Source organism: Mucilaginibacter sp. KACC 22063 (assembly GCF_028736115.1).
GTDB lineage: Bacteria > Bacteroidota > Bacteroidia > Sphingobacteriales > Sphingobacteriaceae > Mucilaginibacter.
In genome coordinates this window covers 1,210,831-1,268,501 of sequence record NZ_CP117877.1, presented here as the reverse complement: position 1 = coordinate 1,268,501, position 57,671 = coordinate 1,210,831, and the positions used below count along the sequence as shown (strand labels likewise).

Here is a 57,671-nt window from a genome sequence, read left to right as displayed (position 1 = left end):
TTTTTAAAACTATATTACATATCAATACAGGCAGGGCTTGTGCAGTAACTGTATTCTTGTGTGAAGTAATAGGCTTATTAGGCTTATACCGGTTTTTCAGAAAAGCGGGTTTTAGCAATATGGTATCGGTAGTAAGCCTTGCCTTTATTGCCTGCCAGCAATTTTATGTATTGCCATACGTATTTTATAATGGTGGCGAGGTGCTGCTTTTTGCTTTTAGCGGCTGGTTTTTATACGGATGCTTATCATTTAATAAACCAAACGACTGGCGACTGATCCTGTTCATTCTTCTTTCCGGCTGGGTTGGTTTTATCTGTAAGTCGTCTTTTGTGTGGATGTTTGCAGCAGGTCTGCTCGTACTTTGGATCAGGCTATCCCGCAATAATAAATCTGTTGGCAAATGGATAATTAATGGGATATGGCTGGGCGTACCCGCAGTGTTATCGCTTATCGGGATTTACACAGCTTATTTATCCAAAGGCACTAACCCAACATCAGGCAGTAATAATTTCAAGTTGGTGTGGGAAACATTAACCTTTCCGTTAGCATCACCATTACTTTCCGGGTTTTCAATAGATGAATTATCTAACGGACTTATTTACCATAATGATACGCCTGTATTCAGCTATACCGGTGCCATCATTATATTATTATTAACTGCTACCGCAAGTATTTACCTCATTGTTAAAGCAATAAAAACTATCCCCAATACTGATTACCAGGTTGTGTTAGCTTCGTTTTATGTAGTAAGCGTATTGTTTTTCAGCTTTGCGTTCTTCAGGCAGTCGGCCATATCTTATGAAGCAAGGCATTTCCGCATGATGGGGTTGATCTTTATACCCGCTGCTATTTACCTCGTGAGCAGGTTGAAGTTTCCGTTTCGAATAGTATTTGGTGCAGTATGGGCTTTTATCTTATTTAAAAGCCTGGGATACTTGATAAGTGGCTACAGTGCAAATAAAAATGAAGGAGTACACGCTGTATCTGGCCTAACACAGCAATTTATAGATAAAGAATCTATTCAGGATATCTTGCATTTAGACAGCACCGAGCATAATGCCACCTTCGTTTTCAACAGCCCCGATTTAGCTTTGGAAATTGAACATAACCGTGTAATCACTATTGACCCGATTGGTCCGAATATGAAAATTGACTTTGAAGCTTATACCTATAAAGGCTTTGGAGGGCCGTTGCATATTATGCTTCCATCAAGCTACCGGGGTGCAAGGATGGCGATGATATTAAAATGCTTTCCGGGATATAAAGCTTTCAAATACCAACAGCTAAGTACCGATTACTTTTTGCTATCGTCGTCTACACCGCGCGATTGATCTCTTTCCAAAGCAGGTCTTTTAATTCTAAAAGGCCTTTTTGTGCAATGGATGAGATAAAGATAGAAGGAATATTAGCTGGTAACTCCTGCTTCATTTCCTGTACCAGTTCATCGTCGAGCAGGTCTGATTTGGTAATCGCCAGCACACGTGGTTTATGTACTAATTCCGGATTATATTCTTCCAGTTCGTCCAGCAATATCTCGTATTCCTGTTTTAAGGTACGGTTTGTATCAGCCGGAATCATGAACAACAATACCGAGTTACGCTCGATATGGCGCAGGAAACGGAAGCCTAAGCCCTTACCTTTTGATGCACCTTCAATGATTCCCGGGATATCAGCCATCACGAACGATTTATTATCTCGATAAGATACAATACCCAAATTTGGGACTATAGTAGTAAAGGCATAATCAGCAATCTCTGGTTTTGCAGCCGATACCACAGAAAGCAAAGTAGATTTACCAGCATTAGGGAAACCAACCAAGCCTACATCGGCCAGCAATTTAAGCTCCAGGATATTCCATTCTTCCTGGCCGGGTTCGCCGGGTTGTGCAAAACGGGGTGTTTGCTGTGTAGCCGATTTAAAGTGCCAGTTACCTAAACCACCGCGTCCGCCAGGAGTTAAAATTTTGGTTTCACCATCCTGAGTAATTTCAAAAATGGTTTCGCCGGTCTCCGCATTTTTAGCAATGGTACCAAGCGGCACTTCCAGAATTTCGTCCATACCGGTTTTGCCGGTTTTTAAGGTACTGCCGCCCGAATCGCCGTTACCGGCAATAATATGCTTGCGGTATTTTAAGTGAAGCAATGTCCAAAGCTGGGCATTACCCTTAACTATTACGTGCCCGCCACGGCCGCCATCGCCGCCATCAGGGCCGCCTTTTGCCGTATGCTTATCACGATGCAGGTGCGAAGAACCAGCACCGCCATGGCCAGAACGGCAGCATATTTTTACATAATCAACAAAATTTGAACCTTGAGACATATACTGGTCCGGAAGTGGGGAAATACCGTAAGTCCGGAAGCTTATTTTTAAATCGGAAAATCCGAAAGTGTTTAAAATATATAAAGTTCCGAAAACTCCAACAAGCGGATTTTCCGGAACTTCTTAGTTAATGTTAATCAATAATGTAATATCAAATAAGTCAATAACTCAAATCCTATTTACGGACTTTCAGTCTTCTTAACTTACCGACTTAATATTTTTCTATCACCTTACTAATGGCATCGAATATCTCGTTGATAGAACCGATACCATTTATAGCTGTAAACTTGTTCTGCGCTTTATAGAAATCAGCAACAACAGCAGTTTTCTCGTTATATTCTTTAATGCGTTTGCGGATAACTTCAGGGTTCTGATCATCCGGACGGCCAGAATCTTTACCTCTTAATAACAGGCGATGCTCTAACTCTTCAGGGTTAACCTCAAGAGCGATCATGCCTGAAATTGATGAGTTCTTGCTGGCAAGTAATTCGTCTAATGCTTCTGCCTGTGCTACAGTACGCGGAAAACCGTCGAAAATAAAGCCTTTAGCATCCTTGTTACTGTCAAGCTTATTGCTGATCATGCCAATCACCACCTCATCCGGAACAAGTAAGCCCTGATCCATCAGTTTTTTGGCTTCAAGGCCAAGTACAGTACCGTTTGCAATTTCGCTTCGGAGCAGATCACCGGTTGAAAGGTGTATAAGGCCGAATTTTTCGATAATGTTTTGTGATTGAGTTCCCTTGCCCGCTCCGGGAGGACCAAACAATACTAAGTTTAGCATGCTTTGATTTTAAATTTAAAAAGCCTTTCTGCAGTTAAACGGAAAGGCTTTATTTTAAAAGTGGACCTGAAGGGAGTCGAACCCCTAACCTCCTGATCCGTAGTCAGGTGCTCTATCCAATTAAGCTACAGGTCCGAACCAAGTGCTTTCAGTGATTATGCTTTAAAGCGTCTTCCCTGAAATGGAATGCAAAAATAGGATTCTTTTTTATACACTCCTAATAAATTTTAAAATTACTTTACAATTTCTGCAATGGCCTCAAAGTTTGGCAGGTCGCCAGCCGACTCAAGCACCTCAGCATAAATTACTTGCTGGTTTTCATCAATTACAAAAGCTGCACGTTTAGATACACCTTTTAAACCAAAAACAAACTCGTTATACAATGCACCGTACGCTTCGGATACTGTTTTATTGAAATCAGACAGCAGCGGAAACTGGTAATTATTCTCTTCTTTAAACTTAGCCAGGGTAAAAGGCGAATCGACAGAGATACCTAAAATCTGTGCGTTTAAGCCTTCGTAATAACCAAAGCTATCGCGCATGGTACATAACTGTGTGGTGCAAACACCCGTAAAAGCCATCGGAAAAAAATGTATCACCACTTTTTGTCCTTTAAAATCTGACAAAGAAACTTCTTTAAGTTCTGAAGATACTAAAGTGAACTGTGGGGCTGGTTGTCCTGTTTGTAATGACATAATCGTATCAATTTCCAGCAAAAATAATTTTCCAACTTAAATATTACACTAACCAATTGTCTTTTATTTGACATTATCTCTTTAAAACTACCTGCCACTTATGTAGTTTATCATTACTATGAAAGCAGTAGTAATTACGCAACCCGGTGGCCCTGAAGTATTACAGGTACAGGATCGCCCGCAGCCCAAGCCCGGCGCTAACGAGGTATTGATTAGAGTAGCCGCCGCAGGCGTTAACCGCCCCGACGTTTTTCAACGAAAGGGAAATTATCCTGCCCCTGCCGGGGTACCCACAGATATACCCGGGATGGATATTGCAGGCACCGTTGTTGAAGCTGGCGCCAATGTTACCCGTTGGCAGGTTGGCGATAAAGTTTGCGCACTGGTAGGCGGTGGCGGATATGCCGAATACTGCGTTGCGCCTGAAGGACAATGTTTGCCCGTGCCTGATAATGTTTCGATGATAGAAGCTGCATCTTTGCCAGAAACCTTCTTTACCGTGTGGACCAATGTGTTTGACCGTGGTCAGTTACAACCCGGCGAATCATTACTGGTACATGGCGGAAGCAGCGGCATTGGCGTAGCAGCCATACAAATTGCCAAAGCAATGGGCAGCAAAGTTTATGTAACGGCAGGCTCTGACGAAAAATGCGCTTTTTGCGAAAACCTTGGCGCAGATACTGCCATCAATTATAATAAGCACAACTTTAAAGAACTAATCATGAACCTTACTGACGGTAAGGGTGTAAATGTAATATTAGATATGATCGGCGGCGATTATACGCCTGATAACCTGCACTGCCTTGCCGAAGAAGGCCGTCTGGTGCAGATCAACGCTGTTAAAGGCAATACCGTGCAGGTAGATATTGCGCTGGTCATGCGCAAGCGTTTAACAATTACAGGCTCTACCCTGCGCAGCCGCGACACTTTCTTTAAAGCGGCAATTGCACAAAACCTTGAAAAGCATGTCTGGCCGCTACTGGCATCAGGTATGATACAGCCGGTTATTTATGAAACCTTTGCTGCAGAACAAGTAGCCAAGGCGCATGAATTGATGGAAAGCAGCAGGCATATGGGTAAAATTATGCTTAGTTTTGAGTGATTTAAACAGGCTTATCCGCCTGCGGACGGAATGTTAAAAATTAAGCTTAAAAATCTTTAACATAAGTATTTAAAAAATCCGTTACAAATCTTAACTTTGCGCCTCTGAATTGTGCAGCTATGTGTACAATGTCCAGAAAGTTTTAAATTCTTTTAAATTACCAGGTTATATATGCCAAACATTGGAAAAATATCACAGATCATCGGTCCGGTAGTTGACGTAAGCTTTAGCGATGATGCACATCTTCCCAAAATCTATAACGCATTAGAGATTACCCGCGACAATGGTCAAAAAGTTGTTTTAGAAGTACAACAGCACTTAGGTGAAGACCGCGTGCGTGCCATTGCGATGGATTCTACTGATGGTTTACTGCGCGGAATGCCGGTAACAGATCTGGAATCGCCGATCAGAATGCCTATCGGTGATGATATTAAAGGCCGTGTATTTAACGTAGTAGGTGCAGCTATCGATGGCATCGAGCAGTTAGACACTACTAACGGTCGCCCTATCCACAATAACCCTCCAAGGTTTGAAGACCTTTCTACCGAAACTGAAGTATTATTCACCGGTATTAAAGTAATCGACCTTTTAGAGCCTTATGCTAAAGGTGGTAAAATCGGATTGTTCGGTGGTGCCGGTGTAGGCAAAACCGTATTGATCCAGGAGTTGATCAACAACATCGCGAAAGCATATTCTGGTTTATCAGTATTTGCCGGTGTAGGTGAGCGTACCCGTGAAGGTAACGACTTACTGCGTGAGATGATCGAGTCTGGCATTATCACTTACGGCGAAGAATTTTTACATTCAATGGAAGAAGGTGGCTGGGACCTTTCCAAGGTTAACAAAGAGGTATTAAAAGACTCTAAAGCAACCTTCGTGTTTGGCCAGATGAACGAGCCGCCAGGTGCACGTGCACGTGTTGCCCTTTCTGGTTTAACTATTGCTGAATATTTCCGCGATGGTGACGAAGATGGCAAAGGCCGTGACATCCTTTTCTTTATCGATAACATTTTCCGCTTTACACAAGCTGGTTCTGAAGTATCAGCGCTATTAGGCCGTATGCCATCAGCGGTAGGTTACCAGCCAACACTGGCTACCGAGATGGGTATGATGCAGGAGCGTATTACTTCAACCAAACGTGGTTCAATTACTTCAGTACAGGCAGTTTACGTACCTGCGGATGACTTGACCGACCCTGCGCCGGCTACAACTTTCGCCCACTTGGATGCAACTACCGTATTATCACGTAAAATTTCTGAGCTTGGTATCTATCCTGCGGTTGACCCTCTGGATTCAACTTCACGTATCCTTAGCCCAACTGTATTAGGCGACGAGCACTATAACACTGCTCAGCGCGTAAAAGAGATACTTCAGCGTTACAAAGAACTTCAGGATATCATCGCCATCTTGGGTATGGACGAGCTTTCTGAAGAAGATAAACTTACCGTTCACCGTGCACGCCGTGTACAACGTTTCTTGTCGCAACCATTCCACGTGGCAGAGCAGTTCACAGGCTTAAAAGGCGTACTGGTTGACATTAAAGAAACTATCAAAGGTTTCAACATGATCATGGACGGCGAAGTTGACCAATATCCTGAAGCTGCTTTCAACCTTGTTGGTAGCATCGAAGACGCTATTGAAAAAGGTAAAAAACTGTTAGCTGAAGCTAATAACTAATAGTTAGAAACCAGAGTCAAGAATCAAGAGCCAAGACTTTAATGTTTTAAGCACTTTATTCCAGACTTTAAGATATAAGTTTAATAGAGCAAAGAATCAAAATTGAGTACAGTACAAGTTCTTGATTCTTGATTCTTGGCTCTTGACTCTAAAAACAATGACATTAGAAATCCTTACACCCGATAAAAAAGTATTTGAAGGCGAAGTAGTTTCGGTTACTGTACCTGGTACTATGGGGTCTTTTGAGATATTGAACAACCACGCGCCTATCATCTCTACTTTAGAAGATGGTAAACTTACTGTACGCGCAACTACAGGTGGCAAAGGAGAAGTTTACATGATACATGGCGGTGTTGTTGAAGTATTGAATAACAAAGTGATGGTTTTAGCCGAAGGCATTACCACTCGCTAAATAAACGCAAATAAAATTCTGAAAGCCTCTCCGTTTTCACGGAGAGGCTTTTTTGTTGGTTTAATTCTGGACTAAGCCCTTGCCAGAGTGCAGCAGAATTAATATTTTGTCGCAGATATAATACCCCATATGTTCAAATTCAGCCTAGATACCATTATCTTTTACGTACAGAATGTAGATCTGTTAAGAGCCTTTTACTCCGATGTTTTTAACCTGCACATTATTGAAGAATATGAATCTACCTGGGCGCTGTTACAGGCAGGTCATTGCAATTTAGGCTTGCACAAAATTGGCGCTCAGTATTGGGACGAAAGTAAAGGCACATTTAAGTTTGACAACAATACCAAAATTGTCTTCGAAATTGAAGAGGATATTAACCAGGTGCGCGAACAGCTGATTAATAAAGGTGTGGCCATGCGCGAGATCAAAACTTTTGATGATTATGCCTATTGGCTTTGCGATGGTGAAGATCCGGAAGGCAACGTATTCCAGATCAAACAGCGGAAGTAAATGCAAGTCTTAAAATAAGGCTTATAAAATCAGTCTGTCTTACTCTCATTTAATTCAATTTTTCCAAGACTTTCATCAATTTACGCAGAAAAACGACCTGAATACTATGCATGCATAGTTTACATACCGAATACCAATTTATGTTTTGGTTCAAGTACGTCAAATTAATATTCGGAAATAAGTATCAAAAACAAAACTTTTGCTATTTTAAGTTAATTTAGCAAAATTATATTCTAATTTAAAATTTCTTCTTCTTCTATTGCGATTTAAAACAGCTCTGTCTACCTTACAAATACCGATACAGAAACCCAGTACGATTAAATTTATAAAGGAATATGAGCAATACCACTGATACCCCAAACAGTGTAGAAATGAACCGCTACAGCAAAACCTTAACCGCCGACCCTACCCAACCGGCAGCACAGGCTATGCTGTATGGTATTGGCTTAACAGACGAAGACATGAAAAAGCCCCAAGTTGGCGTTGCCAGCATGGGTTATGACGGCAATACCTGTAATATGCACCTTAACGACCTTGCTAAGGTTATAAAGCAAAGCATTTGGGACGAAAACCTTGTCGGGCTTATATTTAATACTATTGGTGTAAGCGATGGCATGAGCAACGGTACCGAAGGTATGCGCTACTCATTAGTTAGCCGTGATATTATTGCAGACTCTATTGAAGCCGTTTGCGGCGCACAATATTATGATGGTTTAATCACCATTCCGGGTTGCGATAAAAACATGCCCGGCTCATTGATCGCTATGGGCCGACTTAACCGCCCTTCTATTATGGTTTATGGTGGTACCATTAAACCGGGCCACTGGAAAGGTGAAGACCTTAACATTGTTTCGGCATTTGAGGCTTTAGGTAAAAAAATTGCCGGCCAGATTGACGACGTTGATTTTATGGGCGTTGTTAAGAATGCTTGTCCAAGCGCAGGTGCCTGTGGTGGTATTTATACCGCTAACACCATGGCCGCTGCCATTGAGGCATTGGGCATGAGCTTACCATATTCATCATCAAACCCGGCACTAAGCGAAGAAAAACAGGCTGAATGCCGCGCAGCAGGTAAATACATTTATAAGCTGCTTGAAAAAGACATTAAGCCGTCTGATATCATGACGCGTAAAGCATTTGAGAACGCTATTATCACTATTATGGTGATGGGCGGTTCAACCAATGCTGTATTGCACTTAATTGCGATGGCAAAAAGCGTAGGCGTGCCTTTAACTCAGGATGATTTCCAGGAACTAACCAACCGTACCCCATTGTTGGCCGACATGAAACCAAGCGGCAAATACATGATGGAAGACCTGCACAAAGTAGGCGGTGTTCCCGCGGTAATGAAATACTTATTGAAATTGGGCTGGTTACACGGCGAATGCTTAACCGTTACCGGTAAAACATTAGCTGAAAACCTTGCCGACGTTCCTGAACTTGACTTTGATAAACAAGATATCATCCGTCCGGTTGAAAAAGCGATTAAAGCTACCGGGCACTTACAAATATTATACGGCAACCTTGCTACCGGCGGTAGCGTAGCCAAAATCACAGGCAAAGAAGGCGAGCGTTTTGAAGGCCCTGCCCGGGTATTTGACGGCGAATTTGAATTGATCCACGGTATACAAACAGGCCGTGTAAAAAAAGGCGATGTGGTTGTGATCCGCAATGTAGGCCCTAAGGGTGCACCTGGTATGCCTGAAATGCTGAAACCAACATCTGCCATTTTCGGTGCAGGTTTGGGCAGCTCTGTGGCATTGATCACTGATGGCCGTTTCAGTGGTGGTACGCATGGCTTTGTGGTTGGCCACATTACTCCCGAAGCATTTGATGGTGGTAATATTGCTTTTGTGAATGATGATGATATCATTGTTATTGATGCCATTAACAACACCATGAACGTAATGATCAGCGACGAAGAACTGGCAGCACGTAAAGCAGCATGGGTACAACCTAAGCTAAGAGTAACAAAAGGCGTATTATATAAATACGCAAAAAGCGTAACAACAGCAGCAGAAGGCTGTGTAACAGACGGAGAATAATTTTAGTTAATAGATTATAGTTCATGGACCATAGTAAATCCAGCACCATGAACCATGACCTATCAACAATGAACAATAAAAACTAATATATGAACGAGACAGCATTTGCACAGCAGGAAACAGCAACTGCGGCTGAAGAGAAGCCGACGGTTGAATTGACAGGATCTGCCGCCTTATTGGAGGCATTAATTGCTGAGGGCGTCGATACCATTTTCGGGTATCCGGGTGGCGCTATTATGCCCGTCTACGATGCGCTCTTTGATTACAAAGATAAGCTGAATCATATTTTAGTCCGCCACGAACAGGGTGGTATCCATGCCGGCCAGGGTTATGCCCGTACATCCGGCAAGGTAGGTGTGGTATTTGCAACCAGCGGTCCGGGTGCTACAAACCTTGTAACTGGCTTGGCAGATGCTCAGATCGATAGTACGCCACTGGTGTGTATCACAGGACAGGTGTTTGCTCACTTATTAGGGACCGATGCTTTCCAGGAAACAGACGTGATCAACATCACCACGCCTATTACAAAATGGAACTACCAGGTAACCGATGCAAACGAAATCCCTGAAGCGATAGCCAAAGCATTTTATATTGCGAAAAGCGGCCGTCCGGGACCAGTTTTAATCGACATCACCAAGAACGCACAAGTTCAGAAATTTGAATATAAAGGTTATACACCTTGCAATCATATCCGCAGCTATCGTCCAAAACCAATTGTTCGTCAGCAATACATACAAGAGGCTGCAGAATTAATCAACAATGCTAAACAGCCTTTTATCCTTTGGGGACAAGGCGTAATATTAGGCAGTGCCGAAAACGAATTTAAAGCCTTTGTAGAAAAATCTGGCATCCCTGCTGCATGGACAATCATGGGTGCTGGTGCTATTCCTTCAGACCATCCGCAAAACGTAGGGATGCTGGGTATGCACGGCAATTATGGCCCTAACGTTTTAACCAACGAATGCGATGTATTAATTGCCATTGGTATGCGTTTCGACGATCGTGTAACCGGCCGCTTAGATAAATATGCTAAACAGGCTAAAGTAATTCACCTGGATATTGACCCGGCGGAAATCGATAAAAACGTACAAACAACCGTACCTGTATGGGGCGATTGTAAAGAGACCCTACCATTACTTACGGCAGCTGTAGAACAAAAACAGCACACCGAATGGTTAGCGCGTTTCAATGATTATACCCGCCAGGAAGAAGAAGCCGTTATCAACAATGAGCTGCATCCGCAGGAAGGCGAAATGACTATGGGCGAGGTGATCGATACCCTTAACCAGCTAACTAATGGCGATGCAGTTATTGTAACCGACGTTGGCCAGCACCAAATGGTGGCCTGCCGTTATGCTAAGCTTAATAAAACCCGCAGCAATGTAACCAGCGGCGGCTTAGGTACTATGGGCTTTGCATTACCTGCAGCTATCGGCGCAAAATTTGGCGCACAAGACCGTACCGTTGTAGCTGTTATCGGCGATGGTGGTGTGCAAATGACCATTCAGGAATTGGGTACTATTATGCAAAGCGGCATTGATGTTAAAATCATGATCCTGAACAACCAGTTTTTAGGCATGGTACGCCAGTGGCAAGAATTATTTAATTCCCGCCGTTATTCGTTCGTAGATATACAAAGCCCAGACTTTGTTAAAGTAGCCGAAGGCTATGGTATACCCGGCAGAAGCATCAGCGACCGTAGCGACCTTAAAGAAGCTTTAGAACAAATGCTTAACAATCCAGGCTCGTTCTTGCTGGAAGTTATGGTAACCAAAGAAAACAATGTGTTCCCGATGGTGCCACAAGGTTGCAGCGTAAGCGAAATCAGGTTAAAATAAAAGAAGCCCCACCTAAATCCTCTCAAAAAGGGAGGACTTAAATAAAGGAAATGGAAAAGAAGGAATTTAACATCACCGTATATACCGAAAACCAGATTGGTTTACTGAATAGAATTGCTATTATCTTTACCCGCCGTAAGATTAATATCGACAGCCTGAATACCTCGCCGTCAGAAATCCACGGCATCCACAGGTTTAACATCGTTATAGATGAAACCGAAGATGTGGTGCGTAAACTTTGCCGCCAGATTGAAAAGCAGGTTGAAGTACTTAAAGTATACTATCATACCAATGAAGACGTTATCTGGCAAGAAATGGCGCTTTACAAAGTACCGGCTGATATTATTGCAGAGAAAGCAAGCGTTGAGCGTTTACTACGCGAAAACGGTGCACGTGCGGTTGTGATCCGTAAAGACTATATCGTGTTTGAAACTACCGGCCACCGCGAAGAAACTGACAACCTGATTAAGGTATTGCAGCCTTTCGGCCTGATAGAGTTTGTACGCAGCGCACGTGTAGCTATTATAAAAGATAGCGAAGGCTTTAACTCAAAACTACGCGAGTTTGAAAAAGAACAGCCGGGCGAAGAGGTAATAGAGAACGAATATTTAAATCAGGGACAGAAAGTATTTACCATGTAATATGGAAGTGCAAAGCATCACACCTATCCTCAGAATGTTTGACTACGCCAAAGCCAAAGAATTTTATATCGATTGGCTTGGATTTAAGATAGACTGGGAACACCGGTTTGATGAGAATGCACCATTATATGTACAGGTATCCGGCTATGGCACAAGGCTGCACTTAAGCGAGCATCATGGCGATGGCACTCCAGGAACTCATTTACATGTTACCTGCACCGGTGTTAAAGAGTTTCATCAGATGCTGATTGACAAGAATTACAAATATGGCAGGCCGGGATTGGAAGAAACATTTTATGACACATGGTCGGTAACGCTTCATGATCCGTTTGGCAACCAGTTAATATTTGACGAATACAAGAAAACTAACAAGTAAAACATACAAAATCCAATAAAAATGGCACAATTAAATTTTGGCGGCACTGTAGAGAACGTAGTAACCCGCGACGAATTTCCACTATCAAAAGCGCAGGAAGTTTTGCGTAACGAAACCGTAGCTGTTATCGGCTATGGCGTTCAGGGTCCGGGTCAGGCGCTTAACCAAAAAGACAATGGCATTAACGTTATCGTTGGTCAGCGTAAAAATTCAAAAACATGGGATAAAGCTGTTAGTGATGGCTTTGTACCTGGTGAAACCCTTTTTGAAATTGAAGAAGCCCTTGAAAAAGGAACAATCATTTGCTACCTGTTAAGCGATGCCGCACAAATTGAATTGTGGCCTACGGTAAAGAAACACTTAACTCCGGGCAAAGCATTATACTTCTCTCACGGCTTTGGTATCACTTTTAACGAGCAAACCGGCATCGTTCCCCCAGCTGATGTTGACGTATTTTTAGTTGCTCCAAAAGGTTCAGGTACTTCATTACGCCGTATGTTTTTACAAGGCCGTGGCTTAAACTCAAGCTTCGCCATCTTCCAGGATGCTACAGGCAAAGCATGGGAACGTGTTATTGCATTAGGTATTGCAGTAGGTAGTGGTTACCTGTTCGAAACTGATTTCAAAAAAGAAGTATATAGCGACTTAACCGGCGAGCGCGGTACTTTAATGGGTTGTATCCAGGGTATCTTCGCTGCACAATACGAAGTGTTACGCAGCAAAGGCCACACGCCATCAGAAGCATTTAACGAAACAGTTGAAGAGCTTACTCAATCATTAATGCCATTAGTTGCAGAAAACGGTATGGACTGGATGTATGCAAACTGCTCTACCACAGCACAACGCGGTGCCTTAGACTGGTGGAAAAAATTCCGTGATGCTACTAAACCTGTGTTTGAAGAACTTTACGAAAGCGTGGCTACCGGCAAAGAATCTCAACGTTCAATCGATTCAAACAGCCAGCCAGATTACCGCGAAAAACTAAATGCCGAACTAAAAGAACTTCGCGAAAGCGAATTATGGCAAGCAGGTAAAACTGTACGTAGCCTTCGTCCTGAGAACCAGGCAGTAGAAAGCATTAGCTAATATTACCTCACCCCTTCCCTCTCCTGCAGGAGAGGGAGTTTTTAAAACTTGAGGAAAAATAATATTTATTAAAAAATCCTCTCCTATAGGAGAGGATTTAGGAGAGGTTATGGGACAGACACTATTCGATAAGATTTGGGATGCTCACGTAGTGAGCAGCAAGGAAGGGTTTCCGGATATTTTATACATCGATACCCATTTTATTCATGAGGTAACCAGCCCGCAGGCATTTGATGGCTTGCGCCAACGTGGTTTACCTGTTTTCAGGCCAAAACAAACAGTTGCCACTGCAGACCATAACGTGCCTACCTGGGACCAGCACTTACCTATTAAGGAAGAGCTTTCGCGTTACCAGGTAGATATGCTTACCAAAAACTGCAAAGAGTTTGGCATCGAGTTATACGGATTAGGTCACCCTTATCAGGGTATTGTCCACGTTATCGGCCCCGAGTTAGGCATTACGCGCCCGGGCTGTACTTATGTTTGCGGCGATAGCCACACTTCAACCCACGGTGCATTCGGTGCTATTGCATTCGGTATCGGTACTTCGCAGGTTGAGCAGGTGATGGCCACACAGTGTTTACTGCAATCGCGCCCAAAACGCATGAAGATTGAAGTAAATGGTAAGCTTCAAAAAGGCGTTGGCGCTAAAGATATTATCCTTTACATCATTTCGCAGATCTCGGCTGCTGGTGGTACCGGTTATGCAGTTGAGTATGCAGGCGATACCATCCGCTCATTAAGCATGGAAGGTCGCATGACCATCTGTAACATGAGTATAGAGATGGGGGCACGTTGCGGCTTAATTGCTCCGGACGAAACCACCATCAATTATGTTAAAGGCCGCGAGTTTGCGCCTAAAGGTGAAGAATGGGATAAAGCAGTAGCATACTGGCAGACTTTGTATTCTGATGAAGATGCGCAGTTTGACCATGTACTAAGTTTTAATGCCGAAGATATCGAACCAATGATCACTTACGGTACAAATCCGGGTATGGGCATTGGTGTAACGCAGCATGTGCCAAATACTGTTGACGTTGACCCGACTGAGCAGGCATCATATACAAAGGCACTAAATTATATGGGCTTGCATGATGATGAATCATTAATTGGCAAACCGATAGATTACGTTTTCATCGGTAGCTGTACTAACTCCCGAATTGAGGATTTGCGAGAAGTTGCTGCTTTTCTGAAAGGCAAGCATAAGGCAGACAACGTTACTGTATGGTTAGTTCCGGGTTCAAAACAAGTGCAGGAACAAGCCATTGCCGAAGGACTGGATAAAGTTTTTGAAGCAGCAGGGTTCCCGCTACGCGAACCGGGTTGCAGCGCCTGCTTAGGTATGAATGAGGACAAGATCCCCGCAGGTAAGTACTGTGTATCAACCTCAAACAGAAACTTTGAAGGCCGTCAGGGACCTAATTCGCGTACTATTCTGGCAAGTCCGCTTACCGCAGCAGCAGCAGCGGTAGCAGGAAAAATTGTAGATGTAAGGGAGTTGCTGGCTGAAGCGGAGTTGGTCTGAGATCAGAATTAACAAAATTTTAGAACCTACAGAATGCAATGCAGAAAGATGAGCTAACATATAAGATTATAGGATGTGCCATGAAAGTGCATAATACACTTGGTAATGGCTTTCAGGAAGTAATCTATCAACGTTGTTTAGCTATCGAACTTGCAGAGGCAGGTGTAAATTTTATTCGCGAAAAGGAACATCCTATATTTTACAAGGACATTGAGGTTGGAAGCAGGCGAGCCGATTTTATAGTAGAGGAAAAATTAGTACTTGAGTTGAAAGCTCTAATAAATTTAGAAGATGTGCATTTAGCTCAAGCTAAAAATTATACTGTGGCTTACAACTTTCCGCTTGGACTATTAATAAACTTTGGCAGTCAAAGCCTGCAATACAAATTAATATTCAATCCGAGAATGCAAGACAAATCGAATCTTGTTAATTCTCAAATTCAGTAAATTCTGATTCAGATGGCGACAAAAATTTTTAAACACATTCAATCACCGGCGGTACCATTGCCGATTGAAAATATAGATACAGACCAGATCATCCCGGCAAGGTTTTTAAAGGCCACTACCCGCGAAGGTTTTGGCAATAACCTGTTCCGCGACTGGCGCTTTGATGAGAACGATAATCCGAAAGAAGATTTCGTACTTAATCACCCTACTTACGAAGGCAAGATTCTGGTTGCTGGTAAAAACTTCGGTTGTGGAAGCAGTCGCGAGCATGCAGCCTGGGCCATATCCGATTATGGGTTTGATGCTGTAGTAAGCAGTTTTTTTGCAGATATTTTTAAAGGCAATGCGCTAAACAATGGCCTTTTGCCTGTACAGGTAAGCGACGAGTTCTTAGCTAAAATATTTGATGCCATTTATGCAGACCATCAGGCTAAGATTGAAATCGACCTGGAAAACCAGTTTATCAAGATAGCCGCAACAGGCGAACAGGAAAGTTTTGAAATCAATCCTTACAAAAAGGCTTGCCTTATTAACGGTTATGATGATATCGACTATATCCTGAGCAATAAGGAACTGGTAGAAGAATTTGAAAGTAAGAGATAAAGCAGTTACAGGTATTCAGTTTCCGTGTTACGTAATAACTGGATACAAACAATGACGTACAATGATAAACAAAGAAATTAAACGCGACCCATCAACAAGTAAATTGTTTGATGAACGTAGTCTGAAAAGAGATTACGCAACGCTTTTGTCTTTGTTAAAACCTGGACTTAAAGTCTTGGATGTAGGTTGTGGAACAGGCGCTATCTCAAAAGATATTGCAAATGTAGTTGGGTCGAAAGGACACGTTACCGGCATTGATAATACCGGGCACTTTATTGAAAGTGGTAAAGAAACTTATAGGGATATCGAAAATCTGGAACTGATCAATACCGATCTGTTTGATTTTGAAACAGAGGTGAAGTTTGATCTGATCGTTTCGGCACGTACCATTCAATGGCTAAGCAATCCGCAGGAAGCTATAGCCAAAATGAAAAATATGCTAAAGCCGGGGGGCTGGTTATCTGTTTTAGATTATGACCACACTGCATTGGAATGGCTTCCGGAACCACCGCTTATGATGCGAAGGTTCTATGCTTCTTTTTTAAGATGGCGATCTGATGCAGGCATGAGCAATGAAATTGCTGAAGAGGCCGCAGACTTTTTAAAAATGCTGGGTTTCCAAAACATCGAAGTGCTGAATGCCGATGAAGTATATGAAAAAGGGCAGCCTGATTTTGAGCATAAGATCAGTATCTGGAGTAAAGTAGCCGCTATGGACCAGATTGTGGAAGAAGGATACATCAGCGAAGCAGACAGGCTGCAAGCCATTAAAGAATATAACCACTGGGTTGCTACCGATGCCAAGCGAATGGTGATGAAACTTAATGAAATAAGAGGGAAAAATTAACTGTTTATGTTGCTATGTCAGCGACCTGTTTAACTGACAACACGCAACAGACAGCAGACAACTTTAATATGAAAAAACACATTTTAGTAATTCCAGGTGATGGTATTGGGCCCGAGGTGACAACCTGGGGCAAAGCTGTTTTAGAGAAAATTGCTGAACAATACGGTCACGAATTTACGTTCGATGAAGCACTGATGGGCCACGCGGCAATTGAAGCTACAGGTAATCCGCTGCCCGACGAAACACTTGAAAAAGCAAAAGCCAGCGATGCCATATTATTTGGTGCTATTGGCCATATCAAATATGATAATGATCCTTCTGCAAAAGTTCGTCCGGAGCAAGGGTTACTAAAGATCCGTAAGGAACTTGGCTTATATGCCAACCTGCGCCCTATTATGCTTTTTGATGAACTGCTTGATGCATCGAGCTTAAAGCCTGAAGTATTGCGTGGTACGGATATCCTTTTCTTCCGAGAATTAACCGGCGATGTTTATTTCGGTGAGAAAAAACGCAGCGAAGACAGAAACACGGCTTCGGATCTGATGATCTATCACCGTTACGAAGTGGAGCGCATCGCTACGAAAGCTTTTGAAGCTGCCCGCGCACGTAACAAACGCTTGTGCTCTGTAGATAAAGCCAACGTACTTGAAGCTTCACGCCTGTGGCGCGAAGTAGTGCAGGAACTGGCTAAGCAATACCCGGATGTAGAGACCGAACATATGTTTATTGACAATGCGGCCATGCAGCTGGTTAAAAATCCTAAAAAGTTTGATGTGGTGCTTACGGCCAACCTGTTTGGCGACATCCTTACCGATGAGGCATCGCAGATTGCAGGTTCAATGGGTATGCTGGCATCTGCTTCTGTAGGTGACGGCACCGGTTTCTTCGAGCCTATTCATGGTTCGGCGCATGATATTGCCGGTCAGGATAAAGCTAACCCGCTTGCATCTATACTGTCAGTTGCACTTATGCTGGAAATAAGCTTTGGCTTAAAAGAAGAAGCCAAGAAAATAACTGATGCTATTGATAAAGCTTTGAAAGAAGGTTACCGCACAGGCGATATTGCCGATGCAAATACCGACAAAACAAAAATATTAGGCACCAAAGCCATGGGGCAAAAAGTGCTGGAATACTTATAGTAAAAAGAGTCGAATGTATAAAGTTGAAAGTTTAAAGTCTGGAAACAGGCAACTGACAACAGAAAACTGATTATATGAACTGGAACGCTGATCTGTACGACCAAAAACACGCTTTCGTTTATCAATTTGGCGAAAACGTAGTTGAATTGCTTGATGTAAAACCCGGCGAACGCATTCACGATGTGGGTTGCGGTACCGGCTACCTTACTCAGCAAATTAAAAATCAGGGTGCTGATGTAATCGGCACAGATTATTCGCCTGAAATGATTGCACAGGCGCAGAAGCTATTCCCTGAAATTAAGTTTGCGGTTGCAGATGCGGGCGATTTCCATTTTGATGAACCTTTTGATGCAGTTTTCAGCAATGCTGCCTTGCACTGGGTAAAAAACCAGGATGGCATGATGCAGTCGGTTTATAACAGCCTTAAAACCGGCGGTCGCTTTGTTGCTGAAATGGGTGGAAAAGGCAACGTACAAAAACTGATTGCAGCAACAAAAGCAATACTTGAGAAATATGGCTACCACGAAAGGGCTACCATCAGTCAGTGGTATTTTCCGTCACTTGGCGAATATGCCAGTCGGTTAGAAAGCCATGGTTTCCGGGTAGTATTTGCTTCTCACTTTGATCGCAAAACGCCTTTGCAGGATGGCGATCAGGGCGTAAGTAAATGGATTGAAATGTTTGGTTCGGTTTACTTTGAAGGCATCCCAGATAACGACAAAAAACATATGCTGGCAGAAATAACCGAAATCCTTCGTCCCGATTACGAAGAAAACGGCCAGTGGTATGCCGATTATAAGAGATTAAGATTTATAGCTGTACGTGAGTAACAAGAATCTGGTATCAAGTAGCAAGACTGTTTGATACCATTGCACAATAAAATTAAAACTAACTAACGGTAAGCGAGTAATCCATTTACTCATTACCTGATACTCGATACTAAAAAAAGAAAACTATGCTACACGATCCCAACCGCGTTTACGTATTTGATACCACCCTGCGCGATGGTGAACAAGTACCAGGCTGCCAGTTAACTACGCCAGAGAAGATAGAGATTGCCCGCGAGCTGGAATTGCTGGGCATAGACGTTATCGAGGCTGGATTCCCGGCATCAAGCCCTGGCGATTTTCAAAGTGTTGTTGAAATTGCCAAAGCTGTAAAAGAACCTACAATTTGTGCATTAACCCGTGCGCACCAGAAAGATATTGATGCCGCCGCCGAAGCTTTGAAATATGCAAAGCATCCGCGTATCCATACGGGTATCGGCGCGTCAGACATGCACATTAAAACCAAATTCAACAGTACCCGCGAAGAAATTTTAGAGCGTGCTGTTGCAGCGGTTAAATACGCCAAGAAGTTTGTTGAGGATATTGAGTTTTACGCAGAAGATGCCGGCCGTGCCGATATTGAGTACCTTGCAAAAATGGTGGAAGCCGTAATTGCTGCCGGTGCTACAGTCGTAAACATTCCGGATACAAACGGATACTGCCTGCCTCACCAATACGGTGCTAAGATCAAGTTTTTAAAAGAGAACGTTAAAAACATTGATAACGCAATTATCTCTGTACACTGCCATAACGATTTAGGCCTTGCTACAGCTAATTCTGTAGCCGGTTTACAAAACGGTGCACGCCAGATAGAAGGCACCATCAATGGTATTGGCGAACGTGCAGGCAACACTTCTATTGAAGAAGTGGTGATGATCCTGAAAACGCACTATGATCTTGGCTTGCATACCAACATCAATACCAAGATGTTTTATGAGCTTAGCCGTATGGTAAGCACGCAGATGCGTATGCCGGTACAGCCTAACAAGGCTATTGTTGGCGCAAATGCATTTGCACACAGCTCTGGCATTCACCAGGATGGATTCCTGAAAAACCGCGAAAACTACGAGATTATTCGTCCTGAAGACGTTGGTTTCCCAAGCGCAAGTATTGTTTTAACAGCACGCAGTGGCCGCCATGCTTTGAAATATCACTTAGAACGTTTAGGTTACAGCCTTAATAAAGAAGAGCTGGCCGAAGCATATTCAAAATTCCTTACCCTTGCCGATAAGAAACTCGACATCAATGATGAAGATCTGAAAGGCCTGATGGTTGGTGTTGGCCAGTTAGTGAGAGAATAATGGATACTGAAACCAAACATATGCTTGATTTTATATCAGCAGCTGAACGACTGAAGGGCATAGTAAAGCGTACACCGCTTGAATATAATGCAGGACTATCAGAAAAATATGATTGCGAGATTTACCTGAAACGTGAAGACCTGCAGGTAGTACGCTCTTATAAATTGCGCGGTGCTTACAATATGATCAGTCAGCTAAATGCCGAGCAGTTAAGCCGTGGTGTGGTTTGTGCCAGTGCGGGTAACCATGCGCAAGGTGTGGCTTTCTCTTGCAAAAAGCTGGACACAAAAGGCGTCATATTTATGCCCGAGATTACACCGAAGCAAAAGGTAAAGCAAACGCAGATGTTTGGCAATGGTAACATTGAGATTGTTTTAGTTGGCGACACATTTGACGATTGCCTGCGCGAAGCCCTGGCTTATACAGCCGAACATAACATGACCTTCATTCCTCCTTTCGACAATGAGAAAATTGTTGAAGGCCAAGGAACTGTAGGTGTCGAAATTTTTGAAGACCTGCCCGAGATCGAAGCTATTATTGTCCCAATAGGTGGCGGCGGACTGGCATCAGGTACAGGACAATACTTAAAACAGCATAACCCCAATATCAAAGTTATCGGTGTAGAGCCAGAAGGTGCGCCGTCTATGTTTGAGGCGCTTAAAGCCGAAGAGCCTGTAACACTGGCAAGCATCAACCGTTTTGTTGATGGTGCGGCGGTAAAACGCATCGGTGCCTTAACCTTTGAGCTAAGCCGTGAAATACTGGATAAAATGCTGCTGGTTCCTGAAGGTAAGGTATGTACTACCATCCTGAAACTTTACAACGAAGATGCCATTGTAGTTGAGCCTGCGGGAGCTTTATCCGTAGCAGCGCTTGATTTGTGCAAAGAAGAGATAAAAGGAAAAAAGGTAGTGTGTGTAATCAGCGGTGGCAACAATGACATCGACCGTATGGGCGAGATCAAAGAACAGTCGTTGTTGTATGAGGGTTTAAAACACTATTTTATTGTCCGTTTCCCGCAACGCCCGGGTGCATTAAAGCTTTTTGTTAACGAAGTGCTTGGCCCTAAGGATGATATTACCCGTTTTGAATTCATCAAAAAAACTGAACGCGAACGTGGCCCTGCACTGGTAGGTATCGAGTTGAAATCAGCAGATGATTATCCTGCCCTATTACAGCGCATGGAAGATTACCGCTTTGATGTGATCGAGGTAAACCGCGATCAGACTTTGTTTGAGTACCTGGTTTAAGGATAGAAACAAGAATTAAGAGTGATCTGTCATGCCGAATATTAGCTTGTCATGCTGAACCCGTCGAAGAATGCTTTTGATAGGCCTACTCTGTATCCTTCGATAAACTCAGGATGACAATCCTTTTTGAATAATGATTATAATAAGCTGTCATGCCGAACTTGTTTCGGCATCTCATAAGTATTGCATTTCTTGTCCTGTGGATCCTGAAACAAGTTCTCCGAAGGAGTCCCGTGGACAGGATAACATTATAAATAAGTAGTTTGTCATGCTGAGCCCGTCGAAGCATGATTATTATAGGTCTTACGCTGTATCCTTCGATAAACTTAGGATGACAACATCCAAAGAATAAAATCCTCTAAAACGCCAGGTGCTTCAATACTTTAATATTTACCTGCTTACCTTCCGGGTACTTATTAAGCTCGGTGTTCAGCATTTTAACGGTTACATAGTTATGCTCTAACAGCAGTTCCTCATAAAATCCTTTAAACAACACCTGCTTTACAGTCCACTTCTTAGGCACAAAACTATGGACTATCTCAATATTTTCGGGATATATGACTACGCGTTCCAGATCCGTATCTATATTCAGATGCCTGGCCTGTTCTCCGTTAATCACGTTGCAATTGGTAAGCAGACGTGCGGTATAAAAGTACCGTGGTGATTGATACAGGGTTTTAGGATCCCCGGTTTCAATAATTTCCCCATTTTTAAGTACGATCAGTTCATCTGCCATTGATAGCACTTCGGCTGGGTCATGCGATACAATAACTACAGTTAGCCCGGTATCTTTTACAATGGCGCGGATGTCGCGTTGTAAGCCTTCCCTAAATGATGTATCTACCTGGTTAAAAGGTTCATCAAGCAATAAAACTTCTGGCTTTAAAACTAATGCACGGGCAATAGCTACACGCTGCTTCTCGCCGCCGCTCAGCTCAGAGATCCGCTTATCGCTAAAGTGGAGCATATTCATTTGCTTAAGCACCTCAGTGGTACGCTCCTGCTTGGCTTTCAAATTAGTATTAGGCAGCAGCACAGCAATGTTATTCCATACAGATGCGTACAGATTAAGGTCGTCCGTATGCTGGGTAACCATCTTCATCTGATCGTGTCCCGGTATCAGTTTTACGTCGGGTCCCCACACAATCTCCTGTTTAAAGCTGATCTTACCTTCATCGGGTACAAGCAAGCCATAAAGCAGTTTAAGTAAGGTGCTTTTACCACTGCCGCTTTCGCCAATGATCGCTGTTATCTGGTGTGCTTTAATATCAAGGTTAATGTTACGCACACCTACGTCATGATGTCCACTATAAACTTTGCTAACATTTATTGCTTGTAAATAAAACGCTCCTGACATAGGCGGTAAAGATACATAAAACTACAAAGGCCGCATAAGCGGCCTTTGTACATGATGTTTGATGATTAAAACCCGAAGGTTAAACCGAAAGAGAAGTTCTTCAGTCCTTTCTGGTCAGGACTATTTTCAAACATATCATTAAAGTAATATTTAGCAAAGATACCGGCGAAGCCATACCCTACCCTTGCAAAGGCGCCGTAACGCAGGCGGGTATAGTGGTAATCATCATTAAATTTTTGTTTACCGTTTTCCTCGCTGATCTGCTTAACACGGCCGTTTAACAGAATGCCAATATCGGGACCGGCCACGAAGTGAAATTTGTTACCCCTGACGTCATCACGTGAGCGGAAATCGAATGATAACGGGATGCGCAGGTAGCTTGAAGAGAAACGGTTTTTACTGTAATCAATATTATCAACCGTATAACTTAACGTCGGCGTATTACGTTGTATGGTAATATTATCGCGTAGGCGGATGTGCGTCCAGTCGAAACCACCTGATACATAAATTTTAAAAGTACTGTTAAAACGATAACCAAACTGCACCACATCAAAGCCTACATTGCTGGTTTTCCACTGGCGATAGCTTAAAAAGCTATTTTTATCAGATAAAGTAAAACTACCGTTATCAATCAGCGTGGCCAAACCGATGTCGAACCTGGAGAAAGTCAGGCCGAAAGAAAATCCAGGTGCCTTATGTTCATGCTGGTAAACAGTATCTCTTCCTTTGTTTACACTGATTTCTCCGGTACCTTCACCATGTCCAAACCTAACCCTAAACCCTTTATGCTTTTTTACAGTATCGGTGGCTGTAGTATCTGTATTTATGCTTTGGGCAAACACACCTGTAGCACCCGCACACAGTAACGCGGTTATCAATAAGCGTTTCATATATATTTAGATTGAATTATTTGTCTTTTTTTACTTTTACAATTCCCAGGTTAATCCCGGTAATGGTCGACTCGTCTCCATCGGTATCACTAAACTCCACAAGCTTATCCTGACGTTTATCTACTTTAGCAACCACTACATTAATCAAATCGCCGAAGCTGCGTATGCCATGCCGCTTTTTTGCAGGTTTGTTATTATCAGTACCTGTTGCAGCTACTACAGGGTTACCTGTTTTAAAACCTTCTACCGGTTCAATAATTTCTTCCTTAGCTCTCAGCGGAACATCCGGCACAACAGCTTGCTCATGCTTTGTTTCTGAAACTGCGGCTAATGTTTGTGGCTGCTGCAATGGTTCCTTACCATTGTTTACTATGTTATCTTCTGGTGTTTGTTTAGCCTTTGTTTGGGCAATTAAATGCTGCTCTTCAAAACTGTGCACTACAGGTTTTGTTTGTGCCTTATTTATACCAGCGTTGCTTATTTGCTGAGGCGTTTTGTTTATCTGTGTTTTTGCAACAGCAGGTGTTTGCTGCACCTGCTTTGTAATTACGGATGTCCTGTTTCCATCATCGTCAACTATTACAGCGGTTTTATCTTTTGTGTTAACCTTTGTAAGGTTGTTGTTATTAACAGGTTTTACATCTTTAAACATAAAGTATAAGCCTGCTGCCACAATAACGGTGATAGTTGCAGCAATCCGAAATACCGGGATCAGCGTCCGCCTTTTAGTTTTGCCGTCGAGTTCGGTAACTATACCTTTCCATACTTTTGCCGATGGCTCAATTTCCAAACCATCCAGCTTATTGCGGAAAAGGTGATCAAGCTCGTTATCCTGCATACTCATATTTTTTCCCTTCCATTTTTAGCACCTGTTCTTTTAATATAGCACGGGCACGTGATAATTGCGATTTTGATGCGCCTTCGCTTATGCCCATTATGTCTCCAATTTCTTTATGCGAATAGCCTTCAATAGCATAAAGATTAAATACCATTTTGTATCCCGGCGAAAGCTGCTGAATTAAACCCAGCAAATCTTTTGCACTTAAGTTGGCAGTTGCTGCCGGATTAACCGACTGCTCTGGCGTATGATCATCCAGCTCAACTACCTGCATCATTTTATGATGCTTTCTATAATATTCTATGGAGCTGTGTACCATAATCCGCCTCACCCAACCTTCAAATGATCCATCGCCCCTGTAATCATCTATCTTCTGAAATACCTTAATAAACCCATTTTGCAGCATATCCTCGGCTTCCATCTTATCAACAGCGTACCTCATGCAAACTGCCATCATCTTAGCGGCGAATTGCTTGTAGAGCAACTCCTGCGCTTTACGGCTGCCCGACTTACAATCTTGTATAAGGTCTTCGGTTGAATATTTATGTTTTAAAAACATCATTTGTAAGTAAGATGATAAGCAAGGCAGAATGGTTGCAAGGATATTTAACTTTTTTTAACTTTTATATAAAGATAATTTTTACCAAACCTTTTGGCAGGGGAAAACCTCTTAAATAAGCATTAAAAGCAATTAAAATAATTCTTGATTTTGGAATAAATTATACTGACTGATTATTTAGTATCAGAAGAATTTACTTATTACGGTAGTATTTATAGATTTTTACTGCCGACATGATGATCATGGAGAACAAGATCAACCCTAAAACGCCCCATATCCAACTGAGGGCATTTTTTAATACTGCCAGGAAGGCAATAGCGAAAAGAAAAATAGTGGCCACTTCGTTCCAGATGCGTAATTGGGTAGACGACCAGTTATAGACACCGTTACGCATTTGTTTCATTTTATTGATGCAGATGAAATGATAAGCAATAAGGCCAACAACAAAGCAAAGCTTTACCATAAGCCAGCTTTGGCTTAATAGAGCCGGATTGATGCAAACCATCCATATCCCTGCAATTAAAGTTAAGATCATGGCAGGCGTTGTGATGATGTTCATCAGCTTGCGCTCCATGATCTCGAACTGGTCTGAAAGTACTTTACGTTCGGCCTCAGGGCGCGCCTGTGCTTCTGTATGGTATACAAATAAGCGCACAATATAAAATAGCCCCGCCATCCAGCTGACTACAAAAATAATGTGTATTGCTTTAATGTATAAGTACATGTCATGTTACTTTCGTCATTGCGAGGTACGAAGCAATCACTAACCATGCAAGTCGGGGATTGCTTCTTCGTTTCACTCATCGCAATGACGTGATGTTTATTTATGATGTCATTGCGAGCGTAGCGTGGAAATCTCGTGATATGATGGAGATTGCTTCGCCGTGCCGCCTCGCAAAGACATGGTTTTGTTTTAATATCTAAACTCCTTAATCACCTCTACTGCATACTTCACGTTATCAAACGGAATATCAGGCATAATACCGTGACCAAGGTTAAAGATAAAGCCCTCTTCGCCGCGCATACGTTCAAACAGGCGGTGAATACGGTCTTTAATTACGCTTTTATCTGCATATAAGATATGCGGATCAAGGTTACCCTGTACGGCTACCCCTTGCGGCAAACGATGTTTAATATCTTTCAGGTCAACATTCCAGTCGATAGAAATTACATCTGGTTTTGCTTCTGCCATTAATGGCGCAAACACCGAGCTTCCTTTGCAAAAAGAGATAACTGGTATATCCTTACGGTTAAGGTTACTGATAATCTCGGTAATGTAATGGTGCGAAAACTCTTTATAATCGTCCCAAGCCAAAGCCTGTGCCCAGCTATCAAAAATCTGAATAGCATTAACGCCCGCCTCAATCTGCAGATTGAGGTATCCTGCGGTTACTTTAGCAATTTTAGCCAGTAACTGGTGAGCCAGTTCGGGCTGATTATGCATAAATAGCTTTGTCAACTTAAAATCACGGGACGAGCCGCCTTCTATCAGATAGCTCATTACAGTGAAAGGCGCACCAGCAAAACCAATAAGTGGAATGCTGCCGTTAAGGCGCTGCTGAATTACTTTAATAGCATCGGCTACATATTGAAGTTTATGGATAACTTCAGTATCTAAACGGTCAATATCTTCTTTGGTGCGTACCGGGTTTGAAAAACGCGGGCCAACGCCTTGTGTAAAGCTAAGGTCGCCGCCCATTGCTTCACCGGTCACTAAGATATCTGAAAACAGGATAGCCGCATCAATACCCAAAAGGTCAACCGGTAACATGGTTACATCGGCAGCAATTTCGGGCGTTTTACACATTTCCAGAAACGAGTATTTGTTTTTGATCTCCCAATACTCAGGCATAAAACGGCCGGCCTGGCGCATCATCCATACCGGCGGACGCTCTATTTGCTGTGAAAATGCGGCTCTGATAAATAATGAATCTTTCATAAAGAACAAGGCTGAAAAGCCTTTTATTTTTGGTGTGATTTTAATTCGGATTGCAGACGTTCCAAAACGCTTTTCATTTTGGCGGTAGTTTTGTCGTAATGCTTTTCGGCTAAACCTAAGTAGGCCTCTGCCTTTTCGTAATTATGATTGCGAATGCTGATGTTAGCCACATGCGCTAAAGCCGCCACATGGTCGTTCACAGAACGCAGCGGGTATTGCGCAGCCAGTTCATAATGCCTTTCGGCTGCTTCAAAGTCCTGCTTTTGCAGGTTGATGCCGCCCATCATAAACTCATAAAAACCACGGCGTTTACGTTTTAATAAACCTGGGTTTTTAACGGTAAGCAAAACGGCCTCGGCTTTGTCATAGTTTTTATCATGAAAATGCTTTGCTGCTATTACCAGTGGTCCTTCTTTAAAGTATCCCCAAATCAGCAATACCGTAAACATTAATGCAACACCTGCCAGCTGATAAACCTGCTCATATATAAAGAATATGAACATCGCAAAAAATATCCCCGCAATAATCAGCCGCGCCTTGTTAGTCAGCATTAATGATGGTCTGTAAATTTATAGCCTACCCCTCTGATCGAATGGAAATACACCGGATTTTTAGGGTCTGGTTCAAAATATTTACGGAAAGTAAGGATGAAGTTATCAATGGTACGGGTTGAAGGGTACACATCGTAATTCCAAACCGTTTCCAATATCTGCTCACGTGATACAGCCTCGTTACGGCGTTCTATCAGCAATTTAAGCAGCATGGTTTCCTTTTTAGTAAGCGCTGTGATAGAACCATCTTCATTAATTACTTCAAATGAGTTGAAATGAATGGTTTTATCGCCGATTTTATAGCTGTTAAACTCTTTTAAGTCTTCACCTTTTAAGCCGCGTTTTACCAGGTTATTCACACGCAGTATCAGCTCTTCCAGGTTGAAAGGCTTAGTGAGATAATCATCAGCACCCTTCTTTAAGCCTATGATTTTATCCTCATTAGTATTTTTAGCTGTAAGGAACATGATAGGCACTTCTGAATTTTCGAGCCTGATGGTTTCTGCAACCACAAAACCGTCAACCTCGGGCATCATCACATCAAGGATGATCAGGTTAAAACGCTCTTCTTTAAATATCTGTAGGGCTTTTTTACCGTTATTAGCAGTAGATACCTTGTAGCCTTCAAGCTCAAGGTTAAGTTTTATGGCCTCGAGCAAATGCTCTTCGTCTTCGGCCAATAGAATTCTTTTCTTAGACATATGATCTTTATTAGGTTATCCAAAAACAACTTCGAATACGCTGCCAGCAGGCTGATTATCCTTAACGTTTATTGTCGCCTGATGTTTATCCAGCACTTGTTTTACAATGTATAACCCTAAACCTGTACCCTTGGTGTTACGGGTATCCTCGCTGCCCACACGGTAAAACCTATCGAAAATACGTGTTTTTTCTTCATCTGCTATACCAATACCATGATCTGCCACCATAAGGTACACCTGGCCATCCTTTTTGAATAGCCTTACGTTTACCTCAGAGCATGGCTGCGAGTATTTGATAGCGTTCTCTATCAGGTTGGTTACTACAGATGAAAGTGCAAACTTATCGCCTGTAATTTCAAGCTTAGGTTCAATCTCTGCATTAATTAACTGCTGCGTAAAATCGCATTTGTTTATTTGCAGGCGGTTAACCACGCTATCAACCAATACTGATATATTAAATTTCTCTTTAGGAAAAGTATAAGAGCTGTTTTCAATCTTAGCGGCAAGCAGCATATTTTCCACCATATCGTTCAGCCTGTCAACATCTACAAGGCACTTGCCTGTAAAATCCATGATCTGCTCATGGTTAAGCTTACGCTTTTGTATGGTCTCCATGTAAAGCTTAATGGAAGCCAAAGGGGATTTAAGCTCATGCGTTACCGAAAGCAGAAAATTTTTCTTCTGCTCTTGCAAACGGCGCTCTTTATTTATCGACTTATGTAAATTGTATGCACCAACCAGGAAAACGGCAATAAAAACTGCCCCTTCGCCCAATATCATCCCGAAGCGGCCAGGCTGCAGCCTAACCAGCATGTAGCCCCACCAAAACAGTTCGGCAACGGCATAAATGATGATTGCATAAAAAATTACAAAAGGCCTTTTCATACTTATTTATCTTTAAATACGATATCAAGACTATCAAAAATAGCGCGTTTGGTACGCTCTAAATCAGTTTTTGTATGTGCCGAAGATATAAAGCCAACTTCGTACCCGCTTGGGCCTAAGTAAATGCCACGGTTTAGCAACTCGCGGTGCATTTTCTTAAATTTCTCCATACTGTTCGGGTCAATCTCTTCTGCACGGCGTATAGCGGCTTTATCTGTAAACGCAAACCAGAAAATAGATCCGATCTGGAATACTTTGAACTTATAATTACGTGCAGTTGCAAAACGCTGGATAGATTCTGCAAATTCTTCCGTCTTATTATTCAGGTCGCGGTAAAAGCCCATGCGCAATAGCTCAGATAACTGGGCGATACCAGCCGCCATAGCTACCGGGTTTCCTGATAAAGTACCTGCCTGGTAAACGCTGCCAACCGGAGAGATATGATCCATTATAGCAGCAGAAGCGCCATAAGCACCTACAGGCAAACCTCCGCCGATAATTTTACCATAGGTAATAATATCAGGTTTGATCTGGTAATAACCAGCTGCGCCCTCAAATCCTAAACGGAAACCAGAGATCACCTCATCAAAAATCAGCAAGGTGCCATTCTCTGTACAAATGTCGCGCAGAAACTGCAAATATTCTTTCTCTTGCAGCAACAAACCATTATTAGCCGGTACCGGCTCAATGATCACAGCGGCAATCTGATCTTTAAAATCGTCGAATGCGGCTTTCAGTGCATCGCGGTCGTTTAATGATACTACTATTGTTTCATCAGCAAATGCTTTAGGGATACCTGCCGAGGATGTTTCGCCAAAGGTAACAAGGCCAGAGCCTGCTTTAACCAGCAGCGAATCTGAATGGCCATGGTAGCAGCCTTCAAACTTTAAAACTTTATCGCGTTTGGTAACTCCACGTGCCAGCCTTATGGCCGACATTACTGCTTCTGTACCTGAACTCACGAAACGGATCTTTTCAATAAACTTGTTGTTTTTCAGAATCAGTTCGGCAAGCTCGTTCTCCAACGCAGTTGGCGCACCGAATGACATGCCATGCTGTATCACTTCAACTACCTTTTCGCGTACCTTAGCGTTGTTGTGGCCCAAAATAAGCGGCCCCCATGAACAGCAAAAATCAATAAACTGGTTACCGTCTGCATCCCACAGGTAACTGCCGTCGCCTTTTTCAATGAACAACGGCGTACCATAAACTGATTTAAAAGCCCTTACCGGCGAGTTTACCCCACCTGGAAAGTAAGTTTTAGCTTTTTCATACAGCTCAGCAGATTTTTCGCGGCTTATGTCCGGCTTACCCACAGTATTCGCAGGTTCGTCACCCTCACCACCGGAAAACATTTTCTTTATTGAATCTAACATCTTGTTTAGCTAAAAGCTTAAAGCACAAGGCTTAAAGCCATTTTCATTTCTTATTTAGTCGCTTTCAGCTTTTTGCCTTAAGCTTATTATAGCCATTTATTTAACAATACTTCTTTTGCGTGATAAGTTAAAATTGCAGAAGCACCTGCGCGGCGAAGGCTCATCAGCACTTCGGTAGTAGCACGCTGCTCGTTTAACCAACCGTTTTTAACGGCTGCTTTGATCATGGCGTATTCGCCGCTTACATTATACGCTGCAATTGGCAGTTCGGTATTGTCCTTTAATAATTTAATCACGTCCAGGTAAGGCAGGCCTGGTTTTACCATTAAGAAGTCGGCACCTTCGTCCTCGTCCATACGTGCTTCAATCAAAGCTTCCTGCAAATTGGCAGGGTTCATTTGATAAGTTTTTTTGTCACCAAACTTAGGCGCAGAGTTTAAAGCATCACGGAAAGGGCCATAAAACGCGCTGGCATATTTAGCAGTGTATGACATGATGGAAACATTGGCGTAGCCATTTTCATCAAGTACATTACGGATGTAGCCTACACGGCCGTCCATCATATCTGACGGTGCGATAATATCTGCACCTGCCTGCGCATGTGCTAAAGCCATTTTTCCTAATACTTCCAATGTCTCGTCGTTAAGAATTAAGCCATTCTCAACAATACCATCATGCCCGTCGCTGCTATATGGATCCATAGCAACGTCGGTTACTACACAGGCTTCCGGAAAATGCTTTTTAACCTCGCTAATAGCACGCAGATAAAGGCTGCCTTCGCGGTGACTTTCTGTAGCATATTTATCTTTCAGCTGCTCGTCAATGTTTGGAAACAAGTCAAAAGCCTTTAAACCTAAGTTCATGCAGCTTTCAACCTCACGCAGCAAATTATCAATTGAGTACCGGAAAATACCCGGCATAGAAGACACCTCACTCTTCTGGTTATCACCCTCTACAATAAACAGTGGAAATATCAGGTTTGAGGCACTGATATGTGTTTCCTGCACCATATTGCGGATAACTTCACTTTTTCTATTTCTTCTTGGTCTTTGTAACATTAGCCCCTCCTAAATCCTCCCCGGCAGGGAGGACTTGATTTGTAATTTATTTAACCCATATTAATTCCCTCCCTACAGGGGAGGGTTAGGGTGGGGCTTTTATAGCCCAAACACCGCCTCTGCCAGTCCAACTTCGTCGGGAGCAAATGGCAATGTATAAGTGATATTCAATTCTGCGAGCTTACGCCCGGTAGCTTTACCAATGGCTACTACCTGCTGGCCATTATCTAATAAATGGCGCTCGAAGTAATTTTCAACGTTTGAAGGACTGGTGAATACCAGTACATCTGCAGATGATGCCTCGGCAGAGTCATCGAGCACGGTTTCATAAACCGGCAGGTCAATGATCTTTGTATTTTCTGATAAGCCTTTGTGTATGCTCCGCATCGGGTTTTCTGCTCCAGGGAAAAGAACCACGCTGCCGTTTGCAAGTTTAGCAAACTCTGCTGCAACATCGGCCGTATCATTGCTCTGGCCAACAAAATCCGCAAAATGCCCATGCTTCCGCAGCATTTCTTCTGATCCTGCGCCCATTACACCATATTTAACCGGATGCGGAAATTTAGGGTCGAGCTTATAGAAATATTCTACTGCATTTTTGCTGGTGAAAAACACCCAGTCGATGCTACGCAGGATATAAGAATCAAAACGGGTCATAACCGGTACAGTACGGATTAGCGAACGTGCTTCTACCTCAATGCCGTGACGCTCTAAAGCGCGCCTGAAATAACTATTTGCGCTAAGTTCGCGGGAGATGAACACCTTAGCCGGAAACTTGCGGTCTTTACTGAATTTAGCAATGATCTTTTCAGGTAAACCTACAGATGAATCTGCCTGCATGTATACCCTATCCGGAAAATCCTCGCCATCGTCAGCCTTTGAAGTAAACACCTGGAATTTACCTTCGTGTTTACGGCAGTAACAGCCTAAAGGCAGGTGGCAGCCACCGCCAAAAAGTTTAAGCACGGTACGCTCTACATTCAGTTGCTCGGCAACATCCTGGTTGTGCAAAGCTTGCAAACGCTCGTAAAGCTCGTGGTCGTTCTCGCGTATCTGTATCGCTAAAACACCTTGGGCAGGCGCCGGTACCAATTCAGTAGGCGTAAGTTCTTCTATGTGAAATTCGCTTAAATCCAAACCCAGGCGCGATACCCCGGCTTTGGCCAGCATAATGGCATCGTATTTCTCGTCGCGAAGCTTTTGGATACGCGTATTCACGTTACCGCGCAGGTCTTCAATTTCCAGATCGGGGCGGTAAGCCAGCAGCTGTGCCTTGCGGCGATTTGATGAAGTACCCACCGTACCACCAAATTTTACTGAAAGTTTTTGATGAACATCAACACAATCTTTCAATATCAGTAAAAGTTCAGACGGGTCTTCCCTTTCTGATACTGCTGCAATGATCAAACCCGGCGGGTTTTCTGTGGGCAGATCTTTGTGCGAATGTACAGCAAGGTCTATTGTGCCCGCCAAAAGTTCTTCTTCCAGTTCTTTGGTGAAAAAACCCTTACCTTCCAGCTTATCAAAGCTAAGGTTAAGGATACGGTCGCCCTGTGTCTTAATAATCTTAAGTTCGGCCGAAACGCCAATGGTAGCCAATTCATTTTTTACGAAGTTGGCCTGCCACAAGGCCAATTCACTACCACGAGTACCTATAATTAATTTCCTGTCCAAAGAGTAAAATTTAGCAGCACAAATTTAATTTTAAAAAGGTAGCTGCCATAATTTTTATTTGATTGTGAAGATTAGCTGACCTAAGTGTCTAATTATTACACATTATTGTAATTACTTACCGTTTTATTAGCCTTAGCTTCGTGCCGGCTGCGGTAAAGACGTAGTAATTTATCAATTTTTGTATGATTGGCATCCAAGCCGGTTACGCTTGTTTTAAAAGAACCACCCGGATGATTAAAAGTCAAATAATAAATCAACTGTTTACCTCTTCGCTCCAAAATCAATTTCTCTTCACTGATATCCTCCCAACTAAAAAATCCTTTTTTAATAGTAGTTATGCCCTGATTACTGATCATGATCTGTGCACGGCGATCAAAAAACTGCATCAAAGATCCTGCAGTCAATAAAGCACCCACCACAATTAAAATGATTGGAATAAGCCTGTCGGCATTTGTAGTTAACAAATACAAACCTGTAAAAGCGATGACAGACATCACTACTGACAGGAAGAGCTTTTGCCACTTAGAATAATAGATCCCGGTTTCTTCCGCAACGGTGTAATCGTCTTCAAACAGATCGGGGACATCAAACTTGTGCTGCAGGCTTTGCCACTTATCGCGTTGTACACTTGTCCATATTTCTGTTTTATTTAAAAAGCCTTTATCCTTAGGGATAACTTGTTCTAAAATGGCACGTTGTTTCAGTTCATGCACATTACGTACATTTTCAAAAGCCCAGAGTTTCCAACGTACTACTGATGTACCCCAATATAACCATGCAATAATAAAGGCTGCCGGAAAGCATATAAGGGCAGCAATACCCGGCGAAGAAAAATGCTCAACTATAAATGCGGACAACATGATAAGAGCGAAAAGAATAAAAAGGGAAAGATGCTTTACGTTTTTTTTGCCGCGCTTAAGCGCATCATCAACGGTAATAGTTTCGAACATTATAAAAAGGTTTAAACTTAAAATAACGAAGAAACACAAAACCCAGACAAACGTTTGCCGGGATTTTAATAAAAATAAAAGTAAAAGCTTTTAGTTGTTCTTGATCAAGATCTCCTTTGCCATTACCATAGGAACGCTGATGTATTTCTTTTCCATATAGCAAAGTACTTTTTCAAGGATATCGCGCGATTGCTGGTCTAAAGAATTAACTTCTTCTGCAAAAACAGAGTTTAAGGCCGTATTACGGATCTCTTTAATTTTTTCAGGCACCTCGCGCATAGCCACCTCAATGCGGCGTTGTTTTAACTGAGGTATAAATTCAGATATGTTTTGTTCGATGATCTTTTCTGCATAAACCAGTTCCTGGTAACGCTCCTGCATATTCTTTTTTGCAATTTCATTAAGCGAGTGTACCTCAATAAAATTAACAGGGAAATTCATCAGTACTTCGGGATCGGTATCATTTGGAACCGCTAAGTCAACAATTGTTTTCTTATCGGTTTCGCCGTTCAGCAATGAACGGTAAAGCTCTGAAGTAATAATAGGCTGAGTTGAAGACGTACAGGTGATGATGATATCAAAACCTTTATTATATGCTGGCAAAGCTTCGAGCGGATAGGCTTCGCCTTTAAGGTCGGCAGCCAGTTCCTGTGCTTTTGATAACGTACGGTTAAATACTGCAAAATTAGAATACTTGTGTTTTTGCAGATATTTAGAAATGTTGCGGTTGGTTTCTCCCGCACCTATAATCAATACACGCGGATTGGTATACTGTTTCAGTTCTTTAAGCTTGCGGTATGCCAGCGATACAACCGAAATAGGGTTTTTAGAAATATTAGTATGGGTGTAAACCTCCTTGGCTGCCTTAACTACACAGTTCATTACCATACGCAATTGGTCGCCGGTAAGGCCGGCAGCACGGCAATTTTCATAAGCTTTACGTAACTGCGCTAAAATTTCTTTTTCGCCAACTACAAGGCTTTCTAAAGAGCATGAAGTACGTAAAAGGTGATTCAGCGCATCGTGGTCTTCGTAAATTGAAGCGGCATCCAGAAACACCTCTGTATATCCGGGGCACAGGCCCATATCTAAAGCGTGGAAAAATTTACGGGCAAAATCACGGTCTATCACTTGTGTGGTTGCCATCACAAAAGCCACACGGTTACAAGTGCCCAGATAGAATATTTCCGGAATATCAAACTGCTCTTTAACCTTTTTCAGCTTATCGGTCAAATTTTCCTGGCAGATCACCAACTTGCCCAGTTCTTTCAACTCGATCTGCTTATGCGTAAATGCTATGACCTTGAGATACTTCAATTGTGCTGTAAATTTAACCAAACAAAATTACGTTCATTAATTTCAACGAATGTCAATACTTTGTCAAACGGTGATATATTTATCGAACGCGTTATCTATCAAAACTTCTTTAAAATATCAGCCGTTAAAACAGCGTATAGTTTAACGCCTGCAAATATGCAAAACGTTAAAGTATTCGTAAGTGAGAATTTGTCATTTTTTTATATGATGGAAATCATTTTAATAACAGGCTACTTTAATTTATAATCGGCATGCACAAAATAAGAAAAGCTGCTTTAATATTTCTCATTGTTTTTTACCTGGCTGCGGGTATAAATCATTTTATACACCCTGATGGCTACATCCGCGTTATTCCCGGTTGGCTGCCCTACCCTGCTTTGATCAACACTATTGCGGGCATCTGCGAAATTGTTTTCGCATTAATGCTGATCTTTAAAAGCACTCGTAAACTGGCCGGATGGTTAATTATTGCCATGCTCATATTTTTCTCGCCGGTACATATCGACATGATTATACATGCGCCCATGAAATTTGGCAACTTAACTGTAACGCCATTAGTGGCGTGGGTGAGGATATTGTTTCAGCCTTTATTGATGTTGTGGGCATGGTGGGCGAGTAAAGAGTGAGTATCGAGTGAGTTAGTGAGTTAGTGAGTTAGTGAGTTAGTGAGTTAGTGAGTGAGTGAGTTAGTGAGTTAGTGAGTTAGTGAGTGAGTGAGTTAGTGAGTTAGTGAGTTAGTGAGTTAGTGAGTTAGTGATAAAATCTTCTATTTAATTTTATGTTTGTGCCACATCAATAAGGCACCAACTGTTATTGTCATCCTATGATCGTTAACCACACATATACTATACCCGGCTCTAAGGGCAGGCCAATGCTTGCAGATATTACCTTTGATAACGCCATGCCACATGCACCGCTCATTATATTTGTGCATGGTTTTAAGGGATTTAAAGACTGGGGCACGCATTATTTATTAGCACATTCTTTTGCAGAATGCGGCTACCGCTTCCTTAAATTTAATTTTTCGCATAACGGTACCACGCCCGAACACCCGGATGATTTTGTTGACCTGATCGCTTTCAGCGAGAATACATTTACTATTGAGCTGGCCGACCTGCAATATGTGATTGACTTTGCAGCAAGCGGAGCAGCTATACCTATAGCTAAAGAAGTAATTTTATTAGGCCATAGCATGGGTGGCGGCATCAGCATTGTAACCGCAGCCGAGGATGACCGTGTTAAAGCATTAATCACTATGGCTTCCGTGGGCAGTTTCCGTAACCTTTGGCCAAAGGATTTTGAACCACAGTGGCGGTTGATGGGCCTGTTTTATGCAGAAAACAAACGTACCGGCCAGCAAATGCCTGTAAAGGCTACGCTGTTAGATGATCTTGATGCAAATGCTGCCCGATTGAATATTGTTACCCGTGCAGCAGAGGTAAAACAACCCTGGCTGATTGCACATGGCACTGCCGACCCTACCGTAGCTGTAAACCATGCGCACGATTTAAAAAATGCGCAACCTGATGCCGAATTACTGATTATGCCGGATGTTGACCATGTTTTTGGCGGCACACATCCTTACTTGTCCAACGAACTTCCGTCACCGCTGCATCATTTATGCGAAACAGCCGTAACATTTTTGAGCAAGCTCTCTCTTAACAATTTTTAATCTACATGAATACCGACATACTTAAAGGCTCGCGCAAAGAGGGCAAAAAATTTGTAAACCTTGTACCTACAGATGCGGGTGGTCTTGGCGTTATGTTCCCCATTCTATGGGAATATATCACTAACAAAGAAGAAAACATCCCCAAGAAAGCCCTTGGTCCCTTCAAAACGGATGCATCAATATACGATACTCCTTCTGAAAGCGGCTTACGCGTAACCTGGATAGGGCATTCCAGTTTATTGATTGAAATTGACGGCAAACGCATTTTGACTGACCCTGTATGGAGCCAGCGTGTTTCTTTTTCACAGCGTATCGGGCCAAAGCGTTTTTTTGATGCGCCGCTTCTGCTTAAAGACCTGCCTGCCCTTGATGCTGTATTGATATCGCACGATCATTATGACCATTTAGATACAGGTACCATAAAGTACTTAGCCAAGCTAACTGTGCCTTTTATCTGTTCCATTGGTGTAGGGCAATACCTACAAGAATGGGGCGTATCTGCGGAGCGAATTACAGAAATGGACTGGGGCAGCGTTGCCTATGTTGGCGATGTCAGCATCACATCTACACCCAGCCGCCACTTCGCGGGCAGAAGCTTATCAAACCGTAATGAAACCCTATGGGCTTCATTTGTAATTAAAGGGCCTAAGCATAATATCTATTTTGGTGCTGATTCGGGTTGGTTTGACGGCTTTAAGGTTATTGGCGATACTTATGGGCCATTTGATTTGACGATGCTTGAAGTTGGCGCTTATGGTAAACACTGGCCGGATATACACATGGGTCCTGATAATGCCGCCAATGCACATGAAGCCTTACGCGGAAAAGTGATGATGCCGATACATTGGGGAACCTTTAGCCTGGCGCCGCATGCCTGGTATGCACCTATTGAAAGACTGGAAAAAATCGCGAAAGAAAAAAATATCGTACTGTTTTCGCCTGAACCCGGGCAGCCAACTGATGTAACCGACAAGCCTTTAGTTACAGGTTGGTGGCGTAAGTTTAGGTAAATCTTGATAGCTTAAGCGTTATCTTGTAAATTGCTTTAAATAACAAACAGCCATGTCACGGGAGATTAACAATGTATATCTGAAGTTTGCTTGCCAGCAAAACAGGGACAAAATGACGGTTGTTGATGGTGGTTATTTTTGTAAGTATTGCAGTAAAACCGTTTATGATTTTACCGGCACTAAGGCAGACGAATTTAGAAAGATCCTGATGGAAACCCCTTATATATGTGGTAAATATCGTAGCGATCAGATAGCATCAGCACCGCTAAAATTACCTGTGTGGAGAAAATGGATTTCGGGGGCGATGTTGTTTTTAGGATTTGAAATATTTACAGTTAAATCTGTTGCACAAGAGCATAAAAAGATTACGCACCTGGATTCTTTGTCTTCTTCTTCTCGTAAAGATTCAATATCAAATAAAGAAACTGTTTTTGGCGGTATCGATGCAATTTCTGCAGAGTTTCCTGGAGGGCCTGATAGTTTAAACTCTTACATATACAAACATTTGAACTATAGGGGAAAGGCAAAAGGCAGAGTGGTTGTTCAATTTACGGTTGAACCAAACGGAGCGCTAACAAACATTCAGGTTTTGCGCGGCATTGGTGATACGGAAGCGAGTAAAGAAGCTGTTAGAGTATTTAAGACATCACCTAAGTGGAAACCTGCCATCCAAAATGGCCAACCTATTAAGCAGCAATATACCGTACCAGTTAGCTTTAACTTATAACAAACTTTAGATAGCGGGCTCAACCCAGTTACCATCTTCGCGGATGATGCTGATGAGCTCGTCTACTGCTATAGCCGTGTTCACGTTTTTCTTTACTACTTCCTTGCCGCGATAAAGCGTAATCTTACCAGGGCCGGCACCTACGTATCCGTAATCAGCATCCGCCATTTCGCCGGGGCCGTTAACGATACAGCCCATAATACCGATCTTCAAACCCTTAAGGTGGCTGGTACGGCTGCGGATCATTTGTGTGGTTTCCTGCAAGTCGAACAAGGTACGACCACAGCTTGGGCAAGAGATATACTCAGTTTTAGAAATTCTTGAACGTGTGGCCTGCAATATGCCGAATGCTGTAGAAGTAATAATATTAGCAGGCAGCTGTGGTGCATCTATCCAAATACCATCGCCGAAACCATCAACCAATAAAGCCCCCATATCTGTAGCAGCAAAAAGCTGAAGTTCGGTGGTCAGTTGGGTGAGGTCGGTTGACTGTTGCGGATTGCCTGTTGACTGAGTACCGAAGTGAGAGGAATGAGGTCCAATGTTCAAGTCCTGATTCTTGATTCTTGATTCTTGATTCTCAAAAGTGTAGTTTCTCTTAATAATCACCGGCACATCTAAGCCAAACTCCTGCATCTTAAAGAAAAAGCTGCGCTGATCGGCCATGCCATGTGCCTCGTTAGTTTCTAAAACAAACACTAATGATTTATCTAATGGCAATTGCCCGAATAGCTCGCCATCTAAATCTGCATGAGTAATTCGTACAAGGTTTAGCGCCGATGTACGGTCATCCGCATTTACATACTCTTCAAGTGTAAATACCGGATGGCAAAGTGTTTTATTTTTAAGCGTTTTCCAGGTGCTGTAATTATACAGTTGTTTTAAGTTACCCGGAAAAGTAAATGATGGCAACTGATCGGCCAGGTAAACAAAATCAACCGACTGATCGGCCATGTTATATTTATCCAGTACCGGCGAGTACAGATAACCAGCCGCTGCTAATATAGCCGGATCTTTCAGATTTTCTTTTGAAAGATCAACCACTACACGCGGCACCATGTGCCCGCCTATAAATGCATTGGCCTCGTATGTTTCGCGCTTTTTGTATTCGTAAGGATTATAATCTGTGGGCTGAGATGTGTTGTCTGTGGCCAGATTAATATCCTGATTCCTGATTCCTGATTCCTGATTCTGAATGGCTCGCAAAGAATAGCGGTTTACCAGTGCGATTGCTACCGGTGCTTCAGCTTCCGGCTCTTCGGTTAGTGATACACGTACAGTATCGCCAAGCCCGTCCTCAAGCAAGGTACCAATACCCACGGCAGATTTAATGCGGCCGTCTTCGCCATCACCAGCTTCGGTAACCCCTAAGTGTAAAGGATAGTTCATACCTTCGGCAACCATTGTTTCAACCAGCAAGCGGTAAGCTTGTACCATTACCTGCGGGTTGCTCGATTTCATAGAGATAACCAGGTTGTGGTAATTCAGGGCTTCGCACATACGGATAAATTCCATCGCCGACTCCACCATGCCCTGCGGCGTATCGCCGTAACGGCTCATGATCCTGTCGCTCAGCGACCCATGATTAGTACCAATACGCATAGCAGTACCATATTCTTTACAAATCTTTACAAGAGGTGTAAACTTCTGATTGATACGCTCCAACTCTGCCATATACTCCAGGTCGGTGTACTCCAGCAGGTCGAACTTCTTTTTATCAGCGTAATTACCTGGGTTAACACGCACTTTTTCTACAATACGTGCAGCAACTTCGGCAGCATTGGGTGTAAAGTGGATATCAGCTACAAGCGGCGTAGGGTAACCGCGTTTACGCAGCTCTGCTTTAATGTTAGCCAGGTTTTGTGCTTCTTTAATGCTTGGCGCTGTAATACGTATGTACTCGCAGCCAGCCTCAATCATGCGGATGCTCTGCTCAACCGTACCAATGGTATCCATGGTGTCGGTAGTAGTCATGCTTTGTATACGTATGGGGTTATTACCGCCCAAAGGCACATCTCCAATCTGAACTTCGCGCGTAACAAAGCGCGAGTAGTCGGTTAATGAGTTGCAATAACGTCCCGGAAGTATTTTAGCAGCATCAGCGTTCATAAACACAAAATCTTTGCAGCAAAGATAAAGAATATCGGCGGTAAAGGCAGTGCAGCTATACTTCTGAAAATATTTACATAATCGCTTGATTTATTAGCTTTTATTGTTAAGTTAGTGTTTAAACATATATTTATAATTAAACCTAACAGCTATGAAAATTGCAGTTTTAGTAGCCCGCATTTTGCTTGGGCTTATTTACCTGGTGTTCGGCCTTAACTTTTTCTTCCACTTTATCCCGATGCAGGTACCTGCCATGACGGAGAAAGCCACAGCATTCCAGGGTGGCCTGTATGGCTCGGGTTACTTTTTCCAGTACATGAAAGTAATTGAAATTTTAGGCGGATTATTTTTATTACTTAATCGCTACACGGCATTTTTTATCCTGATCCTTTTCCCTATTTCGTTGAACATATTTTTGTTCCATACCATTTTAGCCCCTGCAGGTGTGCCAATGGGTGTAGGTGTATTGGTGCTTAACCTGTTTTTGGGCTTCGGTTACCTTAAATACTATACACCGATATTCGCTGCGAAACCTACGGTATAGGTGTGCAACGGAGCTCACAATTCCCTTTGTCACTTTTTTGATTTGACTAATTTGTATATCTCATTTTTATATATTTGAGCCCACTAACCGAAAAGTATCAGAGATGTCAAAAATTAAAGTAGAAAATCCGGTGGTTGAACTGGATGGGGATGAAATGACCCGCATTATCTGGAAGTTTATTAAAGATAAGCTGATATTACCTTATCTTGATCTGGATATAAAATATTACGACCTAGGTATTGAATACCGCGACGAAACCAACGACCAAGTTACTATTGATGCTGCTAACGCGATTAAACAATATGGCGTAGGTATCAAATGTGCTACCATTACACCTGACGAAGCCCGTGTAGAAGAGTTTGGTTTGAAACAAATGTGGAAATCGCCAAATGGTACAATCCGTAACATTCTGGATGGTACTGTATTCCGCGAGCCTATCGTAATGTCAAACGTTCCGCGCCTGGTGCCTAACTGGACAGCTCCGATCTGTATTGGCCGTCACGCTTTTGGCGACCAGTACCGTGCTACCGACTTTGTAACCAAAGGCAAAGGTAAATTAACAGTAACCTTCACCCCTGAAGATGGTGGCGAAGCACAATCATTTGAGGTGTATAACTTCAAAGGTGATGGCGTTGCTTTAGCCATGTACAATACCGACGAATCTATCCGTGGTTTTGCTCATGCTTGTTTCAACCAGGCTTTAATGAAAGGCTGGCCTTTATATCTATCAACTAAAAACACCATTCTTAAAAAATACGATGGCCGTTTTAAAGATATTTTTGAAGAAATCTACCAGGCTGATTACAAATCACAGTTTGAAGCAAAAGGCCTTGTTTACGAACACCGCCTTATCGATGACATGGTTGCCTCTGCCCTTAAATGGAATGGCAACTTTGTTTGGGCTTGTAAAAACTATGACGGCGACGTACAGTCTGACACTGTTGCACAAGGTTTCGGTTCATTAGGCTTAATGACCTCTACCCTGGTAACTCCGGATGGTACTGTAATGGAAGCTGAAGCTGCACACGGTACAGTTACCCGCCACTACCGCGAGTACCAGGCTGGCCGCAAAACTTCAACCAACCCAATTGCATCTATTTTTGCATGGACCCGTGGTTTAGAGTTCCGCGGTAAATTGGACGGCAACCAGGAACTGATCGATTTCTGCCATAAATTAGAGCAGGTATGTATTGAAACTGTAGAGAGCGGTAAAATGACCAAAGACTTAGCAATCAGCATTAAAGCTAAAGTTGAGCATGGTACCGATTACCTATATACAGAAGAATTTTTAGAAGCCATTGACGAAAACCTGAAAGCTAAATTAGGTAAGTAAGCAATCAGCCAACTACTATTAAAAATCCCGACAGGCAATGCCTGCCGGGATTTTTTTATTTACACTGTATCAATGTTTTACTTGCCTGCGTAAATATTAAAAACAGTCATATGAAAAAATTTAAACCTATTCACTTTTTAACGGCAGTTTGCCTCGCATGTGTTATATTTTCTGGTTGCCGTAAAGACGAAAAAGGGTGCGCTGTAGTTCCTGCTACATCTGTTGCAGCCACATCTATGGCAGTACCCGTTATAGCCCTGCAATTAGTAGACAGCAAAAACCGCGACCTATTTGACATAGCTACGCCAAACCACTATGATAGCCTGACGGTTATCCAACTTAATAACAACAAATTGAATATCTTTAAATATCCGGGGAAACACCTGTTAATAATATACTACCCCAGTGGCGAACATTCTACTATTTTCAGCTTGACAACCACTGATCAGGATACGGTGTACACCAAAACCCAAACTATATATAATAAATGTTCATCTTATCAAAAGCTTATTGTATTTAAGTATAATGGCAAATCATACACCGATACATTGAGCACCGGCAGATTTGTAATAGTAAAATAATTAGCTAAAGAATATCTCCCAAAGCCTGCTTAACATTAAGCAGGCTTTGCTGTTTTAGCCTAACAGACTAATCAGTAAAGTAGGTAGTCCAACAGCTATTGCTATACCGTAAGCAAAATCAAGCCAAAAAAAGCTGCCTATGGCACCCACATAGATTAAACCAATAACCGGGTATCCTAAAATTTTTGCAATTAAAGAAGTGTCAGGCTCTTTTAAAGACTGCCACAAAGACTGAGCATCCCCCCTACTCGGAAATGCATGCATAGCGATAGAAACTCCTAAGTAAATTAAAAGGTAATCTGCTATGTTACCATTATCAAATTTAAAAACAGGAATAGCGGCAGGAAATGCGATAAGTGCTCCGAGAATAGTATTTAAAAAGAATGGCCCGATACTAATCATTATCGATTGCAATTTATTATTTACCGGCTCATGTAAAACATATCCGGCTGGGTTAGCCATCTGAAAATAAACAACTTTAAATACCGGAACTTTGAACCATCTGCAAAATAGTTGGTGCGCCAGTTCATGTACAATAACGCCTGGAAAAGTGACAATTGTTATTAAAATGCCGGGAACAAAAAACATATAAGGCTTAGTTTTGAAATTTAACTTTATTTGAAATCACATCACGTGCATATTGCATGTAAGCAGCAGTAGTACTATCTATGTTAATTCTGTTAAGTAATTCGTCGCGCTGTTTATAATACTTATTATAATGATAGGCCAATGCTAAAGTTGCCTGATTATATGGAAAGTTCTTTTCAAGATTAAAACATTTTAAAGCAAGCTCAAGCCCTTGCTTATTTTTCTTTATCTTAAGCAGCGTACGTGCTTTTGAAGAAAGTCCGTATAAGGATTCCTTATTAATACTGAGTAGTTTATCCGCATAGTATAATGATGAATCCGGTTGATTTAACTCGCGCTTCACCATTATCTTATCATTAAGCGCAGCCAACAGTTCCGGATCATTTAACAACAAGTCTGACAACAAATCATCTGCTTTAGAGTAATCTTCTTTTCTTATGTAAACATTTGCTAAAAACCATTTTGCGTAACCATCTTCCGCATGGGTTTTAACATAGTGACTGTAAATCGTATCGTTTACGGGTTGGTTTTTATATTTATCAAAAGTATTTTTAAAAGTGTCTGATGGATAAAAATTTCTCATCTCCACAAGTATTTTGTTGATACGTCCAAGTTTAATACTATCTTCAAAGTCCTTTCCTGCTAGCAAATCGCCTGCCTTTGCCACAGTCTCAAGATCATTGTTATAATAAGCCGCTATCAATTCATCCGCAAGAACATCCACAGAATTTGGAACCTTTTTCTGGCAATTTCAAGTTCACGCTGAGCCGTTAAATAAAAATGGTTGTTTTTAGCTTTTTCAGCTTTTGAAAATGCTAGTGCAGCCTTAAAGTTCCCAGGAAGCCATATAATTGATATTAACATCACCACTAATATTCCAAGACCAAAAAGCTTAACCCATAATGGTATTGGATAATTAATCATTTTTTCGCGGCATTCTGAACAAAGATTATTTCTATAGCCTTTTAGAATTTCTGTATTGCCACAATTAATACACTTCTCTGCTTCATCTGTCTGCTCCGGATTGTGATTTAGGTCTTCCTGCATTGTAGTTAGATTAGATCTTCTAAAATATTATTTTATCACGAGGTTCAGGTAACTCTGTATTAAAATAGGTTTATTTATTAAGTCGATACAAACTTGGACAAACTGCCAATTACCTTATTAGTTATATTTGCCTCGATCATTAATGACACACACATGCAAACATTGTATCCATTAAAGTTTAAAACCATCTATAAAGACAAGATATGGGGTGGCCAAAAAATAAAAACTTACCTGCATAAAGATTTTGGCGATCTGCCAAACTGCGGCGAAACCTGGGAAATATCAGGCGTTAAGTCTGACGTTTCTGTAATTGCCAATGGCGAGCTGGAAGGCCAGTCTTTAGCCGACCTGCTGGAGCAGTATAAAGAGGAACTGGTAGGCAAAAAAGTTTATGAGCATTTTGGCAACACCTTCCCGTTACTGGTTAAATTTATTGATGCCAATGATGATCTTTCTATCCAGGTGCACCCTAATGATGAGCTGGCTAAAAAACGCCATAACTCGTTTGGTAAAACTGAAATGTGGTATGTGATCGAAGCTGATCCGGGTTCGACTCTAATCTCTGGCTTTAACCAGGAACTTAACCAGGACATCTACTTAGAAAAACTGAACAGCGGCCATATTATGGACATCCTTAACTGCGAGGATGTAAAAGCCGACGATGTTTTCTTTTTACCTGCCGGCCGTGTGCATACCATTGGTAAAGGTTTACTGATTGCCGAAATTCAGCAAACATCAGATATTACGTACCGTATTTATGACTTTGACCGTGTTGACGACAAAGGCAACAAACGCGAACTGCATACTGAAGAGGCTTTAGCTGCCATCGACTATAAACATTACGACCATTACAAAACCCAATACACTGCAAAGCAGAACGAAGCGGTGCATTTGGTAAGCTGTCCTTACTTCACAACCAACGTACTTGACTTTACAGAAAATACGTCAAGAGATTACAGCAAGCTTGATTCGTTTGTAATTCACGTTTGTATTGCAGGCGCTTACCAGCTAAAATATGGCAACGAGCATTACGAGGTTAAAATGGGTGATTGCATCCTGCTGCCAAAAAATATTAACCATGTAGAACTGGTTACCGAAGGCGGATTTAAAATCCTTGAAAGTTATATCGAATAATATCCAAAAAGGCCCTTAAATAAGGGCCTTTTTCATTACTGATATTTCCAGTTTCTGCTTTTGCCTTCGGCTATCCATTCCATAGCGGTATCTAAACGTTTATGCCGGGTAGCTTCTGTCTTGGCTTCTTCCAGCCACTGTATATATTCCTTGCGTTTACTATTAGAAAAAGCATCGAAATGTTTCTGAGCATTCGCATTTTTGTTTAAAGCAGCCTTAAAATAATCCGGCGTTTCTATCTCTGCATTTTCAGCTTTAGGTTTAGCCTTAACTACTTTTTTACCCTGCTCATTCAGCAGAATGGCATTGCTGATATATTCAATCATCACATCATCGGGTGGCAGATCGGCAATAGTTTTTAAACCGTTTAGCTTGCTTTCTTCCTCACTCCCTTTAAATAACGATGCGGGGTCGGGCATCAGGCTGGTTTTCCAGAACCCGAAATTGCAGTGCTGTTTAAACGCAGCCATGTAGCATACTGGTCCTTTATAATCAAAATGCACGTGCCCCCATTTCATTTTTTCTTCAATCTCGGGGCATGCCTTATGTACAAGTTCGCGAATGTGAGCAAGTAAAGGCTTGGCAAAATCGGCGGCCTTCTCTATATATTCGTCTGTGTGCGGTTCAAATCGGCTCATGTTTTAAGTAATTGGTTAGTTTAAATTACAATTACTTATTAAAAAAGAAAAGCCCTTCATTACGAAGAGCATTTTCACATTGCATTTATTTAGTCAGTTATAAATTGCCTCTTAATTCCTGCTCGCGCTCTATCGCCTCGAACAATGCTTTAAAGTTGCCTGCTCCAAAAGAGCGCGCCCCTTTACGCTGAATGATCTCGAAGAAAACAGTTGGCCTGTCTTCGACCGGCTTGGTAAAGATTTGCAGTAAATACCCCTCTTCGTCACGGTCAACCAGTATGCCTAATTTTTTAAGCGGCTCCAGGTCTTCGTCAATATGGCCAACCCTGTCAAGCAGGTCATCATAATAAGTAGTAGGTACAGTCAAAAACTCTACTCCCCTGCTTTTAAGGTCAGTCACGGTTTTTACAATATCATTGGTAGCAAGCGCCATATGCTGCACGCCTTCGCCTTCGTAATATTCCAGATATTCCTCAATCTGCGATTTCTTTTTGCCTTCTGCCGGCTCATTGATCGGGAATTTCACAAAACCATTTCCGTTACTCATTACCTTGCTCATTAAGGCCGAGTATTCAGTAGAGATCATTTTATCATCAAAAGTGAGGATGTTTTTAAAGCCCATTACTTCCTGGTAAAAATTCACCCATTCGTTCATTTTATGCCAGCCCACGTTACCCACGCAATGATCTACATACAACAAGCCTGTTGGTTCTGGGTTATATTCTGTAGTCCAACTTACATAACCCGGTAAAAAAGGGCCATTATAGTTTTTACGTTCGATGAACAGGTGTACGGTTTCGCCATAAAGCTGGATACCGCTGGTACGTACTTCGCCATGCTCGTCTTTTATAGTTTGCGGCTGCTGATATGGTACTGCTCCCCTGTCGGTTGTTTGCTCAAAAGCATCATAAGCATCATCAACCCATAAGGCAAGCGCCTTTACACCATCGCCATGCTTTTTAATATGCTCCGCCATTGGGTGGTCAGAATGCAAAGGCGTAGTAAGTACTAACCTGATCTTGCCCTGTTGCAACACGTATGATGCACGGTCGCGCACACCAGTCTCCGGGCCTGCATAAGCCAGGCTTTGAAAGCCGAAAGCTGATTTATAAAAATGAGCCGCCTGTTTGGCGTTGCCCACATAAAATTCAATATAATCTGTACCATTCAGCGGTAAAAAATCGCTGGTTTGTGCTGGATTTGCTATTGTTAGTGTTTCCATTTTTACCTCTCCCCAACCCTCTCCTTAAGGAGAGGGAGTTTTAGATGTTTAGTTTTGTTAATTTTAAAATTCTGTAAATTCTGATTTGGACTTAATTATTCTGCCCAGCTTTTATAGTAGTCTAGATCTTCAATTTCTAAGGCTTCTTCGGTAAGCATCAACGGGCGGAAAGGGTCGATCATTACAGCAAGCTCTTCTGTGGCTTCTTTACCGATCGACTTTTCTACCGACCCTGGATGCGGCCCATGTGGTATACCGCCGGGATGCAGGGTGATTTGACCTTTAACTACATTTTTGCGGCTCATAAAATCGCCATCTACATAATAAAGTACCTCATCGCTGTCCACGTTGCTATGGTTATAGGGTGCAGGAATAGATTGCGGATGGTAATCGAATTTGCGCGGCACAAATGAGCAGATCACAAAGTTGTGCCCCTCAAAGGTTTGATGTACTGGTGGTGGTTGATGCACACGACCAGTTATTGGTTCAAAATCGTGTATGGAAAATGCCCAGGGATAATGCAACCCGTCCCAGCCAATAAAATCAAAAGGATGCGTGCCGTATACATAAGGATAAATCAGCCCCTGCTTTTTAATGAGCACTTTAAAGTCGCCTTTCTCATCATGAGTTTCCAGATTTTCGGGGCGTTTAATATCGCGTTCGCAATACGGCGCATGCTCCATCAGTTGCCCAAACTGATTACGGTAACGCTTGGGTGTACGTATAGGGCTAAAGCTTTCCACAATAAAAAGGCGGTTGTCTACATTGTCGAATTGCATTTGGTAAATGGTACCACGCGGGATCACCAGATAATCGCCATACGCAAACCTGATATTGCCGAAGCCGGTTTTCAGTGTCCCGGTGCCCTGATGGATAAAAATCACCTCATCTGCCTGGCTGTTCTTATAGAAATAGTCGGTCATGGACTGACGGGGTGCAGCAAGCGAAATGTGCAGATCATTATTTACCAATACCGGCTTACGGCTTTTCAGGTAGTCGTCCTCTGGCTGTACATTAAAGCCAATAAGGCTGGTATGCTTCAAGTGTTTTTCACGGGCAATTTTAGGTTCAACACTGTAAGGCTCGCCAAGTTCTTTTACAATGGTTGGCGGGTAGCAATGATAAACCAGCGAATACATGCTTGAAAAACCTTCTGTTGAAACCAGTTCTTCGGCGTATAAACCACCATCCGGTTTACGGAAAATGGTATGACGCTTATGCGGGATTTGTCCCAGCGTATGATAAACAGGCATTTGTCTACTAAATTTTAGTAAGAAAAAACGTTAAGAAAAATCAGGGGATGCGAAAAAGCATGACCGGCAATAGCCGGAACAATTAGCAGCTGAACGAATACTGCGCGAAAACTATTTTTGAGAGCATAGCATAACGGATAGCCGATGCAACTTGCATGGCAATGAGTTTTTGTATTCCGTGTTGCTGTATCAGTTTCATTTATAAATGGTAAGGCAAATTACCAAGTAAATTATTATTATGCAAGCATAATCTTAAAACCTTGTATTTTGTTTAGTTTTATTGCAACCATTTATATCCGTTTATGAAACTTGTATCGTACAAAACCGAAGACCAGGAACATCTGGGCATATTTGCCAATGGCCATATTTATAATCTTCACTCATGCGATAAGCTAATACCCGACAACATGAACGCGTTTTTATGGGGCGGTGATGAGCTGATGGATCGTGCAAAAAAGGTGAACGACGAAATACTTACAGGCAAACGTGAGGCCAAGGAAGAATTATTTTTCGAACTCTTGGCTCCGGTACCGCACCCAACCTCTTGCCGCGATGCTTATGCTTTTCGTCAGCATGTAGAAACATCACGCAGAAACCGCGGCGTGCCGATGATCCCCGAGTTTGACCAATACCCTGTTTTTTACTTCACCAACCATAATGCCGTACAAGGCCCCGGCGAGGTGGAGTGCATGCCAGATCATTTTGAAAAGCTTGACTTTGAACTGGAAGTGGCTGTGGTACTCAACAAAAAAGGACGCAACATTAAGGCTGCAGAAGCTGATGATTATATAGCAGGCTTTATGATTATGAACGATATGAGTGCACGTACCCTGCAAATGGAAGAAATGCTGCTAAACCTTGGCCCCGCTAAAGGAAAAGACTTTAGCACTGTATTAGGTCCGTGGCTAGTAACGCCCGACGAACTTGAACAGTTTAAAGTACCCAGCCCGGCAGGACATACCGGCAATGCTTACAAATTAGATATGATCTGCCAAGTAAATGGCAAACGGGTATCAGCTGGTAATATGGCGGATATGGACTGGACATTTTCCGAAATTATTGAACGCTGCGCCTATGGCTGTGATATTTTACCGGGGGACGTAATTGGGTCTGGAACTGTAGGTACGGGTTGCTTTCTGGAACTGAATGGAACAGGTTTATTGAATGATGCCAATTATCAGCCTCAATGGCTGCAACCCGGTGATTTGGTGGAGATGGAAGTAACCGGTTTAGGGGCTTTAAGCTCTGTGATTAAAAAAGCGGATACCGATTGGAGCCTGCTTAAATTGAAGAAGTAATTCAATTAATATCTTAATTTGCACTATGCTCTTTCAGACAGCGAGCAGCTTCGATGAAAACAGTCGATGCTACTTCGGCTGTGTGGTGAGTGCCTATCGAGCTGTTTTGCAGGGGTGGTTTGTGGGTAAAGAAGCCTCTTGCTGTCTTGATCTTTTGGTAACTTTTGGATCAAGCCAAAAGTTACAGGCCAGCGCCGAATGAGCGAAAGATGTAAGCGTATTAAAACAACATCCCTAAGCCTGTTGTCATTTAATCATGATCGTTAATTACACTGAACAAGGCTGGGAAATCATTACACAACGGGCACATGGCCTGCTTGCTGCACAGTTAGCCATGCAATGGAAAACTGTTAACCGCCCAAAGCGCTGGACTGAAACCGTAATTGCCATTGCCGGGCATGATGATGCCCAGACTGAATTAGATGAGGACGATCTTCTGACGCCACAGGGCGGCCCTGTAAATTTCGATATGAAATTATTTGAAGCTGAGCGCTGTAAGCGCCTGCTCGATTTTTCTTTATCGCGCAGCCGATATACTGCCCTGCTGGCTTCTATGCATATGAGTTTCTTATATCAGAAAGAAGCCAATAAGCCCGAAGTAAAGGCATTCCTTAAAGAGCAGCAGGCTTTACAAAAACAATGGTGTAAGCAATTAAACATTTCGCAAGCAGAGGCTGATAACATTTATGGCTTTTTAGAATGGTGCGATGCATTTTCTCTATTGCTTTGCAGGCATGAAGTGCAACCCGAACACCGCCTTATCGAAATCAGCAAAGGCGGCGGCGAACACTGTTATACCCTACAACAAGGTAAAAAAGGCGAACTTGACGTATCGCCCTGGCCTTTTGAAGTAAATGAGTTTGAGGTACAGATAGAATACCGCATTATTCCGCAGTTGCAGTTTAAAAACCCGCAGGATTTTAGAACCCAGTTTTTAAAAGCAGAAGTGCAGGAACGCAGCTGGGTACTTAAAAATCAGAATACGGCGCAGCATGCATCAAAATAATATCCGCATGCGATACATTACCCGAATATTCGGCGAAGGTATTCAAGTGCTTCCATTCAGCATCGTTTCCAAAGGCTTTCCAATGAGCATCATGGCTGGCCATATCGTCAAAACTTGTTAAATACATCAGGTTAGGCATGTGCGATCCGGCGATAACGCTTGCATAAAACACGGCATTAAAATTTAATCGTTTAAACAGCTTCACTTCACCGCCGGCATTAAACATCTTCACTTTTGAAATATAACGCTCTTCGGTAGGCCCTTCGTAGCTGCGCAGCTCATAAATATGATCTTGCTTGTTCCCTTTTAAATCTGGCAGTTGATAGTGCAGCGCATCAGGAAATGCACTAAGCAATATACTTTCCATTCTTTTATACTTAGCGGCAGAAGGATCAGGCATAAATTCGGTTGCCTGGTTAAACGTTTTCAATGGCAGCCAAACAACAATGCGCTTATCTGCGCTGGTATCATTAGCTATGGGATGAAACACGCCCACTTTGCTAATCCCCATTTTATGCACTTTGGGTACAAATGTATTTTGCAGGTAATCGTCGAGCGAATCCAGCTGAGCTTTGCTGGTAGTATGGTAGATATTGATCTTGTAATAGTCGCCTTTAGGTTGCGCTTTTACAACAATAACACTTAATAAAAAGATACAGATTAGCAGTAGGTTTTTCATGGCTTATTGGTAAGCCACTAATTTAAATTAAATTCCTAATACTTGCTTTAGTTTTACATAACCGGTTTTGCTTACCGGCACTTTTGCACCTGATTTCAATATGGCAATGTGTGAATCCTTTTCGTAAGGATCTATACGGGTGATCTGGTCTATCGCTACGATAAACGAACGGTGAACACGTGCAAACTGGCGTGGATCAAGTACCTTTTCGAAAAAGCTCATCGTTTTATTTTTCAGGAAAGCACCTTCAGACGTATGGATGTTTACATAATCATCATCAGCCTCCAGATAAACCACATCGTTAACCGGGATGATCTTAACCTTAGTACCAGTTTTAACTACAATACGGTCATGCTGAACGGCCTGCGCCATGGTATCCAGCAACTCTTCAGTATGCTTTTGCTGCTCTTTTTGCTGAGGGGCACTGTTAGCAAGCGCTAAAAATTTCTCCACAGCTTTATCAAAACGATCTTTACTAAATGGTTTCAGCAGGTAATCTATTGCGTGTGCTTCAAATGCTTTAATGGCGTACTCGTCAAATGCAGTGGTAAATATTACAGCCGGCGGTTGCTCTAAAAGTTCCAGCATTTCAAAGCCATTGATCTTAGGCATTTGCACATCCAGAAATATAATATCCGGCTGGTGCTGCATAATGGCTTTCATACCTTCAAAGCCATCGCCACACTCCTGCAATACTTCTATTTCGTTTTTAAAATGCTGCAAATATTCTAATACCACCATGCGTGCCAGTGGTTCATCATCAATGATCAGCGCTTTCTTCATGCCTGCGGAACTTTTATAATAGTTGTAAAGATATTATCATTTACGAAGGTTTCAACTAAATCATTGCGGGCATATATCAAATGTAACCTTCTTTGCATGCCACTTAAACCAAAGCCAGTTCCCTGGCGTGGTTTTGCCGTTTGCGGATCATAAGGATTTTGCACAATAATTTGCAGGTAGTTATCTTCCATTTCGCCTCTTATACTAACCGTTACACTACCAATAGTATCATACAATCCGAATTTAATAGCATTCTCTACAACTGGTTGCAATAGCAAAGGCGGCAGGGTAGCAACTTTACAAAAATCATCGCAACTGATCTCTGTTTGCAAACGGTGCCCGAAACGCACCTTTTCAATATCAAGATATAGCTGCAGGTGGGCTAACTCTTCAGACAGGGTGACCATGTGCTGATCGTCCTTTTTCAATGTACCACGCAAAAAGTCAGATAGCTGGTGTATCATCTTTCTTGCCTCATCGGGCTTAAAGCCGATGAGTGCATTGATGGAGTTTAAGCTGTTAAATAAAAAGTGTGGTTGCAGTTGCTGGCGAAGGTTATACAACTCAGCCTCTTTGGCTAACTTTTCGGCTTCGGCTTTACGCTTTTCGTTCTCTTTATGATCTTGCTGTGCGTACCATACCAAACTGATCATGGCCATCCAGCCTATGGCTAAAAAGTTGGTAAAAAACCGTATCACTATTGATTTAGTGACGAAGATGTAATATTCGGGAAGAGTGATGATGAGTGGCAATACAAAACGGCTTATCGCCAAACAAACACCGGCTAACAAGCCGCACCAGATTAAAAGATTAAGGTAACTGCTTTGTGATGGCTGGTAAAAACGAAGTGTATTATCAATTAACCAGCACGAAGCAGCAAGCGCCACCGCACTGATCACCCCATCGACAGAGGCAACGTACCAGTCGAACCCAAAACTATGGATCAGATAAACCTGCAAAGCGGTCCAGATAAGGCCGCAGGTAAGAAATACCCAACGCAGGTTAGCAAAAGTGGTTACAGGTGCACTCAAGGTTCAGTTGTTTTAATTTTCAAGTTGAAGCAAAGCTGCCTTATGATTTGCCCAGCCTACGTACAAATCGGCATCGGTAGCCTCGTGAATATTGGAATACAGTTCAACGCCATCTTTAAGGCCGCTTATTTCATTGATATCAGCCACGTTAACAAATGACCATTTTACTTTCTGCCTATCATCATTCAAAAAACGGTCTTCGTTCTGGCGGCCAAAAGCTATTGCTTTTTCAAAGGCTTCGCTTTTGGTTTGGGCACTGATCAGGCGCAGTTGCTCATCAAACTGCGCCTGGCAGTTACCATCATTACATAGTATACGGAAAATAATTTTTGCTACGTACCAGTTCATAACGATCAATTGAGATTAATAGCTTCTTACTTCTATACCTGCAAAAATGGATGTGCCTTTAAGTATCAATATCTTATCAGGGCTTTGTGCTATTGTACCGGGGCGGCGCTTATCGTCAATACCGGCAAATACTGCTGCTATATCTGATATTACCTGCCAGTGCGGGGGCACAATTAATTTAATACCACCAAATAACTGCGTAATATCTATATACACCCTGCCACTTATATCAGCCTGGGTAAAGTTAAGTTCGGTACCGCCGAAAACGTTTACGATCTCGCCTCCCTTAAAGTCTTTCGAAAGAATGGTTTTATTAACACTACCAAAAACTGAGGTAGTATCAATAAAATCATCACCGTTAACATGATTAAAGTTGCTGCCGTAAGCATTGTTGGTTGTTGAACCTTCTGAATCAGATCCGGCTGTTGGGTCTGCCGGATCTGCCGGGTTTTCAGTATTTACACGTGCATCCCATTCGCTGTTCCATGCTGCTGAATTTCGCTCAGCCCATTGTTGCCTGTACCTGCGGTTTTCCAGTTTTTTTTTTCGGCCGAAGATGATCCAGAAACCACCCGCCATTAACGCTAACGGGAATATAAAATGGCCGATATCAATCATCGGAAAAATATCGTCTATAAGGAATACGGCTCCGATAACGATCATGATGATAGATCCTGGCTTTTTGAAATTGCAACGTGCACCTGTTACTAAACCAATCATGATCAGGATAGCAGGCCAGCTGAAAATCCAACCAGGGAAGAAAAAGAAGTCAAGCTGTTTTACTAAAAGGATGCCTCCAAAAATGAGAAGCAATGTACCGGCAATTGCTTTGCCGTTACCGGCCTTTTGTGTATTTATATCGTTATTCATTTTGAATTGCTTTAAAAGTATGATTCAAATCTATAATAACAATAGGCATACGTCAATTAATAACTGGCTGCTTATGGTAAATTCTCGGTGAATGGGGTTGAATAAACGGTGAAAGTTGGCGTAGTAGGTTACCGGTTATTGGGTTATTAGGCTATTATGTTATTAATTCTTATTAAGAAGCTGTAAATAAAAAAGAGTTATTAGTGCTTGCATAACACTAATAACTCTATCGCAAATAACCCGGTAACTAATCCCTATAAGAACATACCGCCTGATGCTTCTACGCGTTGTGCAGTTACCCAGCGCGCATCGTCTGAGCATAGAAATGCTACTACACCGCCAATGTCATCCGGCTGGCCAATACGGCCTAAAGCGGTCTGGCTGGAGATATATTCTACCAATCCTTCATGCTCACGTGCAGCAGCGGTAAAATCAGTTTCGATTATCCCTGGTGCAACCATATTTACATTAATCTTGCGTTTACCTAATTCCTTCGCCATATATTTAGTTAAGGTTTCGATAGCGCCTTTCATTGAAGCATAAGCTGCATAACCCGGGGTGGTGAAACGTGCCAAACCTGTAGAAGTATTTACAATACGGCCGCCATCATTTATTATTGGTGATAAAGTTTGGCTCAACAGAAATACGCCTTTAAAGTGAATATTATAAAGGGTATCCAGCTGTTCTTCGGTGGTTTGTTCAAAAGGTGCAGCCCAGTCTATACCGGCATTATTTATTAAAAAATCGAATCTTTCTGTATTGAACACGCTTTTCAAAACTTCGGTAAGCCGGCCTTTAAATGCCTCAAAAGTTTTAGCCTCGCCGGCGTTTAATTGCAAAGCCGCAGCCTTGCGGCCAAGCCCTTCAATTTCGGCTACTACTTTGTCCGCTTCATCTTTACGGCTGTTATAAGTAATAATTACATGATGCCCGTGCTTTGCAAGCGTAAGCGCTTCGTTTTTACCTAACCCTCGGCTACCGCCGGTTACTAATGCTATTTTGTTTGTGCTTTCCATACTATTTGTTGTCTTGATTAACAATACAAAGTTCAGTATGGTTCGGCACTAAAACATGGTGACAGTTTCAGATTTTATGGTGACTACTTCAGAATTTTTTGTACTGCTGACGATATTGATTAGGAGTTATCCCTTCGAAATGCTTAAAAAACTTAGTAAAGTTTGATGGGTCGTAAGTAAGCTGCCGGGCAATTTCGGCAATAGATAAATTTGTGTTCAGCAATTTATCCTTTACAATATCCATCAGCCTGCTTTCTATATAATAACATGGATGCTTGCCAGTGATAAGTTTAATGGTATTGCTTAAATGCGTAGGGTGGATATGCAATAGCTCTGCAAAATCCCGTATCTCGAACATTTCCGTTACTGAACCATTGGCAACATCGTCCAGATGTTTATCTACAGCCTTCAGGTAATCGGCGGTAATTTCATGCGCACGCGAAAATATCTTTTTTGGAAGCTTGGCTGCGAGTGTTTCCATTGGCAAAGTGTAGTTGTTAATACTAAGTTACTGATAACTTATCACATCTTTCCATCGATCGCTTTCGGCATATTCTTTAATAATTTCATTTCTTTGAATGAGTAATTTCTTAAGATGGCTTGTAAGCAAAACCTTATCAGCAATTAAGCCTAACAAACCAAACGGAGAAGCAAAACTGAACATGTCTGTCATCAATGTTCCGCCGTTTCTGACTTCAAAAATGTGCTGATGATGAATATACTTAAACGGACCTTTCACCATTTCATCAGTAAAAGCATTAAAGGGGTCAAACTGCGTAATTTTGGAGGTTAGTTGAAACCAAATGCCCAAATGCTTTGCCCGCCAGGTAACGGTTTCGTTCATACCAATTAAGCCACTTGTAACTCCGGCCACAGCCTCTTCATTAGTATGAGCAGTGGAAATTTTATGCAGATCAATACTCCTTGACAAATCAAAGCACACCTGCTGGGGAGCATTGATGAAAGTTTGGAGAGCGATGAGTGGCATTGGATAAACTTAAGTTGTCATTTCGACATCAGGAGAAATCCTATATAATGTAAATATAGATTTCTCACATACGTTCGAAATGACAAGTAGAGCATAACGTGCACATTGGAGCTCGTGTTGTTTCCTGGCTCTCGGTTCTTGATTCTATTATACTGCCGGCTCCTGCTGGCTTAAGCAGTGAAAGCTCCCCAGTCCCCAGATAATATCTGTAGAATCAATACCTACTACCTTCCTGTCAGGGAAACACTGCCGCAAAATATCTAACGCCTTTGCATC

61 protein-coding genes and 1 tRNA gene (2 of these 62 only partly in view) are annotated in these 57,671 nt (G+C 42.3%); 28 read left to right on the top strand and 34 right to left on the bottom strand.

Going from position 1 to position 57,671, the window contains the following annotated elements; genetic code table 11:
• On the top strand, positions 1–1,331 hold the 3' portion of the coding sequence (locus PQ461_RS05640) for a hypothetical protein (protein WP_274302389.1). 250 nt of this gene lie to the left of the window's left edge; the window shows 1,331 of its 1,581 coding nt (coding positions 251–1,581); its start codon lies beyond the left edge, outside the window; the stop codon is at positions 1,329–1,331.
• On the opposite strand, the gene obgE is transcribed toward PQ461_RS05640, so the two are convergent.
• The 4 genes from obgE to PQ461_RS05620 all read right to left on the bottom strand — a co-directional run bounded on the left by obgE (position 1,315) and on the right by PQ461_RS05620 (position 3,798).
• Positions 1,315–2,319 (bottom strand): GTPase ObgE, encoded by a 1,005-nt coding sequence (obgE, locus tag PQ461_RS05635; RefSeq protein ID WP_274302388.1) that lies wholly within the window; start codon positions 2,317–2,319, stop codon positions 1,315–1,317. The two genes, PQ461_RS05640 and obgE, sit on opposite strands and share 17 nt — an antisense overlap.
• 211 nt (positions 2,320–2,530) lie before the next feature.
• Positions 2,531–3,103 (bottom strand): adenylate kinase, encoded by a 573-nt coding sequence (locus PQ461_RS05630; protein WP_274302387.1) that lies wholly within the window; start codon positions 3,101–3,103, stop codon positions 2,531–2,533.
• 61 nt (positions 3,104–3,164) lie between these two features.
• Positions 3,165–3,238, bottom strand: a tRNA-Arg gene (locus tag PQ461_RS05625).
• Between the two features lie 98 nt (positions 3,239–3,336).
• Entirely contained in the window at positions 3,337–3,798 is a 462-nt protein-coding gene (locus PQ461_RS05620) for a redoxin domain-containing protein (protein ID WP_274302386.1), read from the bottom strand.
• A gap of 118 nt (positions 3,799–3,916) precedes the next feature.
• On the opposite strand from PQ461_RS05620, the gene PQ461_RS05615 reads away from it, so the two are divergent.
• The 17 genes from PQ461_RS05615 (at position 3,917) to ilvA (ending at position 21,423) form a co-directional block, all read left to right on the top strand.
• Entirely contained in the window at positions 3,917–4,900 is a 984-nt protein-coding gene (locus PQ461_RS05615) for an NAD(P)H-quinone oxidoreductase (RefSeq protein ID WP_274302385.1), read from the top strand.
• 171 nt (positions 4,901–5,071) lie between these two features.
• Positions 5,072–6,577, top strand: a complete 1,506-nt coding sequence (gene atpD / locus PQ461_RS05610; protein WP_274302384.1) for a F0F1 ATP synthase subunit beta — start codon at positions 5,072–5,074, stop codon at positions 6,575–6,577.
• 157 nt (positions 6,578–6,734) lie between these two features.
• Positions 6,735–6,989, top strand: coding sequence for an ATP synthase F1 subunit epsilon (atpC, locus tag PQ461_RS05605; RefSeq protein ID WP_274302383.1), 255 nt, complete (start codon positions 6,735–6,737; stop codon positions 6,987–6,989).
• A 129-nt stretch (positions 6,990–7,118) separates the two neighbouring features.
• Positions 7,119–7,499, top strand: coding sequence for a VOC family protein (locus PQ461_RS05600; protein ID WP_274302382.1), 381 nt, complete (start codon positions 7,119–7,121; stop codon positions 7,497–7,499).
• A 335-nt stretch (positions 7,500–7,834) separates the two neighbouring features.
• Positions 7,835–9,544: a dihydroxy-acid dehydratase gene (ilvD, locus tag PQ461_RS05595; protein ID WP_274302381.1), complete on the top strand. Its 1,710-nt coding sequence runs from the start codon at positions 7,835–7,837 to the stop codon at positions 9,542–9,544.
• Positions 9,545–9,633: 89 nt separating this feature from the next.
• On the top strand, positions 9,634–11,382 hold the full coding sequence (gene ilvB, locus PQ461_RS05590) for a biosynthetic-type acetolactate synthase large subunit (RefSeq protein WP_274302380.1): 1,749 nt from the start codon (positions 9,634–9,636) through the stop codon (positions 11,380–11,382).
• 50 nt (positions 11,383–11,432) lie between these two features.
• The gene (gene ilvN, locus PQ461_RS05585) at positions 11,433–12,023 is read left to right on the top strand and encodes an acetolactate synthase small subunit (protein WP_274302379.1); all 591 of its coding nucleotides are present in this window, start codon (positions 11,433–11,435) and stop codon (positions 12,021–12,023) included.
• Position 12,024: 1 nt separating this feature from the next.
• Complete coding sequence (locus tag PQ461_RS05580; protein WP_274302378.1) at positions 12,025–12,399, top strand: glyoxalase superfamily protein; 375 nt, start codon at positions 12,025–12,027, stop codon at positions 12,397–12,399.
• 21 nt (positions 12,400–12,420) lie between these two features.
• Positions 12,421–13,485 (top strand): ketol-acid reductoisomerase, encoded by a 1,065-nt coding sequence (gene ilvC / locus PQ461_RS05575; RefSeq protein ID WP_274302377.1) that lies wholly within the window; start codon positions 12,421–12,423, stop codon positions 13,483–13,485.
• Between the two features lie 109 nt (positions 13,486–13,594).
• Positions 13,595–15,010 (top strand): 3-isopropylmalate dehydratase large subunit, encoded by a 1,416-nt coding sequence (gene leuC, locus PQ461_RS05570; protein WP_274302376.1) that lies wholly within the window; start codon positions 13,595–13,597, stop codon positions 15,008–15,010.
• 38 nt (positions 15,011–15,048) lie between these two features.
• A complete protein-coding gene (locus PQ461_RS05565; RefSeq protein ID WP_274302375.1) occupies positions 15,049–15,456 on the top strand; it encodes a GxxExxY protein in 408 nt (135 codons plus the stop codon).
• 12 nt (positions 15,457–15,468) lie between these two features.
• Positions 15,469–16,059, top strand: coding sequence for a 3-isopropylmalate dehydratase small subunit (leuD, locus tag PQ461_RS05560; RefSeq protein ID WP_274302374.1), 591 nt, complete (start codon positions 15,469–15,471; stop codon positions 16,057–16,059).
• 61 nt (positions 16,060–16,120) lie between these two features.
• On the top strand, positions 16,121–16,906 hold the full coding sequence (locus PQ461_RS05555; protein ID WP_274302373.1) for a methyltransferase domain-containing protein: 786 nt from the start codon (positions 16,121–16,123) through the stop codon (positions 16,904–16,906).
• A 68-nt stretch (positions 16,907–16,974) separates the two neighbouring features.
• A complete protein-coding gene (gene leuB, locus PQ461_RS05550; protein WP_274302372.1) occupies positions 16,975–18,045 on the top strand; it encodes a 3-isopropylmalate dehydrogenase in 1,071 nt (356 codons plus the stop codon).
• A 74-nt stretch (positions 18,046–18,119) separates the two neighbouring features.
• Positions 18,120–18,875 (top strand): class I SAM-dependent methyltransferase, encoded by a 756-nt coding sequence (locus PQ461_RS05545; protein WP_274302371.1) that lies wholly within the window; start codon positions 18,120–18,122, stop codon positions 18,873–18,875.
• A 125-nt stretch (positions 18,876–19,000) separates the two neighbouring features.
• Positions 19,001–20,173, top strand: coding sequence for a 2-isopropylmalate synthase (locus tag PQ461_RS05540; RefSeq protein ID WP_274302370.1), 1,173 nt, complete (start codon positions 19,001–19,003; stop codon positions 20,171–20,173).
• Positions 20,173–21,423 (top strand): threonine ammonia-lyase IlvA, encoded by a 1,251-nt coding sequence (gene ilvA, locus PQ461_RS05535; RefSeq protein ID WP_274302369.1) that lies wholly within the window; start codon positions 20,173–20,175, stop codon positions 21,421–21,423. The genes PQ461_RS05540 and ilvA overlap by 1 nt, the downstream gene beginning before the upstream one ends.
• A 358-nt stretch (positions 21,424–21,781) precedes the next feature.
• Here ilvA and PQ461_RS05530 read toward each other — a convergent pair whose 3' ends face one another.
• The 14 genes from PQ461_RS05530 to hemA form a co-directional block, all read right to left on the bottom strand.
• Positions 21,782–22,780: an ABC transporter ATP-binding protein gene (locus tag PQ461_RS05530; RefSeq protein WP_274302368.1), complete on the bottom strand. Its 999-nt coding sequence runs from the start codon at positions 22,778–22,780 to the stop codon at positions 21,782–21,784.
• Positions 22,781–22,845: 65 nt separating this feature from the next.
• Positions 22,846–23,670 (bottom strand): outer membrane beta-barrel protein, encoded by an 825-nt coding sequence (locus PQ461_RS05525; RefSeq protein ID WP_274302367.1) that lies wholly within the window; start codon positions 23,668–23,670, stop codon positions 22,846–22,848.
• Positions 23,671–23,686: 16 nt separating this feature from the next.
• Entirely contained in the window at positions 23,687–24,508 is an 822-nt protein-coding gene (locus PQ461_RS05520; protein WP_274302366.1) for a hypothetical protein, read from the bottom strand.
• On the bottom strand, positions 24,498–25,070 hold the full coding sequence (locus PQ461_RS05515) for an RNA polymerase sigma factor (RefSeq protein ID WP_337993496.1): 573 nt from the start codon (positions 25,068–25,070) through the stop codon (positions 24,498–24,500). The genes PQ461_RS05520 and PQ461_RS05515 overlap by 11 nt, the downstream gene beginning before the upstream one ends.
• A gap of 190 nt (positions 25,071–25,260) precedes the next feature.
• Complete coding sequence (gene hemJ / locus PQ461_RS05510) at positions 25,261–25,791, bottom strand: protoporphyrinogen oxidase HemJ (protein WP_274302365.1); 531 nt, start codon at positions 25,789–25,791, stop codon at positions 25,261–25,263.
• Positions 25,792–25,980: 189 nt separating this feature from the next.
• Complete coding sequence (gene hemE, locus PQ461_RS05505; RefSeq protein ID WP_274302364.1) at positions 25,981–27,006, bottom strand: uroporphyrinogen decarboxylase; 1,026 nt, start codon at positions 27,004–27,006, stop codon at positions 25,981–25,983.
• A gap of 23 nt (positions 27,007–27,029) precedes the next feature.
• Complete coding sequence (locus PQ461_RS05500; protein WP_274302363.1) at positions 27,030–27,557, bottom strand: hypothetical protein; 528 nt, start codon at positions 27,555–27,557, stop codon at positions 27,030–27,032.
• Positions 27,557–28,258, bottom strand: coding sequence for a response regulator transcription factor (locus PQ461_RS05495; protein WP_274302362.1), 702 nt, complete (start codon positions 28,256–28,258; stop codon positions 27,557–27,559). The genes PQ461_RS05500 and PQ461_RS05495 overlap by 1 nt, the downstream gene beginning before the upstream one ends.
• 15 nt (positions 28,259–28,273) lie before the next feature.
• On the bottom strand, positions 28,274–29,143 hold the full coding sequence (locus tag PQ461_RS05490; RefSeq protein WP_274302361.1) for a sensor histidine kinase: 870 nt from the start codon (positions 29,141–29,143) through the stop codon (positions 28,274–28,276).
• A 2-nt stretch (positions 29,144–29,145) separates the two neighbouring features.
• Positions 29,146–30,519 (bottom strand): glutamate-1-semialdehyde 2,1-aminomutase, encoded by a 1,374-nt coding sequence (gene hemL, locus PQ461_RS05485; RefSeq protein WP_274302360.1) that lies wholly within the window; start codon positions 30,517–30,519, stop codon positions 29,146–29,148.
• 86 nt (positions 30,520–30,605) lie between these two features.
• Entirely contained in the window at positions 30,606–31,577 is a 972-nt protein-coding gene (hemB, locus tag PQ461_RS05480; RefSeq protein ID WP_274302359.1) for a porphobilinogen synthase, read from the bottom strand.
• A 99-nt stretch (positions 31,578–31,676) separates the two neighbouring features.
• The gene (gene hemC, locus PQ461_RS05475; protein ID WP_274302358.1) at positions 31,677–33,251 is read right to left on the bottom strand and encodes a hydroxymethylbilane synthase; all 1,575 of its coding nucleotides are present in this window, start codon (positions 33,249–33,251) and stop codon (positions 31,677–31,679) included.
• A 95-nt stretch (positions 33,252–33,346) separates the two neighbouring features.
• The gene (locus PQ461_RS05470; protein ID WP_274302357.1) at positions 33,347–34,201 is read right to left on the bottom strand and encodes a hypothetical protein; all 855 of its coding nucleotides are present in this window, start codon (positions 34,199–34,201) and stop codon (positions 33,347–33,349) included.
• Between the two features lie 90 nt (positions 34,202–34,291).
• Positions 34,292–35,518 (bottom strand): glutamyl-tRNA reductase, encoded by a 1,227-nt coding sequence (gene hemA, locus PQ461_RS05465; RefSeq protein WP_274303984.1) that lies wholly within the window; start codon positions 35,516–35,518, stop codon positions 34,292–34,294.
• 251 nt (positions 35,519–35,769) lie between these two features.
• Between hemA and PQ461_RS05460 the strand changes: the two genes are divergently transcribed.
• From PQ461_RS05460 to PQ461_RS05445, 4 genes are all read left to right on the top strand, one after another.
• Complete coding sequence (locus PQ461_RS05460) at positions 35,770–36,144, top strand: DoxX family protein (RefSeq protein WP_274302356.1); 375 nt, start codon at positions 35,770–35,772, stop codon at positions 36,142–36,144.
• 197 nt (positions 36,145–36,341) lie between these two features.
• Positions 36,342–37,190: an alpha/beta hydrolase family protein gene (locus tag PQ461_RS05455; RefSeq protein WP_274302355.1), complete on the top strand. Its 849-nt coding sequence runs from the start codon at positions 36,342–36,344 to the stop codon at positions 37,188–37,190.
• Between the two features lie 5 nt (positions 37,191–37,195).
• Complete coding sequence (locus PQ461_RS05450) at positions 37,196–38,200, top strand: MBL fold metallo-hydrolase (protein WP_274302354.1); 1,005 nt, start codon at positions 37,196–37,198, stop codon at positions 38,198–38,200.
• 112 nt (positions 38,201–38,312) lie between these two features.
• Positions 38,313–38,927, top strand: coding sequence for an energy transducer TonB (locus PQ461_RS05445; RefSeq protein WP_274302353.1), 615 nt, complete (start codon positions 38,313–38,315; stop codon positions 38,925–38,927).
• A gap of 6 nt (positions 38,928–38,933) precedes the next feature.
• On the opposite strand, the gene ispG is transcribed toward PQ461_RS05445, so the two are convergent.
• On the bottom strand, positions 38,934–41,036 hold the full coding sequence (gene ispG, locus PQ461_RS05440) for a (E)-4-hydroxy-3-methylbut-2-enyl-diphosphate synthase (protein WP_274302352.1): 2,103 nt from the start codon (positions 41,034–41,036) through the stop codon (positions 38,934–38,936).
• A 151-nt stretch (positions 41,037–41,187) separates the two neighbouring features.
• On the opposite strand from ispG, the gene PQ461_RS05435 reads away from it, so the two are divergent.
• The 3 genes from PQ461_RS05435 (at position 41,188) to PQ461_RS05425 (ending at position 43,494) form a co-directional block, all read left to right on the top strand.
• On the top strand, positions 41,188–41,580 hold the full coding sequence (locus PQ461_RS05435) for a DoxX family membrane protein (RefSeq protein WP_274302351.1): 393 nt from the start codon (positions 41,188–41,190) through the stop codon (positions 41,578–41,580).
• A 103-nt stretch (positions 41,581–41,683) separates the two neighbouring features.
• On the top strand, positions 41,684–42,913 hold the full coding sequence (locus PQ461_RS05430) for an NADP-dependent isocitrate dehydrogenase (protein WP_274302350.1): 1,230 nt from the start codon (positions 41,684–41,686) through the stop codon (positions 42,911–42,913).
• 110 nt (positions 42,914–43,023) lie between these two features.
• The gene (locus tag PQ461_RS05425; protein ID WP_274302349.1) at positions 43,024–43,494 is read left to right on the top strand and encodes a hypothetical protein; all 471 of its coding nucleotides are present in this window, start codon (positions 43,024–43,026) and stop codon (positions 43,492–43,494) included.
• 54 nt (positions 43,495–43,548) lie between these two features.
• On the opposite strand, the gene PQ461_RS05420 is transcribed toward PQ461_RS05425, so the two are convergent.
• Genes PQ461_RS05420 through PQ461_RS05410 form a run of 3 tightly spaced genes read right to left on the bottom strand, consistent with a single transcriptional unit; the run spans position 43,549 to position 45,129 of the window.
• Positions 43,549–44,082, bottom strand: a complete 534-nt coding sequence (locus PQ461_RS05420; RefSeq protein ID WP_274302348.1) for a DUF3267 domain-containing protein — start codon at positions 44,080–44,082, stop codon at positions 43,549–43,551.
• A gap of 7 nt (positions 44,083–44,089) precedes the next feature.
• Positions 44,090–44,806 carry a hypothetical protein gene (locus PQ461_RS05415; protein WP_274302347.1) on the bottom strand — a complete coding sequence of 239 codons (717 nt, stop codon included), beginning with the start codon at positions 44,804–44,806 and terminating at the stop codon, positions 44,090–44,092.
• A complete protein-coding gene (locus PQ461_RS05410) occupies positions 44,782–45,129 on the bottom strand; it encodes a hypothetical protein (protein WP_274302346.1) in 348 nt (115 codons plus the stop codon). Before PQ461_RS05410 ends, PQ461_RS05415 begins: the two co-directional genes overlap by 25 nt.
• Before the next feature lie 153 nt (positions 45,130–45,282).
• Between PQ461_RS05410 and PQ461_RS05405 the strand changes: the two genes are divergently transcribed.
• Positions 45,283–46,263 carry a type I phosphomannose isomerase catalytic subunit gene (locus tag PQ461_RS05405; RefSeq protein ID WP_274302345.1) on the top strand — a complete coding sequence of 327 codons (981 nt, stop codon included), beginning with the start codon at positions 45,283–45,285 and terminating at the stop codon, positions 46,261–46,263.
• Positions 46,264–46,298: 35 nt separating this feature from the next.
• Here the strand turns inward: PQ461_RS05405 and PQ461_RS05400 are convergent, their stop codons facing one another.
• The 3 genes from PQ461_RS05400 to PQ461_RS05390 form a co-directional block, all read right to left on the bottom strand.
• Positions 46,299–46,901: a YdeI/OmpD-associated family protein gene (locus PQ461_RS05400; protein ID WP_274302344.1), complete on the bottom strand. Its 603-nt coding sequence runs from the start codon at positions 46,899–46,901 to the stop codon at positions 46,299–46,301.
• Between the two features lie 97 nt (positions 46,902–46,998).
• Positions 46,999–48,123 carry a 4-hydroxyphenylpyruvate dioxygenase gene (hppD, locus tag PQ461_RS05395; RefSeq protein WP_274302343.1) on the bottom strand — a complete coding sequence of 375 codons (1,125 nt, stop codon included), beginning with the start codon at positions 48,121–48,123 and terminating at the stop codon, positions 46,999–47,001.
• A 95-nt stretch (positions 48,124–48,218) separates the two neighbouring features.
• On the bottom strand, positions 48,219–49,376 hold the full coding sequence (locus PQ461_RS05390) for a homogentisate 1,2-dioxygenase (protein WP_274302342.1): 1,158 nt from the start codon (positions 49,374–49,376) through the stop codon (positions 48,219–48,221).
• A gap of 302 nt (positions 49,377–49,678) precedes the next feature.
• Between PQ461_RS05390 and PQ461_RS05385 the strand changes: the two genes are divergently transcribed.
• Together PQ461_RS05385 and PQ461_RS05380 are read left to right on the top strand one after the other, a co-directional pair.
• Positions 49,679–50,674 carry a fumarylacetoacetate hydrolase family protein gene (locus PQ461_RS05385; protein WP_274302341.1) on the top strand — a complete coding sequence of 332 codons (996 nt, stop codon included), beginning with the start codon at positions 49,679–49,681 and terminating at the stop codon, positions 50,672–50,674.
• Between the two features lie 256 nt (positions 50,675–50,930).
• Entirely contained in the window at positions 50,931–51,680 is a 750-nt protein-coding gene (locus PQ461_RS05380; RefSeq protein ID WP_274302340.1) for a DUF3891 family protein, read from the top strand.
• Here the strand turns inward: PQ461_RS05380 and PQ461_RS05375 are convergent.
• From PQ461_RS05375 to PQ461_RS05335, 9 genes are all read right to left on the bottom strand, one after another.
• Entirely contained in the window at positions 51,643–52,359 is a 717-nt protein-coding gene (locus PQ461_RS05375; protein WP_274302339.1) for an NIPSNAP family protein, read from the bottom strand. The two genes, PQ461_RS05380 and PQ461_RS05375, sit on opposite strands and share 38 nt — an antisense overlap.
• Before the next feature lie 27 nt (positions 52,360–52,386).
• Positions 52,387–53,142: a LytR/AlgR family response regulator transcription factor gene (locus PQ461_RS05370; RefSeq protein WP_274302338.1), complete on the bottom strand. Its 756-nt coding sequence runs from the start codon at positions 53,140–53,142 to the stop codon at positions 52,387–52,389.
• Positions 53,139–54,173, bottom strand: coding sequence for a sensor histidine kinase (locus PQ461_RS05365; protein WP_274302337.1), 1,035 nt, complete (start codon positions 54,171–54,173; stop codon positions 53,139–53,141). Before PQ461_RS05365 ends, PQ461_RS05370 begins: the two co-directional genes overlap by 4 nt.
• A gap of 12 nt (positions 54,174–54,185) precedes the next feature.
• Positions 54,186–54,521 (bottom strand): DUF4288 domain-containing protein, encoded by a 336-nt coding sequence (locus PQ461_RS05360; protein WP_274302336.1) that lies wholly within the window; start codon positions 54,519–54,521, stop codon positions 54,186–54,188.
• Positions 54,522–54,536: 15 nt separating this feature from the next.
• Complete coding sequence (locus PQ461_RS05355) at positions 54,537–55,391, bottom strand: LiaF transmembrane domain-containing protein (RefSeq protein WP_274302335.1); 855 nt, start codon at positions 55,389–55,391, stop codon at positions 54,537–54,539.
• A 254-nt stretch (positions 55,392–55,645) separates the two neighbouring features.
• Positions 55,646–56,407 carry an SDR family NAD(P)-dependent oxidoreductase gene (locus PQ461_RS05350; RefSeq protein ID WP_274302334.1) on the bottom strand — a complete coding sequence of 254 codons (762 nt, stop codon included), beginning with the start codon at positions 56,405–56,407 and terminating at the stop codon, positions 55,646–55,648.
• A gap of 88 nt (positions 56,408–56,495) precedes the next feature.
• On the bottom strand, positions 56,496–56,888 hold the full coding sequence (locus PQ461_RS05345; protein ID WP_274302333.1) for a helix-turn-helix domain-containing protein: 393 nt from the start codon (positions 56,886–56,888) through the stop codon (positions 56,496–56,498).
• A gap of 27 nt (positions 56,889–56,915) precedes the next feature.
• Positions 56,916–57,395, bottom strand: a complete 480-nt coding sequence (locus PQ461_RS05340) for an SRPBCC family protein (protein WP_274302332.1) — start codon at positions 57,393–57,395, stop codon at positions 56,916–56,918.
• Positions 57,396–57,542: 147 nt separating this feature from the next.
• On the bottom strand, positions 57,543–57,671 hold the end of the coding sequence (locus tag PQ461_RS05335; protein ID WP_274302331.1) for an agmatine deiminase family protein. The gene runs 930 nt beyond the window's last position; only the last 129 of its 1,059 coding nucleotides appear in the window; its start codon lies beyond the right edge, outside the window; its stop codon occupies positions 57,543–57,545.

Excerpts from the sequence above, each read along its gene's own strand:
- PQ461_RS05540 (WP_274302370.1), top strand. The coding sequence starts at position 19,001 with ATGCTACACGATCCCAACCGCGTTTACGTATTTGATACCACCCTGCGC.
- ilvC (WP_274302377.1), top strand. The coding sequence starts at position 12,421 with ATGGCACAATTAAATTTTGGCGGCACTGTAGAGAACGTAGTAACCCGC.
- PQ461_RS05345 (WP_274302333.1), bottom strand. The coding sequence starts at position 56,888 with ATGGAAACACTCGCAGCCAAGCTTCCAAAAAAGATATTTTCGCGTGCG.
- leuB (WP_274302372.1), top strand. The coding sequence starts at position 16,975 with ATGAAAAAACACATTTTAGTAATTCCAGGTGATGGTATTGGGCCCGAG.
- PQ461_RS05460 (WP_274302356.1), top strand. The coding sequence starts at position 35,770 with ATGCACAAAATAAGAAAAGCTGCTTTAATATTTCTCATTGTTTTTTAC.
- PQ461_RS05400 (WP_274302344.1), bottom strand. The coding sequence starts at position 46,901 with ATGAGCCGATTTGAACCGCACACAGACGAATATATAGAGAAGGCCGCC.
- PQ461_RS05455 (WP_274302355.1), top strand. The coding sequence starts at position 36,342 with ATGATCGTTAACCACACATATACTATACCCGGCTCTAAGGGCAGGCCA.
- PQ461_RS05490 (WP_274302361.1), bottom strand. The coding sequence starts at position 29,143 with ATGAAAAGGCCTTTTGTAATTTTTTATGCAATCATCATTTATGCCGTT.
- PQ461_RS05410 (WP_274302346.1), bottom strand. The coding sequence starts at position 45,129 with ATGCAGGAAGACCTAAATCACAATCCGGAGCAGACAGATGAAGCAGAG.
- PQ461_RS05360 (WP_274302336.1), bottom strand. The coding sequence starts at position 54,521 with ATGAACTGGTACGTAGCAAAAATTATTTTCCGTATACTATGTAATGAT.
- PQ461_RS05565 (WP_274302375.1), top strand. The coding sequence starts at position 15,049 with ATGCAGAAAGATGAGCTAACATATAAGATTATAGGATGTGCCATGAAA.
- PQ461_RS05520 (WP_274302366.1), bottom strand. The coding sequence starts at position 24,508 with ATGCAGGATAACGAGCTTGATCACCTTTTCCGCAATAAGCTGGATGGT.
- PQ461_RS05435 (WP_274302351.1), top strand. The coding sequence starts at position 41,188 with ATGAAAATTGCAGTTTTAGTAGCCCGCATTTTGCTTGGGCTTATTTAC.
- PQ461_RS05420 (WP_274302348.1), bottom strand. The coding sequence starts at position 44,082 with ATGTTTTTTGTTCCCGGCATTTTAATAACAATTGTCACTTTTCCAGGC.
- ilvD (WP_274302381.1), top strand. The coding sequence starts at position 7,835 with ATGAGCAATACCACTGATACCCCAAACAGTGTAGAAATGAACCGCTAC.
- PQ461_RS05370 (WP_274302338.1), bottom strand. The coding sequence starts at position 53,142 with ATGAAGAAAGCGCTGATCATTGATGATGAACCACTGGCACGCATGGTG.
- PQ461_RS05390 (WP_274302342.1), bottom strand. The coding sequence starts at position 49,376 with ATGCCTGTTTATCATACGCTGGGACAAATCCCGCATAAGCGTCATACC.
- ilvA (WP_274302369.1), top strand. The coding sequence starts at position 20,173 with ATGGATACTGAAACCAAACATATGCTTGATTTTATATCAGCAGCTGAA.
- leuC (WP_274302376.1), top strand. The coding sequence starts at position 13,595 with ATGGGACAGACACTATTCGATAAGATTTGGGATGCTCACGTAGTGAGC.
- ilvN (WP_274302379.1), top strand. The coding sequence starts at position 11,433 with ATGGAAAAGAAGGAATTTAACATCACCGTATATACCGAAAACCAGATT.
- ispG (WP_274302352.1), bottom strand. The coding sequence starts at position 41,036 with ATGAACGCTGATGCTGCTAAAATACTTCCGGGACGTTATTGCAACTCA.
- PQ461_RS05525 (WP_274302367.1), bottom strand. The coding sequence starts at position 23,670 with ATGAAACGCTTATTGATAACCGCGTTACTGTGTGCGGGTGCTACAGGT.
- PQ461_RS05425 (WP_274302349.1), top strand. The coding sequence starts at position 43,024 with ATGAAAAAATTTAAACCTATTCACTTTTTAACGGCAGTTTGCCTCGCA.
- PQ461_RS05545 (WP_274302371.1), top strand. The coding sequence starts at position 18,120 with ATGAACTGGAACGCTGATCTGTACGACCAAAAACACGCTTTCGTTTAT.
- PQ461_RS05580 (WP_274302378.1), top strand. The coding sequence starts at position 12,025 with ATGGAAGTGCAAAGCATCACACCTATCCTCAGAATGTTTGACTACGCC.
- PQ461_RS05355 (WP_274302335.1), bottom strand. The coding sequence starts at position 55,391 with ATGAATAACGATATAAATACACAAAAGGCCGGTAACGGCAAAGCAATT.
- PQ461_RS05600 (WP_274302382.1), top strand. The coding sequence starts at position 7,119 with ATGTTCAAATTCAGCCTAGATACCATTATCTTTTACGTACAGAATGTA.
- PQ461_RS05450 (WP_274302354.1), top strand. The coding sequence starts at position 37,196 with ATGAATACCGACATACTTAAAGGCTCGCGCAAAGAGGGCAAAAAATTT.
- PQ461_RS05445 (WP_274302353.1), top strand. The coding sequence starts at position 38,313 with ATGACGGTTGTTGATGGTGGTTATTTTTGTAAGTATTGCAGTAAAACC.
- PQ461_RS05500 (WP_274302363.1), bottom strand. The coding sequence starts at position 27,557 with ATGCTGACTAACAAGGCGCGGCTGATTATTGCGGGGATATTTTTTGCG.
- PQ461_RS05430 (WP_274302350.1), top strand. The coding sequence starts at position 41,684 with ATGTCAAAAATTAAAGTAGAAAATCCGGTGGTTGAACTGGATGGGGAT.
- hppD (WP_274302343.1), bottom strand. The coding sequence starts at position 48,123 with ATGGAAACACTAACAATAGCAAATCCAGCACAAACCAGCGATTTTTTA.
- PQ461_RS05470 (WP_274302357.1), bottom strand. The coding sequence starts at position 34,201 with ATGTTCGAAACTATTACCGTTGATGATGCGCTTAAGCGCGGCAAAAAA.
- PQ461_RS05620 (WP_274302386.1), bottom strand. The coding sequence starts at position 3,798 with ATGTCATTACAAACAGGACAACCAGCCCCACAGTTCACTTTAGTATCT.
- atpD (WP_274302384.1), top strand. The coding sequence starts at position 5,072 with ATGCCAAACATTGGAAAAATATCACAGATCATCGGTCCGGTAGTTGAC.
- PQ461_RS05530 (WP_274302368.1), bottom strand. The coding sequence starts at position 22,780 with ATGTCAGGAGCGTTTTATTTACAAGCAATAAATGTTAGCAAAGTTTAT.
- atpC (WP_274302383.1), top strand. The coding sequence starts at position 6,735 with ATGACATTAGAAATCCTTACACCCGATAAAAAAGTATTTGAAGGCGAA.
- PQ461_RS05630 (WP_274302387.1), bottom strand. The coding sequence starts at position 3,103 with ATGCTAAACTTAGTATTGTTTGGTCCTCCCGGAGCGGGCAAGGGAACT.
- PQ461_RS05380 (WP_274302340.1), top strand. The coding sequence starts at position 50,931 with ATGATCGTTAATTACACTGAACAAGGCTGGGAAATCATTACACAACGG.
- hemL (WP_274302360.1), bottom strand. The coding sequence starts at position 30,519 with ATGTTAGATTCAATAAAGAAAATGTTTTCCGGTGGTGAGGGTGACGAA.
- PQ461_RS05375 (WP_274302339.1), bottom strand. The coding sequence starts at position 52,359 with ATGAAAAACCTACTGCTAATCTGTATCTTTTTATTAAGTGTTATTGTT.
- hemE (WP_274302364.1), bottom strand. The coding sequence starts at position 27,006 with ATGAAAGATTCATTATTTATCAGAGCCGCATTTTCACAGCAAATAGAG.
- PQ461_RS05340 (WP_274302332.1), bottom strand. The coding sequence starts at position 57,395 with ATGCCACTCATCGCTCTCCAAACTTTCATCAATGCTCCCCAGCAGGTG.
- hemB (WP_274302359.1), bottom strand. The coding sequence starts at position 31,577 with ATGTTACAAAGACCAAGAAGAAATAGAAAAAGTGAAGTTATCCGCAAT.
- PQ461_RS05555 (WP_274302373.1), top strand. The coding sequence starts at position 16,121 with ATGATAAACAAAGAAATTAAACGCGACCCATCAACAAGTAAATTGTTT.
- PQ461_RS05615 (WP_274302385.1), top strand. The coding sequence starts at position 3,917 with ATGAAAGCAGTAGTAATTACGCAACCCGGTGGCCCTGAAGTATTACAG.
- ilvB (WP_274302380.1), top strand. The coding sequence starts at position 9,634 with ATGAACGAGACAGCATTTGCACAGCAGGAAACAGCAACTGCGGCTGAA.
- PQ461_RS05405 (WP_274302345.1), top strand. The coding sequence starts at position 45,283 with ATGCAAACATTGTATCCATTAAAGTTTAAAACCATCTATAAAGACAAG.
- PQ461_RS05495 (WP_274302362.1), bottom strand. The coding sequence starts at position 28,258 with ATGTCTAAGAAAAGAATTCTATTGGCCGAAGACGAAGAGCATTTGCTC.
- PQ461_RS05515 (WP_337993496.1), bottom strand. The coding sequence starts at position 25,070 with ATGATGTTTTTAAAACATAAATATTCAACCGAAGACCTTATACAAGAT.
- PQ461_RS05385 (WP_274302341.1), top strand. The coding sequence starts at position 49,679 with ATGAAACTTGTATCGTACAAAACCGAAGACCAGGAACATCTGGGCATA.
- PQ461_RS05350 (WP_274302334.1), bottom strand. The coding sequence starts at position 56,407 with ATGGAAAGCACAAACAAAATAGCATTAGTAACCGGCGGTAGCCGAGGG.
- obgE (WP_274302388.1), bottom strand. The coding sequence starts at position 2,319 with ATGTCTCAAGGTTCAAATTTTGTTGATTATGTAAAAATATGCTGCCGT.
- hemJ (WP_274302365.1), bottom strand. The coding sequence starts at position 25,791 with ATGTACTTATACATTAAAGCAATACACATTATTTTTGTAGTCAGCTGG.
- leuD (WP_274302374.1), top strand. The coding sequence starts at position 15,469 with ATGGCGACAAAAATTTTTAAACACATTCAATCACCGGCGGTACCATTG.